The following is a 54,386-nucleotide window of genomic DNA, read 5'->3' on the forward strand; positions in this document are numbered from 1 at the left end:
CTGTCGTCCGAACTGGCCAGCTATGTGACCGGGGCCATCATCCCGGTCGATGGCGGCGCTGCACTGCGCGGCGGGCGCGACATGCGTGCCTCCTACGTCCCCAGGAGCGCCGCATGAACCAATGCTACGAACGCATCATTTTTGAGCGCCAGGACGGCGTGGCCACCTTGCGCTTCAACTACCCAGCCAAGCGCAATGCCTTCGACCCGCAGATGCGCGAGGAAATGGCCGAAGTGGTGCGCCTGGTGCAGACCGACGCCAGCCTGCGTGCGCTGGTGCTGACCGGCGTTGGCGACCATTTCTGCTCGGGCGGGGACCTGGGCAATATTGCGGCATCGGGTCTGGACAATGCCGGCTGGCGCGCGCGCCTGTCCAGCCTGCACCACTGGCTCAAGGACCTGATGCTGCTGGACAAGCCGGTGATTGCAGCGGTGGACGGCGCCGCCTATGGCGCGGGCTTCAGCCTGGCACTGGCGGCGGACTTCATCATCGCCTCGGACCGGGCGCGCTTTGCGATGTCCTTCATCCGCGTTGGCGTCGTGCCCGACTGCGCAGCTTTCTACACCTTGCCGCGCGTCGTCGGCGTGCAGCGCGCGCGGGAGCTGATGCTTTCGGGCCGCGAGGTCTCTGCCCAGGAGGCCTTGCAGCTGGGCATTGCCAGCGAGCTGGCCGCCCCCGAGCAGCTGCAGGCGCGTGCCCAGGCGATTGCGCACAGCTTTGTCGGCGCATCGCCGGTGGCGCTGAGTCTGATCAAACGCTCGCTCGCGATGGCCGCCAACGACTTGCCTGCGCTGCTGGAGCAAGAGGCGAACGCCCAGGCGCTGGCGATGGGCACGGCCCAGCACCGCGAAGCCGTGCAGGCCTTTTTGAACAAGCAGCCTGCGCCCTTCCAGTGGCCGGCGCGGACCTGAAAAAACCGGTTTATTCGTTGCTGGCGCTGCCGCGTTTCTTGGGCGGCTCCATCGCGTTGCGGCGGCTCATCCCGGCCCGCCCGGCCTTGCTCCAGTCATAGTGTTCGCCATCGGGCGTGCGGCCGTCTTCAACGGCAGCCACCCCTATCTGCCCGACCATGTCGCGCAGCTCGGACGACATCACCACATGCGCATGGCGCGGATCGGCGCGCAGGCGCTGGCATTGCGCCAGTGCCTCGCTCATCTGCTGGTCGCTGTAGGCCAGGCACTGCGGCTGCCAATCGGGCGGCATGCCCTCGGCATCCTCGGCGTTGTTGCGCAGATAAAAAACCACAATGCCCATCGGCAACTCCCTGTGTCGGTGCCCGGCCAGGCGCAGCCCGGGCAGGGCCGCATTGTCGCACTCTGACGCACAGGACGCCTAGCGGCGCCAAGCCGCGCTGGCATCCCCTGCGTTCACCTGCGCGAGTACGGCCTCGGTATGGGCGCCTGCGGCGCACATCGCCGGCGTGTCATAGGCCTGGCCGTCAAAGCGCGGCGCCGGGGCGGCCTGCAACACGCCGCCTTGCGCGTGGTAGACACCACGCGCCTGCATATGCGGGTGCGCTGCGGCCTCCAGCGGGCTCAATACGGCGCCAAAGCAGACATCACTGCCCTCGAACACCTGCTGCCAATGCGCGCGCGGCTCGGTGATGAACAGCGCCTGCAGGCGCGCACGGCGGCGCGGCCACAGCGCCTTGTCCCACTGCGACTGGGGCGCGGCAAAATCCGGGTCGTCCGCCAGGCCCAGGGTCTGCAGCAGCAGCGCGTAGAACTGCGGCTCGATGCTGCCGATGGTGATGTGCTCGCCATCGGCGCAGACATAGGTCTCGTAGAACGGTGCGCTGTCGTGGATGCTTTGGCCGCGCACATCGGCCACAATGCCGCGCTGGCGGGCGCTCAGCGCCAGGTTCAGCATATGGGCCGCGCCATCGACGATGGCCGCATCCACCACGCAGCCCCGGCCGCTGCTGCGCGCCTGGATCACGCCGGCGAGCAGGCCGGTCATCAGGTAGAGCGCGCCGCCGCCGATATCGCCCACCATCGCAAACGATGACACCGGCCGCGCATCGGCCGGGCTGCAGCCCCAGAGCGCGCCCGAGACGGCGGCGTAGTTGTTGTCATGGCCGGCGCGCGGGGCCAACGGGCCGCTCTGGCCCCAGCCGGTCATGCGGCCGTAGACGAGGGCCGGGTTCAGCGCCTGGCACTCGGCCGGGCCCAGGCCCAGGCGCTCCATCACGCCGGGGCGCATGCCTTCGATCAGCACATCGGCATCGCGCACCAGGGCCAGCACCAGGGCCTTGCCTTCGGCGCTCTTGAGATCGGCAAACACCGAGCGCTTGCCCCGGTTGAGCAGGTTGCCGGTGGGGGCCGCGCCTTTTTCCTCGCGCACGATGGAGATCACATCGGCGCCCAGGTCGGCCAGGTGCATCGCGCAGAACGGGCCCGGTCCCAGGCCGCCAATCTCCAGCACCTTGATGCCGTCCAATACTTTCATGCTTGTCTCCTGTGGTTGTTTTTTGCGATGCGCCGCCTGACGCGGCCAGGTCAGGCCCGGCCGGGTTAGGCCCAGCCAGCTCAGTCCCGATCAGGACAGGCTGGAGGTGCCGATCAGCCCTTCGAGGGAGCGCACCAGGGTCACCAGGCGCGGGCCGATGTCGGTCTCCAGCTCGCGGCTCTTGGGGTTGTAGGTGGGCACGGAGGCGCCAAACACCCAGCGCTCGCCATCGATGGGCTGCGACAGCGGCACGGCGATCGACAGAATCTCACGGTGCAGATCGCCATGGCTGCGGCAAAAGCCGTGCAAGGCCAGGTCCTGGCGCGCATCGTCCAGGCGCTCGCGCAGCAGCGCGGCGCGCTCGGGCGCGCGGCCATCGAGCTCGTCCAGATAGGCCTGGCGCTCGGCCTCGCTTTGGCCCAGCAGGTAGGCGCGGCCAGTCGCGGTGCGCACCAACGATACGGCCACCCCGATCTCGGGCGTGAACACCTTGTTGTCCATGCCATTGGCCAGCTCGGCCAGCACCAGGCGCCGGCCCTCACCCACCGCCAGCTGGATCTGGCCGCCCATGTAGTTGGCCAGCTCCTGCATCTGCGGGCGGGCAAACTGACGCACCGTCATGCGCGACAGCAAGGGCGACGCCAGGTTGAGCACACCGATGCCCAGCACGTACTTGGACAGGCGCTCCGAATAGCGCAGCAGGCCCAGCTCGCACAGGGTTTCGGTCAGGCGGAACAAGGTCGGTTTGGGCAAACCCGTCAGGTCCATCAGCTCTTTGCCACTGAGTTCTTGCTGCTTGTTGTTAAAGCACTGCAAAATACTGACGCCGCGCACCAGCGCGCTGACCAGTTTTCCATCCGCTTCAGAATTCATATTTCTGTATATAAGTTACTTATTACGAGACCAATGTCTCGATTTATGAAATTCTAATCGGGATTGGTCCGATATGGGCAGCTTGCAGCTTGGCTTGGTGCCCCCAGCCGCCCAATGGCGGCAATCTGCAACACTCCCCACCTGCCATGAGCCTGAACCAACACGGTCTGCCCACCCGCGTACCCGCGATCGCCGCCATCGGCCAAATGCTGGCGGACCGGCAACTGCCCGCCGCCGAGCGCCAGCAGGCCCTGGATCTGCTGGTGCAGGACCATGCCGATCTGGACGAGGTGGAAAGCCAGGCCGCCCTCTGGGCCATTGCCCAGATGGGGCGCGAGGAAGCCGCCTGCACGGCCTTGCTGGCCTGCGCCGATACCTGGTTGCAGAACGCCGAGATGGCGCAGCCGTTTCTGGATGGCTATGCCCAGGTCTGCGGCAACCGCATCGTGCCCGCTGCAGCGCCGGCCTTTGCCCAGCTGCAGCAGCTGGCGCAGCACGATGCCGAACTGGCCGCCCGCCTGCCCACCTTCACGAAAGCGTCTTGATGTCTCTGCTGACGACCACCGCCTTGTTTGTGCTGACGGCCATTGCCGAGATCGTGGGCTGCTACCTGCCCTATCTCTGGCTCAAGGACAAGGCGCCGGCCTGGGTGCTGCTGCCGGCGGTGCTGGCGCTGCTGGCCTTTGTCTGGCTGCTGAGCCTGCACCCGACCGCATCGGGCCGGGTGTATGCCGCTTACGGCGGCGTCTATGTGACGACGGCGATTGCCTGGCTGTGGCTGGTCGATGGCATCCGCCCCAGCAGCTGGGACATCGCCGGCGTGCTGCTGTGCCTGGCCGGCATGGGCGTGATAATGCTGGGCGCGGCGCAGCGCTGAGCCGTCCAGACTGTTTCAACCCTTGTTGGCAGCGCGGCGCGCCTGCACCGCTTGCGCCAACTGGGCCAGCACCGGCAGGGTCTGCTCCATGCTGATGCAGGCATCGGTGAGCGAGACCCCATAGGCCAGCGGCTGGCCTTCGACGATGTCTTGCCGGCCTTCGTGGATATGGCTCTCGATCATCACACCGGTGATGCGGCGGTCGCCCGCTGCAACCTGCTGGGCCACATCGGCGGCCACATCGATCTGGCGGCGGTGCTGCTTGCTGCTGTTGGCATGCGACAGGTCGATCATCACCTGCTGATGCAGGCCGGCCTTGGCCAGCACCTCGCAGGCGGCCTGCACATCGGCCGCGCTGTAGTTGGGCTGCTTGCCGCCGCGCAGGATGATGTGGCAGTCCTGGTTGCCACGGGTCTCGAAGATGGCGCTCTGGCCCATCTTGGTCATGCCCATGAAGGCATGCTCGGACTGGGCCGCCAAAATGGCGTCGCTGGCCACCTTGACGCCACCATCGGTGCCGTTCTTGAAGCCCACCGGGCAGGACAGGCCACTGGCCAGCTGGCGGTGGCTCTGGCTCTCGGTGGTGCGCGCGCCAATGGCGCCCCAGCTGACCAGGTCACTGATGAACTGCGGCGACAGCAGATCCAGAAACTCGGTGCCCGCCGGCAGGCCCAGCGCCAGAATGTCCAGCAGCAGGCGGCGCGCCAGCTCCAGCCCCTCATTGACGGCAAAGCTGCCATCGAGGTGCGGGTCGTTGATATAGCCCTTCCAGCCCACCGTCGTGCGCGGCTTTTCAAAGTACACGCGCATGACCACCAGCAGGTCGTCCTTCAATGCTTCGGCCTGCACCTTGAGCTGGCGCGCATAGTCCATCGCCAGGTCATGGTCGTGGATCGAGCAAGGGCCCACGACGACGACCAGGCGGTCGTCCTGGCCATGCAGAATCCTGGAGATGGCCGCGCGGCTCGACGCCACCAGCTGGTAGGCCTCGTCGGTGATGGGCAACCACTCCTCCAGCAAGGCGGGCGTGATCAGCGGGCGCACCACCTTGATGCGGGTGTCATCGATGCGGGTCTTGTCAACCGTGGAAAGCCGGGACGGGGACTTGCGAGGCACGGTGCCTGCAGCGGTAGAAGAATCGGTCATCCCGCTATTGTCGCAGGGCCTGCAAACACGTTCGCAGGCCTAAGGCATCCGCAGGATTAAGAAGAAGACAGCTTCATCAGCACCAGACCGCTGACAATCAGCAAGGCCGCCACCACGCGCATTGGCGTCAGCGCCTCGCCCAGCACCGTGATGCCGACGAGGAACGCACCCACGGCGCCAATGCCGGTCCAGATGGTGTAGGCCGTGCCCAGCGGCAGGCTGCGCATCGCGACCGACAGCAGGCCAAAGCTGGCAATCATTGCGACGAGGGTGATTGCGCTGTATTTGATATTGGTGAAGCCATGGGACTGTTTCATCGTGAACGCCCACACCACTTCCAGCACACCGGCAACCAGCAAATAGACCCAGGCCATATCGAACTCCTTGATAGAGGGAAATTTGGAATGGCCAGGCCGTCCTGGCGGTGGTGCGCGCCGCTGATGCAGCGCCATGCAGGGCCGTCCCTGCGCAACTGGGTCCCATGATAGCGGCGCGGCCTGCGCAGGGCCAGGTGGCGGCTGGATCGCCCGCGGCGCTGTGGGTGGTTAGCGCGCCACAGTGGCAGCGCGATCAGGCCAGGGATTCGGCCTCGGTCTCGGCGGGCTCCATCTGCAGCAGGTTGCCGACGGTGGCGCCGTAGTAGGTGGCCACCCTTTTGCGCTGCTTGAGCACGGCCTTGTCCTTGCTCACCAGCAATGCGCGGTGCTGGCTGGCCAGGTCCAGAAAGTGCTGGTCGTCCGGGTCGGTGCAGCTAAAGCGGATCTTGGGGGCGGCATCGACATACTGCACGGCCGCATCGAAGGCGGCCATCACGCCCTCGGGTGTTTTGCCGTAGTAGCTGACGCGCGGGGCGATCTGGCTGTAGTGCAGCACCCTTTCGAGCTCGATGCGCTGGGCCTGGTCGGCAATCCAGCGCAGCGCGCCCTGCGCCACCAGCGCACGGATCGGCGGGATGTGGGGATCGTCGAAGATCAGCATGTCGAGCACCACATTGGTGTCCAGCACCACGGGCCGGGGCAGGGGCCCGGTGTAGCCTTCATTGCAGGAAGGCCACTTGAGCACGACCTTCATCGCTGGCCGCCGGGCGCAGCCTGCTCACCCCGGGGCTTGAGCGCGCCCTTGATCATGTCAAAGCGGAACAGCCGGCACTCGATCGGGCCGTTCCACATGGGGGTGCGGCGCGATTCCTTCAGGCGCATCTTGCCGGGCAGCTTCAGGTCGGGCGTCAGCATCCAGGCGCTCCAGCCGCTGTAGTTCTTCTTCCAGTGGCTGGCCAGCTGGGTGAAGAACTCGCCGCCATCCTCGGTCTGCGCCGTCTCGCGCCCTGCGCGCTCGACATGGCCCATGCGCTCGGCCGCATTGCGGCCGGCACTGCCGGCTGCGGCAATACGCTCGCCGTACGGCGGGTTGAGCAGCATCATGCCGGGTTGCTCGCTCGGGGGCATGCGCTGCAGCGCATCGCCGCCGCGCAGCTCGATGGTCTCGGCCACACCGGCACGCTCGGCATTGCGCTGGGCAAAGTCGACCATGCGGAAGGAGATGTCCGAGCCATAGATGCCCACCGGGCTCTGGGGCAGGATCTGGCGCTCTGCCTCGTCGAGCATCGCCTCCCAGACATGGCGCTGGTAAGGCACCAGCTTTTCAAACGCAAAGCGGCGCAGGATGCCCGCCGGGATCTTGCGCGCAATCTGGGCGGCCTCGATCACCACGGTGCCACTGCCGCAGCAGGGGTCGTACAGCGGCTGCGGGTCGTCGCCATGCGGGTCCCAGCCGCTGGCGGCAATCATCGCGGCAGCCAGGGTTTCCTTCAGCGGGGCATCGCCCTTGTCCTCGCGCCAGCCGCGCTTGAACAGCGCCTCGCCCGAGGTGTCGATATAAATGGTGGCGCCATCGGTGGTCAGGTGCAGGTGCACGCGCACATCGGGGTGGTGCGTCTCCACGCTGGGGCGCACTCCGTGGCGGCGCTCGCGGAAGCGGTCGGCAATCGCATCCTTGACGCGCAGCGCCGCAAAGTTCAGGCTGGTCAGCGGGCTGTGCTGGGAGGTGACCTCGATCTTGAAGGTCTCCTTGGGCGAGAACCAGATCTCCCAGGCCACCTCGCTGGCAGCGCGGTAGAGATCGTTCTCGTTGCGGTACATGCTGTGCGACAGCTCCACCAGCACGCGCTGGGCCAGGCGGCTGTGCAGGTTCAGCAGCAGCGCATCGCGCCACATGCCGCGCAGCATGACGCCGCCGCGCGCCACCAACAGGTCCTGGCCGCTGGCGCCGGTGATGGCATGGACTTCGTCCGCCAAAAGGCCCTCGACGCCGGCGGCGCAGGGCAAAAACAAATGCAGTTGGTTCATAAGCAGGGGCGCAAGCATACGCGCTTGCGCCATTGTCTGCGCAAGCGCATGGGAATGTGTACTGTGCCAGCCGCTTTCGGGACCGGGCCCTCGATAGCGCTGCAGTAATGATGGGCCGGCTGCTATAGTCCGACTCCAGAGCGGGCCGCCGCCCCGTGCGCCCAGGCCCTCCCCCCAGACCCCTGAAGAAAGATAAGCGGATGCCCTACCTCGGAGCCGGCGTACACGTCATCATTGCGCTATTTTTTGCCGTCCATGCGGTGCGCAGCGGCCAGAACAACTACTGGCTGTTTGTGCTACTGGCCTTCCCCTTCCTGGGCAGCGTGGTGTATTTTTTCGCCATCTACCTGCCCAATTCACGGCTGCAGCGCCATGCCCGCAGCCTGGCGAGCAATGCCGTCAAGGCGCTGGACCCGACCCGCGAGGTGCGCGAAGCCCAGGCCGCCTACGACTACAGCCCCACCGCGCAGAACCAGATCCGCCTGGCCCAGGCGCTGCTGGCCACCGGCCAGGCCGAGCAGGCCTTTGGCCACTTCGAGGCGAGCATGAAGGGCCCGTTTGCCAATGACCTCGATATCCGCTGGGGCGCTGCGCAAGCCGCCTACCAGGCCGGCCATCCGCAGCAGGCCTTGCAGCAGCTGCGCGTGATTGCGCAGGCCGATGTGCATTTCCGCGCCGAGGCCGTGGGCCTGCTGGTGGCCAAGGCCTATGCCCAGCTGGGCGACCAGGAGATGGCCCGCAAGAGCTTTGATTTTGCGCGCCAGCACTCGGGCAGCTTCGATGTGATGGCCGAGTATGCGATCTGGGCTGCAGGCCAGGGCGACTGGCAGACCGCCCATGCGCTGCAGGCCGAGCTGAACAAGGCGATGACGCACTGGAGCGGCCAGCAGCGCCAGCTCAACCGCGAGATGCTGCAGCGCCTGAAAACCGCCTTCGCGGCCCAGCCCAAGTAAGCGCGCGACCCTGGCGCCCGCTGCAATAGGCCTGCTGGCAGCAGGCCATCAGACCGCCCCGCAGGCCTTGCAGCGCGCCGGTTTGCGCTCGCGCAGACACCCGCCACAGCGCAGTCGCTAAAATCGCTGTCTATGGCAAAAATCATCGTTCTGGCCCTGGTGCTGCTTTTCTTTGGCTGCGGCCTCTACATGCACCTGCGTGGCAAGGTGCGGCACAAGCTGCTGCGCCAGCTGTTTGACCACTCCACCTTCACGGCGCCGTTCAATGTGTTCATGCTGATGTTCAGCAAGGTACCGCGCACGCCGTACCTGCCCACCAGCACCTTCCCCGACCTGGCCCCGCTGCAGGCCAACTGGCGCGAGATCCGCGAAGAGGCCATCGGCCTGCACCAGGCGATGCAGATCAAGGCAGCGGCCAACAACGACGACGCGGGCTTCAACTCCTTCTTCAAGACCGGCTGGAAGCGCTTCTACCTGAAGTGGTACGGCCAGGCCCACCCCTCGGCAATGGAGCTCTGCCCCAAGACCACGGCGCTGGTGCAGTCCATCCCCGGCATCAAGGCGGCCATGTTTGCCGAGCTGCCGCCCGGCGCCAAGCTCAACCTGCACCGCGATCCCTACGCCGGATCGCTGCGCTACCACCTGGCCGTGCTGGCACCCAATGACGACCGCTGCATGATCGAAGTCGATGGCACGCCCTACAGCTGGCGCGAGGGCGAAGGCGTGGTCTTTGACGAGACCTATATGCACTGGGCCGAGAACCGGTCCGAGGGCAACCGCATCGTGCTGTTCTGCGATGTCGAGCGCCCGATGACGAATGGCTTTGCGCAGTGGCTCAACCGCTGGCTGGGCACACATGTGGTGGCTGCTGCCAGCTCGCCCAACAACGAAGGCGATCCGCGCGGCTTCATCAGCCGCATCTTCAAGGTCTCGTTCTACATGGGCCAGTACCGCCGCCGCTTCAAGGCCTGGAACAAGACGGCCTACAAGCTGACCAAGTTCGGCCTGATGCTGGCCGTGCTGGCCTTGTTCATCTGGTGGCTGTGGCCGAAGTAAAACCGCGGCGCCTCAACGCAAAAACCGCAGTGTGCAACGCCACTGCGGTTTTTTCATGGGCCCGTGCTGCCTGCGTTTACAGCGCCTTGCGCAGGCTGGCCGGCGGAATGCGCATCGCTTCGCGGTACTTGGCCACGGTACGGCGCGCGCATTCAATGCCCTGGGCCTGCAGCAGGTCGGCAATTTTTGCGTCCGACAGCGGCTTCTTCGCGCTTTCCTCGTCCAGCAACTGCTTGATCAGCGCCTTGACCGCCGTGCTGGAGGCGCTGCCGCCCGTCTCGGTGCCCAGGCCCGAGCCGAAGAAGTACTTGAGCTCGAAGGTGCCCTGCGGCGTGGCCATGTACTTGGCCGTGGTCACGCGGCTGATCGTGGATTCGTGCAGACCCAGTTCATCGGCGATCTCGCGCAGCACCATCGGGCGCATCGCCAGCTCGCCATGCACAAAGAAATTGCGCTGGCGCTCCACAATGGCCTGCGAGACACGCAAGATGGTGTCAAAGCGCTGCTGGATGTTCTTGATGAACCAGCGCGCCTCCTGCAGCCGCTGCTGCAGGGCGCCATGGCCCTCGCTGCCCTTGTGGCTGCGCAAGGCATTGGCATAGACATCCTGCACGCGCAGGCGCGGCATCACCTCGGCATTGAGCTGCACGCTGAAGCCGGGCACCGGCAGGCCGCGCTCGTTGCTGGCGCGCACGATGACATCGGGGATGATGGCATTGCGGTCCACATCGGCATAGGGCCGGCCCGGGCGGGGTTCGAGTTTGGCAATCAGCCCCAGCGCGCTGCGCACCGCCGCCTCATTGCAGCCGGTCAGCTGCATCAGCTTGCGCACATCGCGGCGCGCCAGCAGATCGAGGGATTCCTGGCAGACCAGCAACGCGGTCTCCAGCGCCAGCGCATCGGCCTCCGGCGTGTCCGAGCCCTCTTCATCCAGCAGCCGCTGCTGGGCCTTGATCTGCAGCTGCATGCATTCGGACAGGTTGCGTGCGCCCACACCGATGGGTTCGAGGCTTTGCAACAGGCGCAGCGCCACCGTCAGGTGGTGCAGCAGTGCTTCGTAGCGCTCGGGGTCGCTGGCATCGCCAAAGCTTTGTGCCAGTTCGGCGAGTGTTTCTTCGAGGTAGCCGTCGTCGTTCAGCGATTCGATCAGAAAATAGAGCGCCGCCCGGTCTTCCTGGCACAGGCGCAATGACAGCGCCTGGCGGTGCAGCACATCCTGCAGGCTCAGGTGCTCGCTGCGCCGGTCGGACATCGGCGTTTCGTCATCGTCATCGCCCGCACTGGCACGGGCCGGCAGCTCGCCGCCCCACTCTTCCCAGTCCGATGCCGAATCGCCCGCAGCCGCCTCGGCATCCACGCCGGTTTCCTTGCCGGCGCCAAAGTCCAGCGGCAGATCCGATGCACCCGGCTCGAAATCGCTGGTGTTGCCGGGGTCGGTGCCGGTCACGAGGTCGGCAACCTTGTCGGCCGCATCTGCAGCCTCGGTGGACTCGGCAGATTCAGCAGATTCGGCGGCGTCCTTGCCCGGCTCGGATTCGGGCGCATCATCGCCCTCGCGCTCCAGAAACGGGTTTTCGTCGAGCATCTGCTCGACTTCCTGCGTCAGCTCCTGCGTGGACAGCTGCAGCAGGCGGATCGACTGCTGCAGCTGAGGCGTCAGGGTCAGGTTCTGCGATACGCGCAGTGACAGCGAAGGAATCATCGCAGAGCCCCCGCTGCGGCTGCGGCAGCTGGCAACGGATCAGCCCCGCCAGCCCCAACCTGAGGGGCGGCTTCTTGGCTTGCACGCCCGCCAGGGCGTGCAGTATCACATGCGGAAATGCTCACCCAGGTACACCCTCCGAACCTCTGCGTTCTCCACAATCTCTTGCGGCGTCCCTGCGGCCAGCACCTTGCCATCGCTGATGATGCAGGCGTGGTCACAGATACCCAGGGTTTCACGCACATTGTGGTCAGTGATCAGCACGCCAATGCCACGCTCCTTGAGGAAAGCCACAATGCGCTGGATCTCGATCACGGCGATCGGGTCAATGCCGGCGAAGGGTTCGTCGAGCAGGATGAAACGGGGCTGGGTGGCCAGCGCGCGGGCGATTTCGACCCGGCGGCGCTCACCACCAGAGAGCGCGACCGATGGCGACTCGCGCAGATGCTCGACACGCAGCTCCTGCAGCAATGCGGTCAGCTGGCGCTCGACCTCGGCGCGCGACAGCGACTTGCCATGCTCGTCCTTTTGCAGCTCCAGCACGGCGCGTACGTTGTCCTGCACGCTGAGTTTGCGGAAGATCGAGGCTTCCTGCGGCAGGTAGGACAGGCCCAGCTGCGAGCGCTGGTGGATCGGCATATTGGCGACCGACTGCCCATCGATGCGGATGTCGCCGCCATCGCTGCGGACCAGGCCGACGATCATGTAGAACGAGGTGGTCTTGCCAGCGCCGTTGGGGCCGAGCAAACCCACCACTTCGCCCTTGCGCACGGACAGCGATACGTCCTTGACCACCTTGCGGCTGCCGTAGGATTTCTCAAGATGCAACACCTCGAGCTGGCTGCGCTGGTCGCTGGTAGCCACCCGGGCGTTGACGGAAATGGTCGACGAATTCTCTGCCACGGTTACTTGGCTCCGTCGTTCAGTTGGGTGCTGGGGCGCAATGGCGTCTTGTCGTCGGCTGCGGGCTTGGCCGAACTGCTGGCCTTGTCGTCCGCCTTGCCATCTGTCTTGGGGGTCAGGATCACACGGACACGGTCCTTCTTGGGCGCGCCGGGCTTGGGATCGGCCGCCTGGGCGCCCTTCTGGCCGGAAACGGTGAAGGTGTCGCTCAGGTTGTTGTAGACGATCAGCGGGCCGCTGACCTGGTCGGTCAACGTAGTCTCGCGGTAGCGGCGCAGCTCACCACGCCGCTCGAAATGCACGGTGTCATCGCGGCCGTTATAGGTGATGACCTCACCTTCGCCTTCGACGAACTCGTCGGGAGCGCCCGGTGCGGAATCACGTTTTTGGCGGAAGAACGCCAGTTTGCCCGGTGCAGCGGTGACCACGCCATGCTGGAAGCCGTCGCGGTCCTGGCTCACCGTCAGCTGCGCGCCACGGATGATGATGGTGCCCTTGGTCACCACCACATTGCCCGTGAAGACGCTGGTCTGCTTGAGTTCATCGTGGCGGCCATCGTCCGCCTCGATGTTCATGGGCTTGGTGCGGTCTGCACGCTCGGCATGCGACAGCAGCGGCACGGCCAGGGCCGCTGCCAGCAACAAAGAGGTAAAAATACGGTGTCTCATAAAGGCATGAATCTTGCTCTGCCCCATTGTAGCCATGCTGGAGCGTTGGACCGTTTTTGGCACAAAAAAGCCCGCGTGCGCGGGCCCTGGTCTGAAGCGTTGGGGAATCCGCTCAGCCTTGTGCCGCCAGGAACTCTACCACCTGCAGCACATTGTTCATCGAGCCTGCACGGGTGCCGTCGGTGTAGTACTTGCCGGCCACGCCCAGCGATGGCACACCTTCGACGCCATAGGACTCCTGCAGCTGGGTCGCCTTGCGCACCTGGCCTGCCACGCTGAACGAGTTGTAGGCTTCCTTGAACTTGGCGAGGTTCACGCCGTTCTTGTCCATCCAGGCGAAGATTTCCTCGTCCTTGTTCAGGCGCTGGCGCTCGACATGGATCGCGCGGAACACCTTGACATGCACCTCGGGGATCAGGCCCATCGACTCCAGCGCAAAGTAGATCTTCTGCTGGGGCACAAAGGTGTTGTTGAAGGCGACCGGCACGCGGCGGATCTGCAGGTTCTTCGGAGCCGACTTGGCCCAGGCTTCGAACTGCGGCTCGAACGCATTGCAGTGGGGGCAGCTGTACCAGAAGAATTCGATCACTTCCACCTTGCCAGCGGGTGCATCGGGGGTCACCGGCTTGGCCAGCTTGATGTAGTCCTTGCCTTCCTTGAACTTGGCCTGCGCATTGGCGCCGGTGGCAAAAGGCAGGCTCAGCGCGGAAGCAGCCGTAGCGGAAGCCGCGAAAGTGGAAAACTCACGACGTTTCATGTTTTGTTAACTCCAGTGACAAGTTGCGGTTAGGAGTGCCCGGCACCGCCAAAAGTTCAACGCTGCACGCGGACGATCTGCGCATCGACGCCAGCGCCATCGAGCTTGCCTTTGAGGCCATCGGCATCATCGCGCTTGTTGAAGGGTCCCACGCGCACCCGGTATACCGTGCGGCCATTGACCTCACGCTCGCTCACCCTGGCTTCCCAACCCATCATTGCCAGTTTGGCGCGCTGCGCATCGCCATCGGACTGGGTGCGGAACGCACCGGCCTGCACGAAGTATTGGAAGCCATCGGTGCCATCCGCACTGCGCGCCTTGGCCAGGTCTCCCAGCGGATCGGCGCCCTGGCCGGCCTTGGGATCGAGCTTGGCCACCTGTGTCTTGTCTGCCGGCTTGTCAGCGGGCTTGCTGGCATCCGGCAGCACCACTTCGGGTTTGGCGGGTTTGGCCTCGACCGGCGGGGTGGCGTTGTCGGCCACCGTGCGCGGTGGCTCGGGTACCACCACCCCCTGCGCAGCCGGTGCCACCGCAGCCGGCGCACGCGCAGGGTTCTTGCCGTACAGCGGCGAGTTCGGGTCCCAGTTCTGGTTACGCTGAGCCTCGGCCTTGTCCTTGGCTTCGCCCTTGACGCCACCTTTGTTGACAAACGGCACCGGCACATTGGTGACGTACACGGCGACGGCCAACGCCGCGCCCACGCCCACCAGCAGCCCCAGGATCAGGCCCAGGATGGTTCCACCACGTTGATGTCGTCGCATTGCAGTTATTACCTTTTCTCGCAAAATCACATGCGTTCCGGGGCACTGACGCCCAGCACGGCCAGGCCGTTGCGCAGCACTTGGGCTACCGCTGCCACCAAGGCCAGACGGGCCAATTTGGTGGCTTCGTCGTCGACCAGGATACGCTCTGCATCATAGTAGCTGTGGTAGGCCGAAGCCAGGTCACGCAGGTAGAACGTAACATCATGCGGCGCATTGCCATCGGCAGCATTGGTCAGCATCTCGGGATACTGGGCCAGCATCTGCATCAAGGCCTGGGCCTGGGGGCCTTGCAGCGCGCCCAGGTCGATGCCCGCCAGCGCAGGCAGGCCGGCGCCGCCCTGCTCCTGCCAGCCGCGCAGCACTGAGCAGATGCGCGCATGGGCGTACTGCACGTAGAACACCGGGTTGTCGTTGTTCTGGGCCACGGCCAGATCGACGTCGAAGGTGTATTCGGTATCGGGCTTGCGCGACAGCAGGAAGAAGCGCACCGCATCCTTGCTGGTCCACTCGATCAGGTCGCGCAATGTCACATAGCTGCCTGCGCGCTTGCTGATCTTGACTTCCTCGCCGCCACGCACCACGCGCACCATCGTGTGCAGCACGTAGTCAGGGTAGCCCTGGGGGATGCCGACGTTGACCGCCTGCAGGCCGGCACGCACGCGGGCAATGGTGCCGTGGTGGTCCGTGCCCTGGATGTTGACGGCCTTGCCGTAGCCGCGCAGGAACTTTTGCGTGTGGTAGGCCACATCGGGCAGAAAGTAGGTGTAGGTGCCGTCGGACTTGCGCATCACGCGGTCCTTGTCGTCACCGAAGTCGGTGGTGCGCAGCCACAGCGCGCCATCCTGCTCATAGGTATGGCCGCTGGCGATCAGGCGCTGGACGGTCTCGTCCACATGGCCATTCTGGTACAGGCTCGATTCGAGGTAGTACTCGTCGAACTTGAGGTTGAAGGCCTGCAGGTCCTTGTCCTGCTCGTTACGCAGGTAGGCGACCGCAAAGTTGCGGATGTTGTCGTAGTCTTCGACATCGCCATTGGCGGTGAACTCGCGGTCATCGGCCTTGATGGTCTGCTTGGCAAGGAAGGCCTGCGCGATATCGCCGATATAGTCGCCGTTGTAGAAGTTCTTGGCCAGCGGGTTGTCGCTGTCGGTGGGCCAGCAATCGTCACCGGGTTTGAAGCCCTTGGCACGCAGCTGGGTGCTCTTGGTCAGGGTGTCGATCTGCACACCCGCGTCGTTGTAGTAGAACTCGCGGTGCACGGACCAGCCCTGGCTGGCATAGAGGTTGCAGATGGCATCACCCAGTGCGGCCTGGCGGCCGTGGCCCACGTGCAGCGGGCCGGTGGGGTTGGCCGAGACGAACTCGACGATGATCTTTTCATCGCGCTGCGGCTGCATGCCAAAGCGCTCGCCCTGGGACAGCGCCTCCTGCACCACCTGCTGCTTGGCAGCGGGCTTGAGGCGCAGGTTCAAAAAGCCGGGGCCAGCGATCTCGATGGCATCCACCCATTGCGCAAACGCGGGCGTGGCTTCCAGCGCGGCCTTGAGCTGCTCGCCCAGTGCGCGGGGGTTGGCCTTGAGTGGCTTGGCCAGCTGCATCGCGGCGGTCACCGCATAGTCACCATGCGCGGCCACCTTGGGCGTTTCAAAGGCCGCGCGGCTACCTGCGCCAGGCGACAATTTCTCGAGCTCGGCAGCAAGCACTGCGAGCAAATCTTTTTTGACTTGCAACATATTTGAAACTTAGACGAAGCAGTTACCAGCGCTGGGCCGGTTTACCAGCCCCGGGCATAAAACACGGCGACGGCGGCGATCACGGGAATCAGGTGGGCTTGCCACATGACCCATTTGCGCGTGGCGCGCACCTCGGCGTCCCCAGGCAAAGCGCCATTGTCGCGCAATTGCCGTAACCAGCGGCGGAACACGGCTGTCGGCTTGAACGACAGCACCACGCCGACGACGACCAGGGTCATCTTCAGGTGGAACAGCGGCTGGCTGACATACCAGGTCACCCCCTTGGCCCCCAGAAACAGGCGCAGCAGGCCGGTGGCCAGCACCGCCAGCGCGGCAAAGGCGTAGACCAGATCGAGGCGCGCCAGGCGCTGCACGACGGCCGCATTCATCCACTCACCCCGGCACAGCGCCGCCTCGCTGGAGAGAAAAACCACCATGGTCAACAAGGCCAGCAGGTGCAGACAGGCCAGAACAGCTTCCAAAGTCATCGTGTTACTCCATCTTCTTCCAAAAATCGGCACGTTCGTAGTGCTGCTTGACGAAATCGATCCATAAGCGCACCCGCAGCGGCAGGTGCTTGCGCTGCTGGAACATCACATAAATGCCATTCGGAGGTGCGGCAAAGTCCTCCAGCACCTCCACCAGGCGGCCGGCGGCGATCTCCGCCTCGACCTCCCAGGTACTGCGCCAGGCAATGCCCCAGCCTTGCTGGCACCAGTCATGCAACACCTGGCCGTCCGAGCAATCGAGCGGCCCGCCGGGCTTGAGGTAGACCACCTCGCTGCCGCCCGCCGCAGCCGGCATGCGAAAAGCCCATCCCCGCGTCTGCGAGGCCTCGCTCGACAGGGTCAGGCAGTCATGCTGGTTCAGTTCGCTGGGGTGGCGGGGAATGCCACGGCGGCGCAGGTACTCAGGGGTCGCCACGCACAGGCGCCGGTTGTCCGCCACGCGCACGCTCACCAGCGACGAGTCGGGCAGATCGCCCACGCGGATCGCGCAGTCATAGCCCTCGCCGGCCAGGTCCACCAGCCGGTCACTCAGGTTCAGCGAGATGGTGACCTCGGGATGGCGCGCATGGTAGAGCGGCAGCAGCGGCGCGACATGGCGCCGCCCAAAGCCGGCTGGCGCGGTCACGCGCAGATGCCCGGTGGCCTTGATGCCGCCGGCGCTGACGCTGGCCTCGACACTGGCCAGCTCGGCCAGCAGGCGCTGGCAGTCTTCGAGAAAGGCCGCGCCCTCGTAGGTCAAGGTCAGCTTGCGGGTGGTGCGCACGAGCAGCTTGACGCCCAGGCGCTCCTCCAGCGCATCGAGCCGGCGGCCCATGATGGCCGGGGCCACGCCTTCGGCCTTGGCAGCCGCCGTGAGGCTGCCGCGCGAGGCGATGGCGACAAATGATTCGAGCTGCTTGAGGCGATCCATACCAGAACACAGAAAATATGCAAAGCCTGCCGGCCCGCGCTTGAGCGACGCGCTGGCTGGGCCACCGCCTATTATCATCGGGGCTCCGGCCTGGCGGGCGCATGAAAGCGCACATCCCGCTGCGACATCATTGACAGCCGCTCTTTTCCTGCGCCCCCGCTCCTATGCCGCTTGCTTCAACGCCGCCTTCCAGCACCCCGTCCAGCGCCGACACCCTCTGGTATGCCCCGGCGCAGCTGCTGCGCCTGTTTGGCAGCAGCCCCGTGGCGATGGCGTACTGGGGGCGCGACCAGCGCCTGCGCCTGGCCTCGCCGCAATGGTGCGAATGGTTTGGCGTGCCCAGCACCGGCATCGCCGGCCAGCTGCTGGGCGAGGCGCTGCCCCCCGCCTTTGCACTGCAGCACCAGGAGGCCCTGCAGGCTGCCGCGCAAGGCCAGCGCCAGCAGTTCGACACGTGCAAGACCGATGCCCATGGCCAGCTCGCCTGGCGCCGTGTCAGTCTTTCGCCCCACCTCTGGCCTGGGTCTGCAGGCAGCAAAAGCGCCCAGGGCGTGCTGATGCTGATGCAGGACTGCAGCGCTGAATACGCCAATGCGGCGCAGGCCGATGCGCTGCGCGCTCAGCTGGCCGCGCTGTCATCCACCAATCCCGAACGCAGCGAAGAGAAGGGCGAGTTGCTGAAAATGCGCACCTTGCTGGACTGGCGCACCGCGATGCTGGCCGAGCACAGCGAGATGCTGCAGCTGCTGTCGCATGAGATCCGCCAGCCGCTGAACAATGCCTCGGCCGCGATGCAGGCCACCATGTCCGCCATTGCCGACCTGCAACTGGCCCAGACCACGCCGGCCACCAAGGCCCTGCTGCGCGCCGAGCATGTGCTGCAGCAGGTCATCGGCACCCTGGACAACACCCTGGCTGCCGGCACCATCCTGGCCGTCGGCGGGCGTGCCGGCGCATCCTCCGATACCGATCTGCCCACCCTGGTCAACCTGGTGCTGCACGATATCGCCGCCGATGCCCGTCCCCGCATCCAGGTGGTCTGGGACGCCGAGGCACGCACCGTACAGCTGCACCCGGCGCTGATGCGGCTGACCATTCGCAACCTGCTCAACAACGCGCTCAACTACGCCCCTGCAGACAGCCCGGTGCTGCTGCGCCTGGCCGATTCGGACGACCCGCTGGCGCTGATCATCGAGGTGATCGACGAAGGCCCGGGCATTCCCGATAGCCTGCGTCCCCGCCTGTTCGAAAAGGGTACGCGTGGCAGTGACCATCGCCACCGCGCCGGCGCCGGCCTGGGGCTGTTCATCGTGCGCTCGGTGGTGCAACTGCACCAGGGCACCGTCCAGGCCTTGCCGCGCCAGCCAAACGGCACCATCATGCGCATGGAGTTGCCCCAAGGGCTGGACGACTAGCCAGCACAGCGATGACCGCAACACCCTGCCCCTGCTGAAGTTGGTTCTCGCTTCCCAGGCCTTTACACCGACAGTATTCTTTCAACCGATACACCATGCTTCCCGCCACGCTCGCCCTGGTCGACGACGACCCCGAATACAGCGAATTTCTGGCCCAGCACCTGCGCAACCAGGGCGTCCAGGTGCAGGTCTACAACGACAGCAGCGACCTGCTGGCCGACATCGAGCCCTACCGCTTCGACTTCTATGTGCTGGATTTGATGCTGCCCGGCGTCAATGGCACCGAGCTGCTGCGCATTCTGCGCAAGCGCAGCCAGGCGGGTGTGCTGATCGTCTCGGGCCGGCTGGGCCCCGAAGTGTTTGGCGAAGTCATCCATGCCGGCGCCGATATGTACCTGACCAAGCCGGTGACTTTCGAGCAGGTGGAGCTGGCCGTGCGCGCCGTACACCGCCGCATCATGACCACCGCCCAGGTGGCAACAGCCTGGAAGCTCGACAGCCACCGCAGCATCCTGATGACGCCCGATGGCCAGAGCGTCGAGCTGAGCCCCACCGACCTGATGCTGATGCAGTGCTTTCTCAAGGCCCAGGGCGCCGTCGTCGGCCGGGACCAGATCCGGGAGCTGCTGGGCTATCCGACGGCGAGCGACTCCGACAACAGTCTGCATGCCACGATCTACCGCCTGCGCCGCCGCATCGAAAAGGCCACGCCGCTGGCCGTGCCGCTGCAGTCACAGCAGAAAGTGGGCTACCAGTTCCGCGCGCCGCTGGTGTCCGCCTGACACGCAGCAAAACCGCTACCTGCTTCGGTTGCGCTGGAATACGCGCGAAAAAAAGCGGGCCCATCAGGCCCGCCCAGTGATCGCGGCAACGCGCAATCACATGCTCATGTTCGATTCCACATCCGCCACCTTGCGGCGCGCCAGCGCCAGGTTGGAGCGGGATTTGTCCAGCACGTAATAGACGAAGATGCCGGACAGCCGCTGAGAGGGGCGAATGATGTGGTACTGCTTGCCCAGGGTGATGAGGATGTCGTCGATGTTGTCGTTCAGACCCAGGGCTTTCATCGTCTTCATCTTCGCGCGCACCACTTCGGTGTTGCCGGCCGCTGCCAGCTCCATGTCCACGCCAGTGCCTACGCTGCCCAGCATCATGCCGCTGCTGTAGTCCACCACAGCAGCGCACAGGGCGCCGTCCATCGACATCAAATCGTTCAAGCTGTCGTTCAGATTTGCCATAACCACTCCAATCTATGTGATCTAGATCAACCACTGCTACCTTATAAAGGTATAGATGATTCTAATAAGTCACTTCTGATTCGAGCAATCATCTGCTGTGCACCGCTGTCACGGATGCCGTAGTCCCCGCGCAGGCCTGTGCTAATTAGATAGCAGCAGCCCTTGGACTGGCTTGCATCCATCCGCAAAACAGCGCCTGGGAACTGCAAGCAGGATTCGTAACAAACCGTGTGTTATTTGCGACGGCCTGCAGTCAACGCTGGCCCCGCGCCCGTGGAGAGGGCCGCGGAAGCCATCTGCAAGCTTATCGGCACCCGGAGCTGGCAATGGCGCCAGCCCGCCATTACATGGTGATGCCGGCTTCGACGTCGGTGACCTTGCGGCGTGCCAATGCCAGGTTGGCGCGCTTGTTGTCGAGCACGTAGTACACGAAGATGCCAGCCAGGCGCGAGCAGGGGCGAATGATGTGGTATTGCTTGCCCAAGGTGATGAGGATGTCATCAATGTTCTCATTGAGGCCCAGCGCCTTGATGGTCTTCATCTTGGCACGCACCACTTCGGTGTTGCCGGCAGCCGCCAGCTCCATGTCCACGCCCGTGCCGGCGCTCGCCAGCATCATGCCGCTGTTGTAGTCCACCACGGCTGCACACAGCGCGCCTTCCAGAGACATCAGATCATTCAAGCTGTCGGTCAAGTTCGCCATGAAACACACTCCTGAAAAAGACGAAGGCGCGTGGGAAATTACCGCCTTTCGATAAAAATGATTGTATCTGATCATTTCTGACGTGTATCAATCTTTGGGCGCATTTTCTGACGGCCTGCTACTTTTCGGCAACAACTGTGCTAATGGACGCTGAGCGCCAGGATGCCCGCCCGCGCAGACCACCCCAAGCCCCGCCCACACCATCTGAGACATAAATAAAGCAGATCATTTCATGCAATCCATCAAAGCCTTGGGCCGGACACGGCGGTAGCAGTGTTCGATTACATCCAAAAAAGTCATATATCAAAGTGTTTTTAATGGATTGATTGCGCTATGGGGTATGGAATAAAGTGTGCTGATGCTGCCCGAGGGCCTTGCGCTCCTGGGGCGACCGCAGTTGATATGTATTGAAAGGTAGACACCATGACTGAACGCACCACCGTCCACGGCCTGCAAGTGGCCCAGACTCTGTATGACTTTGTGAACACCCAGGTGCTGCCAGGCACCGGCGTGGAGCCCGCTGCGTTCTGGCAAGGTTTCGATGCCATCGTCTCCGACCTGGCGCCCAAGAACGCTGCGCTGCTGGCCGAGCGTGACCGCCTGCAGACCGAGCTAAACCACTGGCACAAGGCCCACCCCGGCCCGATCACCGACATGCCGGCCTACCGCCAGTTTCTGACCCAGATCGGCTACCTGGTCGAACAGCCCCAGGACGTGAAGGCCAGCACCGAGAACGTGGACTCCGAGCTGGCCGTGCAAGCCGGCCCCCAGCTGGTGGTGCCCATTCTCAATGCCCGCTACGCGCTCAATGCAGCCAACGCCCGCTGGGGCTCGCTGTACGACGCGCTCTATGGCACCGATGTGATCAGCGAAGACGGTGGCGCAGAAAAGGGCAAGGGCTACAACCCTGTGCGCGGCGCCAAGGTCGTCGCCTATGCGCGCCAGTTCCTCGACCAGGCCGCGCCACTGGCCCAGGGCTCGCATGCCGATGCCACCGGCTACGCCGTTGAAGGCGGCCAACTGGCGGTCTCTCTCAAGGACGGCAGCAAGACCGGCCTGCAGGATGCCGCCAAGTTTGTCGGCTACCAAGGCGATGCGGCAGCGCCCCAGTCGGTGCTGTTGAAGAACCATGGCCTGCATATCGACATCATCATCAACAAGGCCACCCCCATCGGCAGCAGCGACGCCGCCGGCGTCTCCGACGTGGTCGTCGAAGCTGCGCTGTCGACCATTCTGGACCTGGAAGACTCCGTCGCCGCCGTGGATGCGGAAGACAAGGTCAACGGCTATGCCAACTGGCTGGGCATTCTCAAAGGCACCTTGACCGAATCCTTCGACAAGGGCGGCAAGACGGTGACCCGTGGCCTTAACGCCGACCGCGAATACAAGGCGGCCAACGGCGACAGCCTCAAGCTCCATGGCCGCTCGCTGATGTTCCTGCGCAATGTCGGCCACTTGATGACCAACCCGGCCATCCTCTGGGGTGCAGACAAGCAAGAGATTCCTGAAGGCATCATGGACGCGGTGGTGACCACCGCCATTGCGATGCACGATCTGCAGGGCAAGGGTGCGCACGGCATCCGCAACAGCCGCACCGGCAGTGTCTACATCGTCAAGCCCAAGATGCATGGCCCCGCCGAAGCAGCCTTTGCCAATGAGCTGTTCGGCCGCGTCGAGCAGATGCTGGGCCTGCCCGCCAACACCGTCAAGCTGGGCATCATGGACGAAGAGCGCCGCACCACGGTGAACCTGAAGGCCGCGATTGCTGCAGCGCCTGCGCGCGTGGCGTTCATCAACACCGGCTTCCTGGACCGCACTGGCGACGAAATGCATACCGCGATGTACGCCGGCCCGATGGTGCGCAAGGCCGACATGAAAACCTGCGCCTGGCTGCCCGCCTACGAAAAGAGCAATGTGCTGGTGGGCCTGACGATGGGCCTGCGCGGCCGCGCCCAGATCGGCAAGGGCATGTGGGCCATGCCTGATCTGATGAAGGCCATGCTGGAGCAGAAGATTGCCCAGCCCAAGGCCGGTGCCAACACCGCCTGGGTGCCCTCGCCCACCGGCGCCACCCTGCATGCACTGCACTACCACCAGGTCAATGTGGCCGAGGTGCAAAAGGAGCTGGAAAAGACCAGCGCCGACGCCGAGCGCGACAACCTGCTCAATGCCATCCTGCAGGTGCCTGTGGCCGCCAACCCGAACTGGAGCGATGCCGAGAAGCAGCAGGAAGTGGACAACAACGTGCAGGGCATCCTCGGCTATGTGGTGCGCTGGATCGACCAGGGCGTGGGCTGCTCCAAGGTGCCCGACATCCACAACGTGGGCCTGATGGAAGACCGCGCCACCTTGCGCATCTCCAGCCAGCACATCGCCAACTGGCTGCAGCACGGCATCGTGACCGAGGCGATGGTGCGCGACAGCTTCGCCCGCATGGCCCAGGTCGTCGATGGCCAGAACGCTGGCGATGCGGCTTACAAGAGCTTGGTGGCTAACCCCCAAGGCGCTGCCTTCCAGGCCGCACTGGACCTGGTGTTCAAGGGCAAGGAGCAACCCTCGGGCTACACCGAGCCGCTGCTGCACGCCTGGCGCCTGAAGGTCAAGGCCGGTGCCTGAGCGGTCACCTGGCCGGGGCAGGGCTGCGTGCCCTGCCTTCGGTCACTAATCAGGGTAAATACTAGGAGCAGCCCAGGGGGCTGCTTTTTTTATAGCGCCTAAGCTAATCCTTTTCAGAGCCTGCCCGGTTTGGGCAGGCTTTTTTACTTATTCGTAAAAACAAAGCTCAAAAGTAAAGCAAGTTGCCAATTTGCAGATCTTTGTAAAGAAACCCTGGAAGGATCGACTCGGTCTATGAGTCTATATGTAATCTGGTTGTTACGACCATATTGATTTTCTATAGGCATCATCTAAAAATCAAATTCATCTGCTACTAAATATTTCTTGTGTCATGAAATATTCATGATTCACCCGGTTTCAACTCGTCATTTCTGCGCGCCCGACTGCAGTTAAAAACACGCCTTAGCAAGTTTTCGTCTATCGGCAAGGAGTAACTGACCATGGGCCATCAATCCATCACACGCACTGCGCAGGCATGGGTCCGCGCACTGGCACCGCAGCGGCATTTGCTGCTGTGCGTGGGCTGGGGGCTGAGCGCCTCGGTATTCGCCCAGAACAACCAGCAGGTGGTGGTCAATGGCGGCATCGTCAATATCTCCGGCCCGGCAGCCCATGCGGTGATGAATATCTCGTCCAACAAGAACATCACCCATATCCGCGGCAACAACCAGGTGACTTCGGTCAATGGCGTGGTCGCGAACATGGCCAGTTTCGGGGCCTATAGCGAATTGAATATTGCGTCGCGCAACGGCGGCGTTGGCAGCGGCAGCCAGGTCGTCTCGGTCGGCGGGCCTGTGGTCAACCAGGCCACCGGCACTGGCATGCGCAGCGTAGTGAACATTGGCGGGCGGTAGCAGGGCGCCATGCGACCGCACGCCGGTGAACGGTTCGGTTTCTCCGCCACGGGGAGCTGACTGCAGAGGTGCATACCAAGAAGTGCACCATATTCTTTCAGTAACGAGGAGATTTTTATGAAGAAGTTTTTAGCAGTTCTGGTTTCGGTTTCCGCTATGGCCATGTCTGCGCAAGCGGAAGTGAAGATCAAGGGCAACAATGACCAGAAGGTCACCGTGAAAAACGGCGCAGTCGCCAATATGGCAATTGGCGCTGGTGCCACCGCCAAGCAGAATCTGGCCTCCAACAAGGGCAACGTCAATATCGGCGGCAATAACAAGCAGGAAGTCTCGGTCACCAACGGTGCTGTCGCCAATATGGCCATCGGCGCGATGACCAAGGCCGAGCAAAATCTGGCGTCCAACGACGGCAAGTAATCCCCTTTCCCACCTGCTGGCCACCGCATGCGCCCAAAGCCATACGCTGGTCAGCCCCTCAAAAAAAAGATCCTCTGCAGAGCCTTTGCCCCGGGAATGGATGCGGCCGCGTCCCCACCCTGGCAGAACGTTGTGCAGAGGGTCCCTCAAGGAGACTGCGCATGAAAGCCAGCTATGTCGGGGCCTGTGTCCTGGCCCTGTTATGCGCCGCCGCGCAGGCGCAGCAAAAACCGCCCGCCGGCCGCAGCGGCCTCGATCCGGCCTCGCGCAACAAGGTGAGCAACGCGATGGCCCGCAATTACCTGACGGAGCAGGATTCGCGATCGGCGATCGAGCGGGAAATGGTCACCGGCCCTTCGGGCAAGAACTGCAACACCAATGTGGGTGCCGCTCCGCAGATCCAGGAAGGCACTGCCGGGATCGGAAACCGGTATGGCGCAGGCAACGCCGACCAGGTCACCGTCGTGCGGGGCTCCGTGATCAACATCTGCAAATAAACACGAATAAACACGATGGCAGCCACGCCGGAGCGCCGGGCTCAGGCACATGCACTGCCGGGCCAGGGAGCCCGGCAGGGCGCTGGCCGCAGCGGCAGCAGCGCTGCGGATGCAGCTCCACCATCGCCATAAAGAATAAACACCATGCATCTTTCATCGATTCGCCGCCTGGCTGTGGCCCCTTGCGTGCTGGCCTTGTCGGCCTGCAGCATCCAGCCCACGTTGTCCGACCGCAAGGACATCATTGAAAAAGGCATCACCGAACAAGCGCCGCTGGTCACCCCGACCAAATCCGCATCGGCGATGCGCGAGGGCCTGGCCTGCATGGACCGCATGCTCGCGGCCGAGCAGGTGCCCTCGACGCTGGTGGCGGTCAAGAGCATTCCGGACCCGTCGGGCCTGTTCTCCACCGGCACCAAGGAGATGGTGATCACCGCCCTCTCGCGCATGTCGCGCACCAGCCAGGCTTTCCGCGTGGTGGACTATGAAGTCGATGCGCTCAAGCAGGACACCGTGCAGACGATGACCAGCCTGCTGCTCAACAACGGCCAGATCGAGCTGCGCAAGCCGCAGATCTATGTCTCGGGCGCCATCAGCTTTGGCGACAAGACGGTGGTCTCCAAGCGCAGCAGCCTGGGGGTCTCCACCGCCAATACCGACACCGGCTACAGCTGGGATCTGCTGGGCACCGTGGTGGGGCTGGATCTGCATCTGGGCGACATGAACTCCCGCACGCTCTACCCGGGTCTGGACTCGGCCAACGAGCTGGTCGTCGCCACCGGTGGCCGCTCGGTCGAGATCGGCGGCCGCGCCACCGGCCTGCCCAAGCACATCTACCGCCTGGGCGTTCAGTACGAAGTCGCCGCCGACGTGAACCAGGGCGCAGGCGCAGCGGTGCGCCTGCTGGTCGATCTGGCCACCATCGAGCTGGTGGGCAAATGGGCCAAGGTACCGTACTGGGAATGCATCGACTACGAGCAGAACCATCCCGAGTTCAAGCGCCAGATGCGCACCTGGTTTGATGAACAGGGCCCGGCCGACCGCATCAACCTGGCCCAGCGCGTGCTGCGGGCCGAAGGCGCCTGGAACGGCCCCATCGATGGCAACGACTCCACCGCACTGCGCAATGCGCTGGCGCTCTACCAGGCCTCGCTGGACCTGACCCCTGTGGGCACCGTCAACTTCGAGACCTACATGGGCCTGCTGCGCCTGTATGCCGGCATGTCGGCCGATGACAAGATCGCCTCCAGCTACTCGCCGCAAAGCGATGAACTCAAGCCGCGCCCCCACGGCCTGCCCGACAACGAGCCGACCAGCGATGCGCTGACCCTGTCGCTGCTCGGCCACAAGGAATTGGCATCGCAGCTGCCCATCGGCACCTCGGTGGTGCTGCGCGTGGCGCCCGCCCGCACCGGCTTCCTCTACTGCTACTACCAGGATGCCGCCCAGGTGGTCACCCAGGTCTATCCCAATCCGCAGCAGCAGGCCGTGGTGGCCCAGGGCCGCATCGGGCTGATGGTGCCCGATGTATCGCAGGCCAACTCCTTTCTGATCGAGACCGCCCGCCCCGGTGTGGAGCAGGTGTACTGCGCACAGACGGTGAAACCACTGACCGGCCGCGTGCCGGTGGCCCTCACCCAGGCCCAGCTCGCGCCGATCGAGGGCGTGACCAGCATCGAGGCGGTGCAGCAGCAGATTGCCGCACAGACCGGTGTCATCGCCCAGTCGCAGCTGCGCTGGGAAGTCGAAGGCCCCGTGGCTGCCGCCGCCACCCCGCCCGCCGCCGCACGCAGCGGCAAGAAGCCATGAGCCGCCTTGCAGCCACCGGCCGCCGTGCCGGCCTCGTGGCGCTGACCGGCAGCCTGCTGCTGCATGCCTGCGCCAGCTGGGCAGCGATTGTGCTGCCCTCGGCAGGTGCTGGCGATGCCGGCACGGCCGCCAGCAGCAGCGCTGCACCAGCAGCGCCTGCCGCGCCGGGCTCATCGATACGCGTGCCTGCCCCGCGCAGTGATGCCAGCCTGCAGGCGCTGCGCAGGCAGGCGCAGGAAGGCGAGGTCAGCGCCCAGTTCGAGCTGGGCATGTACTACTACCACAATGCCGGTCTGCCCCAAGCCGGTGCGCAGGCCCGCCAATGGCTGGGCCAGGCCGCAGCACAAGGCGATGCACGCGCGATGGCCGCGCTGGGCTACATGCTGGGTACGGGCACCGGCGGTGTGCGCGATGTGCCCGCTGGCCGCCAATGGCTGCAGCGCGCGGCCGATGCGCGCCTGGCGAAAGCCACCTACCTGCTGTCCCTGGTCGAGCGCCGGGTGACCGGCCCCAGGGCCATGCAGCAGTCGCGCCTGCTGTTGGAACAGGCTGCGCGCGATGGCGATGCCATGGCGCTCAACGACCTGGCCGTCGAGCGCGAGCTCGAAGGGCGCATGAACGAAGCCAAGGAGCTGTACGCCCAGGCGCAGGCCGGCGGCAGCCAGACGGCAGCACAGAACCTGGCCCGCATCGCCAGCTACCAGCGCGCCAGCACCTCCGAGCAATTGGGCCGCCTGCGTGCGCGCGCCGATGAAGGCAATGCCAATGCGCTGCTGGAGCTGGCCTACCGCTACCACCTGGGGCGCGGCGTGCAGCGCAATTTCGCCACCGCGATCCAGTACTACCGGCGCGCCGCCGATGCAGGCTCCCCCAAGGCGCGCGAGTTTCTGGCGCTGATCTTCAGCCGCAGCAACGAGAAGCAGCCGGTGATCGACGAAGCCTGGATGCAGGAGCTGGCCGCACGCATCAACGCCGTCGCCCTGCAGGTCGAGGAAAAGCACCCCAGCGCGCCGCCGGATCGCCCCCAGCGCGTGGCCGACCCGCTGGCGCAGCTGAGCCAGCAGCCCTTTGCCTGGCCAGAGCCGCCCGCTGCCGATGGTGATGCGGCGACGGATACCAACACACCGCCGCTCTCGCAGGAGCAGGTGGTGCCGAACGAGGAGCGTCCCGCTCCCGCGCATGCCCAAGGCATGCAGCCCTCCAACCTGAGTCACAACGCGCCGCTCACCGAGTAGCGCAAGAAAGGACAAGCATGCAACAAACCAACATCAAGCAGGCCCTGGCCGTGCTGACCCTGGGCCTGGCCGCTGGCGGCGTCTGGGCGCAAGGCGCCGTCATCTCCGCCCCCGGCGTCGATGTGCGTGGCGGCAGCCAGGGCGCCTCGGTCACCGTCAACGGTGCCGTCGTCAATGCGGCCTCGGGCCGTGGCGCCGTGGCCGAGACGAATATCCCCGGCCGCAGCAGCACCGTGCACGGTGGTGCCGGCGGCGCAGCCGTCGTCGTCGAAGGCCAGGGCAAGTCCTCCACCACCGTGCGCAGCCAAAAGCGCAGCGGCGGCGGCAGCAACCAGGCCCATGTGAACGCCAACATGTCGGGCTCCAACCTGCCCCAGGCCAACTTTGCCGGCCACAGCTTCACCAATGTGGACCTGTCCAACTCCAACCTGCAGGGCGCCAACTTCCAGGGCGCCGAGCTGGTCAATGTCAGCCTGGACAACTCCAACCTGGCCGGCGCCAACCTGAGCGGCGCCACCCTGGTCAATGTGTCGATGGACGGCGCGCTGACCACCGGCGCGATCTGGACCAACGGCCAGCGCCGCTAAGTACGCATTCGCCAACCCTTCAAGCCCCCAGGCCGCTGGCCAGCCACTACCATGCGCGCATGGAGCACATACAACCCATTCGCCCTGGTGGCTGGTTGCCCGGCCTGTTGGGCTGGGCGCTGCTGGCCGGTTGCGCCAGCCAGGCGCCGCAAAGCCCGGCCCCGGCCAACGCCGCGATGGACCGGTCAACAATGTCGCTGGCCGAGGCACCCGATGTGCTGCTGCTGGGCGAGCAGCACGATGCCGCCGCGCACCAGCAGTGGCAGCGGGCCACGGTAGCGCATTGGGCTGCAAGACGGCAATTGGCCGCCGTGGTGCTGGAAATGGCCGACGCCGGCCACAGCACCCAGGGCCTGGCCCCCAGTGCCAGCGACGCGCAGGTGCAACAGGCGCTGGCCTGGAATGACAAGGGCTGGCCTTGGCGCCACTACGGCCCGGTGGTGATGGCGGCCGTGCAGGCAGGGGTGCCTGTGTTGGGCGGCAACCTGCCACGCGCGCAGATGCGCGAGGTGATGCAGCAAACCCGCTGGGACAGCCACCTGCCCGCGGCGGCATGGCAGCGCCAGCTCGACGCGATGGCCGATGGCCACTGCGGCCTGCTGCCCAACCACCAGCTGGCCCCGATGGCGCGCATCCAGCTGGCCAAGGACGAAAGCATGGCCAGCACCGCCACGGCCCAGCTGCAGCCGGGCAAGACCGTGCTGCTGATCGCCGGTCGCGGCCATGTGCTGCGCAGCACCGGCATCCCCACCTGGCTGCCTGCGGGCACCCGTTCGGTCGTGGCGATTGGCCAAGCGGGCAACCAGGCCCAGGCCGATGCGGCGGACCGCGACTGGGTGCACAGCACCCCGGCGCTGCCGGCCGAGGACCACTGTGCCGCGCTGCGCGAGAAGTGGAAGCAGTAAGCGCGTCAGCGCCCCGCGCTTCAGGTTACCGGGGCGGGATTGAACAGCACCAGCGCATTGTGCAGCTGCCATTGCTCGGCCCAGGTCTTCCTGCGGCCACTGGCCACCTCCAGCATCAGGCGGAACATCTCCCAGCCCATCTCCTCGATGGTCGCTTCGCCATCGGCAATGCGCCCGGCGTTCACATCCATCAGGTCATGCCAGCGGCGTGCCAGATCGCTGCGCGTGGCCACCTTGATCACAGGGACCTGCGCCAGCCCATACGGCGTGCCGCGCCCGGTGGTGAACACATGCAGGTTCATGCCGGCGGCCAATTGCAAGGTGCCGCAGATAAAGTCGCTCGCGGGCGTAGCCGCATAGACCAGGCCGCGCTGGATACCGCGCTCGGCCAGCCGTTGGCCGGGTGACAGCACGCCGGTGATCGGCGCGGTGCCGCTCTTGATGATCGAGCCCATCGCCTTTTCCACGATATTGGACAGGCCGCCTTTCTTGTTGCCCGGCGTGGTGTTGGCGCTGCGGTCCACCTTGCCCTTGTCTAGGTAGGCGTCGTACCAGGCCATCTCGTCGATCATGGCCTGCGCCACCTCGGGGCTGGAGGCGCGGGAGGTCAGCTGGTCAATGCCATCGCGCACCTCGGTCACCTCGCTGAACATCACCGTGGCACCGGCGCGCACCAGCAGATCGGTGCAAAAGCCGACGGCCGGGTTGGCCGTCACGCCGCTGAAGGCATCGCTGCCGCCGCACTGCACGCCCACCACCAGGGCACTGGCCGGCACGGTCTCGCGCCGGCGCTGGTTCAGCCTTGCCAAGTGCGCCTCAGCCCGGGTCATGATCGACTGCACCATCGACATGAAGCCCACATGGGCCTCGTCCTGCAGGCAGACCACATCGAGTTCGGGCGCGCGCTCGTCGGTGATCGGGAAGGAGCCCGGCGGCAGCAGGCGCTCGGGCTGCAGCTTTTCGCAGCCCAGGCTCACGACCATCACCTCGCCGCCAAAGTTCGGGTTGTGGCTGATGTTGCGCAGGGTGCGCTGCGGTATCTCGGCACCCACCGCATCAATGGCCACGCCGCAGCCATAGCTGTGCTCCAGCCCGACGACATCGTCGACATGCGGGTAGCGCGGCAGCAGCTCGGCCTTGATGCGGCGCACCGCAAAATCCAGCACGCCGGCCACGCACTGCACCGTGGTGGTGATGGCCAGGATATTGCGCGTGCCCACCGTGCCATCGGCATTGCGGTAGCCCTCGAAGGTATAGCCGTCCAGCGGCGGCAGATCGGGCGCCGGCACGGTGGCGATCGGCAGGCCTTCGAGCGAGCGGGCCTCGGGCATCTGCAGCAGGCGCTCATGCACCCAGCTGCCCGCCGCGATGGCCTGGCGCGCATAGCCGATGACCACGTTGTAGCGGCGCACGGCCTCGCCCTGCGCAATGTCCACCAAGGCCACCTTGTGGGCCTGCGGCACCTGCTCGGCCAGGCGCAGCCCCGAAGGCAGCACCGTGCCGGCGGGCAGACCGCCGTCATTGGCAATGATCGCGACGTTGTCCGCCGCATGCATGGAAATCGAAAGGGGGGTCGTTCTGGCTTGTGTCATATCCAATACTCTCTGGCGCGGTGCGGGCGCGGCCGCTGCACCGCGCCCCTGTCCTCCAAGGTGACAGGCCGGCTGCGCTGTGTCAATCGGCTTTGATGCCGGCGGCCTGGATCACCTGCGCCCATTTGGCCACCTCGGCCTTCTGGAACTCGGCCAGCTCGGCCGGCGTCATCGTCGAAGGCTGCATGCCAAAGGCCTTCAGGCGGGCCTGCACCTCGGGCGTGGCGACGATCTTCATGATCTCGGCGTGCAGGCGGTCCACCACCGGCTTGGGCGTGCCCGCAGGCGCAAACACCGCTTGCCAGGAGCCCATGTCAAAGCCTTTTTCACCGCCCTCGGCAATGGTGGGCACATCGGGCAGCGATTCCAGGCGCTTGGAGCTGGTCACCGCAATCGGGCGCAGCTTGCCGGCCTGGATATGCGGGCCCACGACCAGGGCCGTGTCGAACATCATGTCGACCTGGCCGCCGATGACATCCTGCACTGCCGGGCCGCTGCCCTTGTAGGGCACATGGGTGAACTTGACCCCCGTCTGGTAGGCCAGCAGCTCCAGCGCCATGTGGTTGGAGGTGCCGCTACCGGGCGATGCCGAGGTCAGCCCGCCGCTGGCGGCCTTGGCCTTGCTGCCGGCCATCACATCGGCCAGGGTCTTGTAGGGGCTGGAGGCGGGCACCACCAGCACCAGCGGGCCCGAGCCCAGCATCGCGACCGGCGTGAAGGACTTGACCGGGTCGTAGTCGAGCTTGGAGTAGAGGCTGATATTGATCGCATGCGAGCTGATCGTGCCGCCCAGGATGGTGTAGCCATCGGGCGCCGCGCGGGCCGCCAGGGCCGAACCGACGCTGCCGCCCGCACCGCCCTTGTTCTCGATGACCATCGGTGTGCCCAGAGCCTTGCCCAGCGGCTGGGCCACCACACGCGCCAGCGTATCGGTATTGCCACCGGGCGGAAACGGCACCAGGTAGGTGATGGATTTGCCGGTGGGCCAGTTGCTTTGCGCCAGCGCGGATGTGCTGGCCAGGCCGGCGCCCAGCATCAGCGCGCTGGCCGCGAGGGAGCTTTGGATCAGGGTTCTGCGTTGCATGGAGGTCTCCTTGGTTGTAATCGTCGAAAGCAATGAACTCGGTGGGGCTCAAAAACGCGGCTGCCTGCCGTCAAAGCTGGGGTCGTACTTGCGCATCTGGCCCAGGTCATCGCGGTTGCGGATGCCGCAGTGCAGGTAGTTGTCATGCAGGCGCGCCAGCGCATGGCGGTCCAGCCGCACACCCAGGCCTGGCGCACTGGGCACGCGCAGGCTGCCCGCTTCAAACTGCAGGCGCCCGCCTTCGATGACCTCCTCGTCCTGCCAGGGGTAGTGGGTGTCGCAGGCATAGGTGAGCAAGGGCACGCTGGCGCACAGATGCGTCATCGCCACCAGGCTGATGCCCAAATGCGAGTTGCTGTGCATCGACAGGCCCAGGTCAAACGTGCGGCACAGGGTGGACAGGCGCTGCGTCGCGCGCAGACCGCCCCAGTAGTGGTGGTCGCTCAGCACAATCTTCACCGGGCAGCCCATCTCGGCATTGCGCCGGAACTCGGCAAAATCGGTCACCACCATATTGGTGGCCAGCGGCACCTCGCAGGCGCGCGCCACGGCCGCCATGCCGTCCAGCCCGGGCGCCGGGTCTTCGTAGTACTCCAGCACACCACGCAGCTTCTCGACAATGCGCAGGCTGGTCTCCACCGTCCAGTTGGCATTCGGATCAATGCGCAAAGGCAGGCCGGGAAAGGCCTCGGCCAAAGCCAGGATGCCGGCGGCCTCCTCATCGGGCGGCAAGGCCCCGGCCTTCAACTTGATGCTCTGAAAGCCGTACTGGCCCATCATGCGCTGGGCCTGCGCCACCAGCTGCTGCGGTGTCAGCGCCTCGCCCCAGGCATCGGGTGCATACGGCTGGCCGGCATGCTCGGCGTACTTGTAGAACAAATAGGCCGAGAACGGCACGCTGCTGCGCGCCGCGCCTCCCAGTAGATCGACCACCGGCGCATTCGCCATCTGGCCTTGCAGATCGAGCATGGCCACCTCAAAGGCGCTGACCACCTTGGCCACCGTTTTCGACACATGGGTGCCCGGCGCCAGCGATACCTGCTGGCCCAGGAACTCCGAGGCCGTCTGCACCGGCGGCGCCACCAGCGCGGCCACCCGCTGCTCCATCTCGTTGAGCGCCCAGGGCGACAGCCCCACCAAGGCCGGTGCCGCCTTGGCCAGCGCATCGAGCATGGGCTGGTCGCCATAGCTCTCATTGATCCCCACCAGGCCCGAGGCGGTCTCGATCTCGATGATGGAGCGCAGCGCCCAGGGTTCATGGATGCCGGCAGCGTTGAGCAGCGGCGGATCGCGGAAGGCGATCGGCGTGATGCGGATATGGCGAATGGCGTGTGAGGTACTCATCGTGAAAGCGCAGGAGGATGCAGAAGTGGTGAAGGGGCTGCGAGACGGGGAGCGCTTAGCGCACCGTCATGAAGATCTGCGGCAGCCAGGTGGTGAAGGCCGGCACAAAGGTCACCAGGCCCAGCGCAAAGATCAGCGCGCCATAGAACGGCCAGATGGTGCGCATGACGGTACCCACCGACACGCCGCCAATGGCGCAGCCGACAAACTGCGTCGTGCCCACCGGCGGGGTGTTCAAGCCCAGCGCGCAGTTGATCAGCAGCACAATGCCGAACTGCACCGAGCTCATGCCGTAGTGCTGGGCAATTGGCAGGAAGATGGGCGTGCACAGCAAGATGGTGGCAGCCATGTCGAGGAAGGTGCCGAGCAGGAACAGGATGATGTTGATCAGCAGGAACACCATCCAGGGCGTGGTGGTCACCTGGGCCAGCATCTGGCCGGTGAGCTCGGCCACGCCGTAGAGACTGATCAGGTAGCCAAAGGTGCTGGAGATGCCGATCAGCAGCAGGATGATGCCGGTGTTGCGCACCGCCTTGGAGGCCGCCTTGACAAAGTGCGCCCAGCTGAGCGACCGGTAGACAAACACCGTCAGCGCCAGTGCATACAGCACGGCCACGACGGCCGATTCGGTGGCCGTGAACACGCCCGACAGAATGCCGCCCAGAATCAGCACCACGACAAACAGGCCCGGCAGCGCCGCTGCCAGGCTGCGGCCCACGACCTGCCAGCCGGGGAAGGTGCCCGCCGGGTAGCCCCGGCGGCGTGCCACCCAGTAGGCCGCCCCCAGGTTGCTCAGGGTCAGGATGATGGCCGGGATGATGGCCGCCAGGATCAGCGCCGCAATCGACACCTTGCCGCTGGCTGCCAGCGCATAGATGATGATGTTGTGGCTGGTCGGCATCAGCGCGCCCACCAGGGCCGCGTGCGTGGTCACGTTGACGGCGTAGTCGGCGTGGTAGCCCTCCTTCTTCATCATCGGGATCATCACCGCGCCCATCGCCGAGACATCGGCCACCGGCGAGCCCGAGACGCCGCCAAACAAGGTGCAGGCCACCACATTGGACATGCCCAGCCCGCCGCGCACATGGCCGATCAGCGCCCGCGCAAAGTTGACGATGCGGTCGGCAATGCCGCCGTGCAGCATCAGCTCACCGGCAAAGATAAAGAACGGAATCGCCAGGAAGGAGAACACCCCCATGCCGGCGGTCATCTGTTGAAAACCCACCTCCAGCGGCAGCCCCTCGTAGGCCAGGGTGGCCAGCGCAGACAGGCCAATGGAGAAGGCCACCGGCACGCCCAGCAGCAGCAGGACGGCAAAGCTCAGGCTCAGAATCAGCAAGGCTGTGGTCATTGCCGCGCTCCTAGTTGGGCTGCACTTCGCGGCCTTGCGCGAGTGCGATCAGGTGTTCAATGGAAAACAGCACGATCAGGCTGCCGGCAAGAATGGCGGGCACATATTTCCAGCCTTCGGACACGCCCAAGGTCGGCAGGCGGTAGTCCCAGACCGATTCGGCCAGCGACGCGCAGCCATAGGCCATCGCCGCGCCGAACAGCAGAATCAGCGCATGGATCAGAAACTCCATCTTGGTGCGCAGCCAGTCCGGCGCCAGCACCAGCAGCGATTCCAGCCCGATATGGCCGCTGTCGCGCACGCCCACGGCGACGCCGAACATGGTCACGTAGAGCACCAGCAACAGCGACAGGCTCTCGGCCCAGGTCGGCGTGTTGTTGAGCACATAGCGGCCAAACACCTGCCAGCTGACGGCAGCAATCAACAGCATCAGGCCGGCAATACCCAGCCACATGCACAAGCGCGACAAGGCGCTGCAAATCTTGGTAAACATCGTGGTGCCCGAGCAGCCCGGGGCGCACAGCCCCGGGCGATGGTTGCAAGGAGCCAGCACCCGGCGGGCACTGGCATTGGCGTTGGATCAGCGGCGGATCAAGGCGTGTCTTGTGCGCGCTTGACCAGGTCTTTCAGCTTGGCATCGGTGATGAACTTGTCATACACCGGCCGCATCGCCGCCTGGAACGGGGCCTTGTCCACCTCGATGATCTCGGCGCCGCCGGCCTTCACGACCTCGAGCGACTTGGCCTCGCGCTCGGCCCACTGCTTGCGCATATAGGGCACCGACTCCTTGGCGGCCTGGCGCACCCAGCCCTGCTCCTCGGGCGAGAGCCTGTCAAAGGTCCGTTTGGAGAACAGCAAGATCTCGGGCGCCATCGAGTGCTCGGTCTTGCTGAAGTACTTGGCGACTTCGAACGAGCGCGAGCTCTCGAAGGTCGGGTAGTTATTTTCTGCCGCATCGATGAGGCCGGTCTTCAGCCCGGTGTAGACCTCGCCCATCGGCATCGGCGTCGCATTGGCGCCCATGGCCTCGAGCATGCTCACCCACAGATCGGACTGCTGCACGCGCACCTTCATGCCCTTCATGTCGGCCAGGCTCTTGACCGGCCGCTTGGCGGTGAACATCGAGCGCGCGCCACTGTCGTAAAAGCCCAGGCCGACAAAGCCCTGCTTCTCACAGGCTTTGAGGATCTCCTCGCCCACGGGGCCATCGAGCACCTTGTGCATATGCTCCACCGAGCGGAACAGGAAGGGCATCGTGGGCACCACGGTCTCGTTGCAGACATTGTTCATCGCGCCGACATTGACCCGCACCATCGCCAGCGCACCAATCTTGGCCTGCTCGATGGTTTCCTTCTCGCCCCCCAGCGCCCCGTTCGGGTAGACGCGGATGCTGTGCTTGCCGCCTGACAACGCCTTGAGGCGCTCGCCCATGAACTTCACCGCCTGCACGGTCGGGTAGTCGTCCGGGTGGATATCCGATGAACGAAATTCGGTGGCCTGCGCGCCGAGCGCCAGCAGACCGGCAGCCAGTGCTGCACTGATAGTGGAAAGTCGCATTTGTCTACCTCGTTATCTCTGTGGTTGGGGAACATGCCCGGATGGTTTCCGGATCTCTGGGTCACACACACCTCGCCTGTTTACAGGGGCCGAAATTCCGTCTCCTCCATTCCTGAAACGCCTGGGCGCAGCGCAAACAGGCCACCGGCCAGCGGTTGGTCCGACAGATCGATGCCGTCTGGCCGTATCGATGTGACATAGAGCACATCCAGGCCCGGGCCGCCAAAGGCGCACATGGCCGGCTTCTTGACCGGCAACGGCAGCGAGCGGTCCAGTTGCCCATCGGGCCGGAAGCGGTGCACCAGGCCGGCGTCATTGCCGCAGATCCAGTAACAGCCCTCGGCATCGATGGCCGCGCCATCGGGCCGGCCCGGCAGGCTGGTCATGTCGACAAACAGGCGGCGGTTGCGGGGGGTACCGCTGGCGGTGTCGTAGTCAAAGGCCCAGATCTGCTGGCTGCGCGGGTGCGAATCCGACAGGTACATGGTGCGGCCATCGGGGCTGAAGGCCAGGCCGTTGGGGGTGATCAGCGGGCCCAGTTGCAGATCCTGCGCGCGGCCTGCTGCCAGGTCATCGGCGCCAAAGCGGTAGACCCGGCCCACCGGCTGCGCCGCCGCCATGTCCATCAGCATGCTGCCGGCCACCAGGCGGCCCTGGCGGTCACAGCGCCCGTCGTTGAAGCGCATGCCGGGCATCGCGTGGCCGACGGTGGCCAGCGCCTGGATACGGGCCTCGCCATGGCGGTCACCATCGCCCAAGGTCACCTGGTAAATGCCATCTTCCAAACCGGCAATCCAGCGCTGCGGCTCGCCCTGCCAGGGGGCCATGCAGGCCAGCATCTGCGGCAGCTGCCATTGCGTGGCGGCGCCTTGCCCGGGCTGCCAGCGCTGCAGCAGGCCCCTCGGTATGTCGGCCCAGTACAGCGCAGCCTCCTGCGCGCGCCACACGGGGCTTTCGCCGGTGGCGTTGCGGGCATCGAGGACCAGCTCGGCGGCTGTCATGCAGGCTGCTCCGGCGTATCGCCAAAGGGGCCCTGGGCGGTGAAGGCGCCGCCCTGGTAGACGGCGACCGGGTCGTTGGCGGCGGGCGCGGGTTGCGCCTCCACCTTGGCGCGCCAGGGCTCGGAACTGTCCTTGGGCGCAAAGCCCAGGTGAGCGGCCGCATGGTTGTCCCACCACAGGTCGCGGTTGGCCGATGCGCCGTAGACGACGGTATGGCCGACGTTGGGGGTGAACAGGCTTTTCTCCACCAGCTGCACCAGATCGTCATAGCTCAGCCAGCTGTGCATCATGCGCCGGTCCTTGGGCTCGGGGAAGGACGAGCCAATGCGTATGCTCACCGTCTCGATGCCATAGCGGTCAAAGTAAAAACTCGCCATGTCCTCGCCAAAGGACTTGGACAGGCCGTAATAGCCATCGGGGCGGCGGCGCGCGTTGGCGTCGATCTTTTCGCTCTGCTTGTAAAAGCCGATCACATGGTTGGAGCTGGCAAACACAATGCGCTTCACCCCATGGCGGCGCGCGGCCTCGTAGAGGTGGAAGATGCCTTTGATATTGGCCTCCAGCACCTCTTCAAAAGGCCGCTCCACCGACAGGCCGCCCAGGTGCACGATGGCGTCGCAACCGGCCACCATGGCATCCACCGCCTGCTTGTCGGCCAGGTCGCAGGGGACGACTTCTTCTTGCGCATCCAGCGGCGCGCCCATGCCGGCGATATCGGACACGCGCAAGACGGGCGCCAGGCCGCGCAGGCGCTGGCGCAGCACCTGGCCCAGGCCGCCGGCCGCGCCGGTTAACAGCAAGCGTTGCAGCGGGGGAGTTTGTGCCTGCATCTGCTGCTCCTTTTTCATAAAAAAAGGCGCTTATGAAAAGCGCCTTGGTTGCTCAGCCTTGTGCCAGGCCGTCGATGGCAGAACGGATGTTCTTCAGCGCCTTCACCACCAGCGCGGGGTCGGTGGCGAACGACAGACGGATATAAGGCGACATGCCAAAGGCAGCGCCCGGCACGGTCGCCACCTTGGCGGCGTTGAGCAGGAAGCCCGACACGGCAGCATCGCTGTCCAGCACCTTGCCGTCGGCCGTGCGGCGGCCGATCAGGCTCTGGCAGCCGAGGAACAGGTAGAAGGCGCCATCGGGCACCGACGACAGGGTCAGCTCGGGCACGATGGCCAGCTCGCTGCGGATGGTCTCCAGCCGGTCGACAAAGGTCTGGCGCGCCTGGCGCACGCAGTCCTGGTCGCCCAGCAGGGCCGCTTGCGCAGCGGCCTGCGCCACCGAGGTGGCGCTGGTGCAGCTTTGCGATTCGAGCTTGTTCATGCCGCCGATCAGCTTCTCGGGGCCTGCCGCATAGCCAATGCGCCAGCCGGTCATTGCGTAGGACTTGGAGACGCCGTTGATGATCAGCATGCGGTCCTTCAGATAAGGACAGGCCTGGGCGAACGAGACAAAGGGCACACCGGTCAGGATGATGTGCTCGTAGATCTCATCGGACATGACCAGCACCTCGGGGAAGTCCTTGAGCACCTCACCCAGCGCCTCCAGCTCGGCACGGCTGTAGACCGCGCCGGTAGGGTTGCCAGGGCTGTTGATGATCAACCAGCGCGTCCTGGCCGTGATGCTCTGGCGCAGGGCCTCGGGCGTGAGCTTGAAGCCGACTGCCTCGGAGCAGGGCACATAGACCGGCACGCCGCCGTGCAGCGCCACGATGTCGCCATAGGACACCCAGCAAGGCGTGGGCACCACGACCTCGTCACCGCTCTCCAGGGTGGCCATGAAGGCATTGAAGATCAGCTGCTTGGCGCCGACGCCGGTGGTGATCTCGGCCACGGTGTAGTCGAGGGCATTGTCCTGCTTGAACTTCTGCGCAACCGCCTTGCGCAGACTCTCGTTGCCGGCGGGCACGGTGTACTTGGTGGCCCCGGCCTTGGCCGCCGCCATCGCCGCATCGATGATGTGCTCGGGCGTATTGAAATCGGGCTCACCAATGCTCAGGTCGATGACATCGATGCCTTCGGACTTCATCTTCTTGGCCTGCGAGGAAATCGCCATGCTGGGCGACGATGGCAGGCTCTCGACTTTTTGACTTAGCTTCAACATAAATTCGCAATCGCTCAGTTTCTCTTAGATGCCCTTGTCATTGGGGTTGGCGTAGAGCGCCTTGGTCGAATCGCTGAGCGGGAAGTTGATGTTCACGTTGCGCGGTGGGATCGTGGTCATGAACCACTTTTGGTAGAGCGCTTCCATCTCGCCGGACTTGATCATCGCGTAGACGGTGTCATCGACCAGCTTCTTGAAGGCCGGGTCGTCCTTGCGCAGCATCACGCCATAGGGCTCGGTGCGCAGTGGCTCGTTCAGGATCACGTACTGGTCGCGCTGGGGCGAGGTGGCGATAAAGCTGGCCAGTTGCACGTCATCGAGCACAAAGGCATCGGCCTTGCCCGATTCGAACATCACAAAGGCTTCGGACGGGTCCTTGCCATAGACCTCGTTGAACTTCACGCCCTGGGCCTTCTTGTAGGCGCGCAGCAGCTGGATCGAGGTGGTGCCGGTGACGGTGGCCACATTGCGGTTTTGCAGATCGGCAATGCCCTTGACCGGCGAATCCTTGCGCACGGCCAGGGTCACGTTGGCCGAGAAGTAGCTGGGCGAGAAGGAGACCTGCTCCTGGCGCGCGATGGTGTTCGTCACCGGCGTGCAGTCCAGATCAACGGTGTTGTTCTGGATCAGCGGAATGCGGCTGGTGGGCGTGGTGATCAGGTACTTGATCTCAAGCTTGGGCAGGCCAGCGGCCTTTTGCGCTGCCTCGGCCACCTTCAGGCAGATGTCGTTGATCATGCCGATGGGATCCGCATTGCCGTTGACCTTGTAGCTGAAGGGCACGGACATGTCGCGTGCACCGATGGTGATCGCACCGCTTTGCTTGATCTTCTCCAGGGTGCTGGGGGTCTGCGCTTGCGCCAGGGAAGCAGCCAGCAGGGTGACGGCACATACGGTGGTTTTCGAGAAAAGCTTGAGCATGATGGGAAAGTAGGTTACAACAAGGCATCAGTCATGTGTTGTCTGATGACAAGGCTGAATTATGATCACAGCTATGCCCAAAAGCCCCTCGGAATTACCCGCATCCCCATCGATGGCATCCCGCACGGAGGCCTCTATGCATGGCCGCCGTGCCCCCGCAGGCCGCTGCCTGGCCCCTCTCCTGCCGGATCACAGCCATGCTTAAAAGCCCCTCGGAATCCACCACCGCCCCATCGATGCCCCTGGACTCCGCTGCCAGCCTGCGCGGCAGCCGTGCCGCCAAAGGCAGCCGCAGCCTGGCCAATCTGCTGTCGGAAGAGTTTGAAAACAAGATCCGCCAGGGCCTGCTGCAAGAGGGCGACAAGCTGCCCACCGAGACCGAACTGGTGCGCAGCTATGACGTGAGCCGCACCGTGGTGCGCGAGGCGCTGTCCAAGCTGCAGGCCTCCGGTTTGGTGGAGACCAAGCATGGCATCGGTACCTTTGTGCTGCCCGCGCGCAGCACGCCGGGCATGGTGCTCAGCGCCCATGAGCTGAGTGAATCGGTCGACGTGCTCGCCGTGCTGGAGCTGCGCATCAGCCTGGAGACCGAGGCCGCCGGCCTGGCCGCCACCCGGCGCCAGGAGCCGCATCTGCGCGCGATGCGCACTGCCCTGCAGGCCTTTGAGCAGAATTTTGCACTGGGCCGCGAGACCGTGAGCCATGACCTGGACTTTCACCTCAGCATCGCCAAGGCCACCGGCAACCGCTACTTCCAGGAGATCCTGCAGCACTTTGGCTCGATGCTGATTCCGCGCAACCGGATTGCCTCGATCCACATCCCCACGCGCGACCCGGACTACCTCAAGCGCGTGAACCGCGAGCATGAAGAAATCTTCTCTGCGATCGAGCGCCAGGATGCCGACTCGGCCCGGGCTGCGATGCGCATCCACCTGACCAACTCGCGCGAACGCCTGCGCCTGGCCCAGCGCCTGGCCCAGGAGCAGCAAGCAGCCGGCGGACCGGGCAAGGAGCGCTGAAGCGCCCACGCAACAGCCCGGCATGGGGCTGTTGCGGTAGCTCCCTAGCACTTAGAAGCAGCGCCAGCCAGCCCAGCAAAACACAGCAAGGGGCCCGCACCAGCACTCGAACCAAGGCCGCGCAAAGCGGCCTGCATCCCCACCCCTACACCCAGACAAGCGTTTCCCCTAGTCAAGCAATACTTGGCGATCTGCATTTTGAGTTGTATGATGTCTTATATCTAAAAAGGAGACAGAGACATATGCATCGCCGTTCGCACCTGATCTATTCAGCGCTGGCCCTGGCTGCCGGTAGCTTGTTATCGACTCCGCTGTGGGCGGCCGATGCATGGCCCAGCAAGCCGATCCGGCTGGTGGTCCCCTACCCGCCAGGCGGCAGCTCGGACATCATTGCCCGCTCGATTGGCCAGCTGATCTCGCAAGAGCTCAAGCAGACGGTGGTGATCGACAACAAGCCTGGTGCCAACGGCAACCTGGGGGCCGAGTTGGTGGCCCGCGCCCAGCCCGACGGCTACACCTGGCTGCTCTGCGATCTGGGTGCGCTGGCGATCTCGCCATCGGTCTACACCAAGCTCAGCTTTGACCCGAGCAAGGACCTGCGTGGCGCCGCGATGCTGGCCTACTCGCCGCACATGCTGGTGGTGCACCCTTCGGTGCAGGCCAACAACCTGCAGGAGCTGGTGGCGCTGTCCAAGAAGCAGGACCTGAACTTTGCCGTCACGGCCACCGGCAGCGCGCCGCACCTGGCCGGTGTGGAACTGGCCCGGCTGACGGGCGCCAAGTGGGTCTATGTGCCCTACAAGGGCGGCGTGCAATCGGTGCAGGACACCGTGGCCGGCCAGACCCAGGTGCTGATGAACGGCATGTTGGCCACCTACCCCCATGTGCAAAGCGGCAAGTTGAAACTGCTGGGCATTTCCAAGAACACCCGCATGCCGCTGATCGCCGATGTGCCGACCCTGGCCGAACAAGGCGCAGCCGGCTTTGCCTCGGGCACCTGGCAAGGCGTGGTGCTGCCGGCCAAGACCCCCGAAGCGATCATTCAGAAGGTCAACCAGGCTTTGCTGACCGCCATCCGCTCGCCCGAGGTGCGCTCGCGCCTGACCGGCCAGGGCGCCGAGGTGGTCACGATGACGCCGGCCGAGACCGACCAATTTTTCAAGGCCGAACGCCAGCGCTGGCACACGGTCGTCCAAACCGCCAACCTGCAGCTCGATTGAGCCGCGCAGATTTGGCACTGTTGCATTACCCCTCGTTTTTTTGAAAGTTTGATATGAGCACCATGAGCCCCCAGGATGTGAAGAGCGTGATGAGTTCCGGACTGCTGTCCTTCCCCGTCACCGACTTCGATGCACAAGGCAACTTCAACGCCAAGGGCTATGCCGAGCGCCTGGAATGGTTGGCCCCCTACGGCGCCAGCGCGCTGTTCGCTGCGGGTGGTACCGGTGAGTTCTTCTCGCTGACTGCGGAGGAATACCCCGCCATCATCAAGACTGCGGTGGACACCTGCAAGGGCAAGGTGCCAATCATTGCCGGTGCCGGCGGCCCAACCCGCTTTGCGATCCAGTGCGCCCAGGCTGCGGAAGCCGCTGGCGCCCACGGCATCCTGCTGATGCCCCACTACATGACCGAAGCCAGCCAGGAAGGCCTGGCCGCCCACGTCGAAGCCGTCTGCAAGAGCGTGAAGTTCGGCGTCATCATCTACAACCGTGGCGTGAGCCGCTTCACCCCCGAAACCGTTGCCAAGCTCTGCGAACGCAACCCCAACCTGGTGGGTTTCAAGGACGGCGTGGGCGACATCGAAGCCATGTCGGCCATGTACCTGACCATGGGTGACCGCCTGGCCTACCTGGGTGGCTTGCCGACCGCCGAAGTCTATGCCGCTGCCTACAAGGCACTGGGCACGCCGGTGTACTCGTCGGCCGTGTTCAACTTCATCCCCAAGACGGCCATCCGCTTCTACGAAGCCGTGCGCACCGATGACCACGCCACCCAGCACCAGCTGCTCAAGGACTTCTTCATGCCTTACCTGAAGATCCGCAACCGCAGCGCTGGCTACGCCGTGTCCATCATCAAGGCCGGCGCCAAGCTGGTGGGCCACGATGCCGGCCCGGTGCGCGCACCGCTGGCCGACCTCAAGCCCGAGGAAGTCGATATGCTGGCAGCGCTGATCAAGAAGGTTGAAGCCTGATCTCCGTTGACCTCCTGGCCCGGTAACCCCCGCAGCGCTGTGCTGCGGATGGTGCCGGGCTCTTTCCGTTGAAAGCCCCCTCCACACATGACTGCTACCCAACGCCCGCGCGTGCTGCAAATGGGCAAGATGCCGCTGCCCGCGCTTGATGCCGATCTGGCCCAGGAATTCGATACCACCGTGCTGAGCGCACAAGCGAACCCGCAGCAGTTCCTGGCTGCCCATGGTTCGGAATTTGCCTACCTGGTCACCTCGGCCAGCATGGGCGCATCGGCCTCGGTGATCCAGGCCTTGCCGGCGCTGCGCGGCATCAGCAGTTTTGGCGTGGGCTTTGATGCGCTGGACCAGCAGGCCATCCTGGCCCAATCCGCCCGCGTGGGCTACACCCCCGGTGTGCTGGACGACTGCGTGGCCGACATGGCCTTTGCGCTGCTGCTGAACAGCGCCCGCCGCCTGGCAGCGGCCGACCGCTTTGTGCGCGCCGGCCTCTGGCCCAGCGAACGCTTTGGCGTCTACACCCGCGCCTCGGGCAAGCGCCTGGGCATCCTGGGCATGGGCCGCATTGGCCGCCAGGTGGCGCGCCGCGCCAGCGGTTTTGACATGGAGGTGGCCTACCACAACCGCCGCCCGGTCAGCGATTCGCCACACCGCTACATGGCATCGCTGCAGGAGCTGGCCGAGTGGTGCGATTTTCTGGTCATCACCGCCGCCGGTGGCGACGACACCCGCCACCTGGTCGATGCCCAGGTGCTGCAAGCGCTGGGCCCGCAGGGCTTTCTGATCAATGTGGCGCGCGGCAGCGTGGTCGATGAAGCGGCGCTGCTGGACGCACTGCAACACCAGCGCATTGCCGGCGCCGGCCTCGATGTGTTCGAGGACGAGCCTCGCCCCCTGCCCGGCCTGCTGCAGCAGGACAACGTGGTGCTGGCACCGCATATCGCCAGCGGCACCCAGGAGACGCGCCGTGCTATGGCCGACCTGGTGCTGGCCAACCTGCGCAGCCTGATCGCCGACGGCCAGCCGCTGCAGGAAGTGCCCTGGTCCTTGGCTGCGGCACAGGCCCGCGCTGCCTGAGAACGTTTTGACGACGACCGAACCATCCACCCATTTCTTGAGACCAGGCCCCAAGCGCCTGGCAAGCCCATGACGACACACAACAACCTGATCAACGGCAGCTGGACACCCGGCAAAACCACCTCCCCCAACACCAACCCCAGCGACCTGTCCGATGTGATCGGCCAGTACGCCCAAGGCGATGCCAGCGATGTGGATGCCGCAGTGGCGGCGGCCACGGCCGCCTTCCCGGCCTGGAGCGTGTCGGGCATCCAGGCGCGCCATGATGCGCTGGACAAGATCGGCAACGAAATCCTGGCGCGCAAGGAAGAGCTGGGCGACCTGCTGGCCCGCGAAGAGGGCAAGACCCGGCCCGAGGCGATTGGCGAAGTGGCCCGCGCCGGCCAGATCTTCAAGTTCTTTGCCGGCGAATGCCTGCGCCTGGCCGGTGAGAGCCTGCCGTCGGTGCGGCCCGGCATTGGCGTGGAAATCACGCGCGAGCCCATCGGGGTGGTCGGTCTGATCACGCCCTGGAACTTCCCCATCGCCATTCCGGCCTGGAAGATTGCACCCGCGCTGGCCTTTGGCAACTGCGTGGTGATCAAGCCCGCCGACCTGGTGCCCGGCAGCGCCTGGGCGCTGGCCGACATCATCCACCGCAGCGGCATCCCTGCCGGTGTCTTCAACCTGGTGATGGGCCGGGGCCGCATCATTGGCGATGCACTGGTGCAGCATCCCGATGTGGCTGCGATCAGCTTTACCGGCTCGGTCGGTGTGGGCCGGGGCATTGCCGAGGCCTGCGTCAAATCGGGCAAGAAGGTGCAGCTGGAGATGGGCGGCAAGAACCCGCAGGTGGTGCTGGACGATGCCGACCTGGCCCAGGCCGTGGAGCTGTCAGCCCAGAGCTGCTTTTACTCGACCGGCCAGCGCTGCACCGCATCGAGCCGCCTGATCGTCACCGACAAGATTTACCCTGCCTTTGTGCAGGCGCTGCAAGAGCGCATGGCCAGGATCAAGGTGGGCGATGCGCGCGCCGCCGGCACCGATATCGGCCCCGTGGTGAGCCAGGCCCAGCTGGAGCAGGACCTGAGCTATGTGGAAATCGCCAAGGCCGAAGGCGCCGTGCTGGCCACCGGCGGCAGCCGCATTGCCTGCCATACCGGCAGCGGCAAGGAGGGGTTTTTCATGCAGCCAGCCTTGCTGGTGGACAGCACGCCGCAGATGCGCATCAACCGCGAAGAGGTATTTGGCCCGGTCGCCAGCGTGATCCGCGTGCAGGACTATGAAGAGGCACTGGCTGTGGCCAACGACACCGCCTTTGGCCTGTCTGCCGGCATTGCCACCACCAGCCTGAAGTACGCCAGCCACTTCAAGCGCCACGCCCAGGCCGGCATGGTGATGGTGAACCTGCCCACCGCCGGCGTGGACTACCATGTGCCGTTTGGCGGCCGCAAGGGATCGAGCTACGGCCCGCGCGAGCAAGGCCGCTATGCGCAGGAGTTCTACACCACGGTGAAGACGGCCTACACGCTGGCATAAACGCTGCGCCAGCCCATGGCGCCTGCGGGCATGCGGTGGCCCTCCACCGCATGCCCGCGCAGTACTTGGTCGCTCTCAGGTAATACGCTTGGCGGAAAATGGCAGGATGAAACTTCTGCCCGACCTTTCTCTGCCGGTGACGGCCGACATCAACGACCCCCAGCCCCTGATCCTCTACCACGGCCGCAACTGCCCCGATGGCTATGGCGCGGCGCTGGCGGCCTGGCTGTTCTTCTCCGGCAACGCAGAGTTTCGCGGCCTGGACCATGGCGAAATTCAGACTGTGGACGACCTGGGGCCGCTGGCCGGCCGCACGATCTACATCCTCGACTTTGCCTTTGGCCCCGAGCTGCTGGCGGCCATCGAGGCGCAGGCCCACAAGCTGGTGCTGCTGGACCACCACAAGAGCGCGGCCGAGAAGCTCCATGGCTACCAATGCACCTGCGGCGTCGTGCATTTCGACATGAACAAGTCCGGCGCGCGCCTGGCCTGGGAGTTCTTCTTTCCCCAGAACCCCATCCCCGCGCTGGTGCTGCATATCGAGGACCGCGACATCTGGCGCTGGCAGTACCCCGAAAGCGGTGCCTTCCTGGCCGCGCTGGACATGGAGCCGCGCAGCTTTGAGCGCTGGGCCGAGATTGCAGCCTTCAGCCCCGAACAACTGAGCGCCTTCATGGCACGGGGCGGCGCGATGGACGAGAAGTACCTCAAGCTCTGTAGCGACATCGCCGAAGGCGCGCAGCCACTGGTGTTCAATGGCGTGGCTGGCTTGATGGTGAATGCCCCGGGCATGTTCCACAGCCAGGTCGGCGATATCCTGGCCAAGCAGAGCGGCACCTTTGCGCTGATGTGGAGCGCCAGCCCCAAGGGCGCCAAATGCGGCCTGCGCTCGCGCTCGGACTTCAACTGCATTCCGCTGGCCGAAAGCATGGGCGGTGGCGGCCATGCGCAGGCCTGCGGCTTCCGCATGGGGGTGGACCGCCTGCCCGAGCTGCTGGCCGGCAGCCTGACCGCCCGGCCCGAAGACGCGCTGCCGCCCCCACGCCCCGCGCCAGCCGCAGCACCCACCCCGGTGCCGACAGGCACGCCATGATGCCTGCCACCCGCACGGACAGCAGCACCTGGGCGCAGCAATGCCCTCTGTGCGGCCAGCGCAACGGCTGTGCCGTGGCCCAGGGCCTGCCTGCTGCCCAGTGCTGGTGCATGACCGCCGATATCGACCCCCAGGCCTTGCAGCGCCTGGCCCCGGCCGAGCGCGGCCAGCGCTGCATCTGCCCGGCCTGTGGCCGCGCGGAGCCCGATCCCGGCGCCAGCACCAACCGGGGTGACTGACAAGCCCCAGCCCCAGGATCATCATCAAACGCCCGGGGCCGGCCTGCTTGCAGGCGCCCCACCCGGCCAACCGCCACACGCGCCCATCCGCCCAGCCTCCGCCATGCAGATAAGACACCACAACGCCCAGGATCTGCGCAGCCTCTATGGGGAGCGCTTTCGCTGGTACCTGCTGTTCAGCGTGATGGTGGGCACGATGGCCTCGATCATCTCGTCGACCATTTTCAATGTCGCCATTCCGGCGATGAGCCAGCACTTCCAGCTCGGCCAGTCGCGTGCGCAGTGGGTGACCTCGTCCTTCATGGTGGCCACGACGGTGGCGATGCTGACCACGCCCTGGCTGCTGTCGCGCTATGGCTACCGCAACACCTACCTGGGCGCCGTACTGCTGCTGATGCTGGGGGGGATGGGCGGCGGTTTCAGCAGCGACTACAACCTGGTGCTGGTGGCGCGCGTGGTCGAAGGGCTGGCGGCCGGTGTGATCCAGCCGATTCCCGCCATCATCATCCTGCATGCCTTCGCATCGCATGAGCAAGGCCGGGCTAACGGCCTGTTTGGCATGGGCATCGTGCTGGCGCCGGCCATTGGCCCGAGCGTGGGCGGCCTGCTGGTCGACTGGATGGGCTGGCGTTCGGTGTTCTTCATGGTCGTGCCGCTGTGCCTGGCCTCGGTCTGGCTGGGGCTGAAGTTTGTGCCCGTCAATGCGCCCGGCGGCGCCGCCGCCGACCGCCATGGCAACAGCCTGGACTGGCTGGGCCTGGCCATTGCCACCACCGGCACGGTCTGCCTGCTCAATGGCCTGGTGGCGCTGCATGGCAGCGGCTGGCAGCAAAGCGCCGTGCTGCTGGCGATTGCGCTGGTTTGCCTGCCCGCCTTCATTGGCTGGCAGCGGCGCCTGCTGGCCCAGGGCGGCAAGCCGCTGATGGACCTGCGCCTGTTTGCCAGCAAGCCTTTTGCGGCCGGCTGCATTGTGGCCTTCATCTACGGCGTGGCCTTGTTTGGCTCCACCTACCTGCTGCCGGTATTCATGCAGCTGGGGCTGTCGTACTCGGCGTCGGTCGTGGGCACCACGATGCTGCCCGCTGGCCTGGTGCTGGGCGGCGTCATCGCGCTGGCCGGCCGCATGGCTGACCGCACCCCTGTGCACTGGCTGGTGATCGGCGGCCTCTCGCTGCTGGCGCTGTCCTTTGTGCTGACCGGTGTGCTGCAGCCGGGCTCGTCGCTGTGGCTGCTGGTGGGCTATACGGTGCTGGGCCGCATTGGACTGGGCTTCATCCTGCCGTCGCTGACCCTGGGCAGCATGCGCTCGCTGGACAAAAGCCTGATCTCACAGGGCTCGAGCAGCTTCAGCTTTCTGCGCATGCTCGGCGGCGCCGCCGGGGTGAGCCTCTGCGGCATCTTTCTGGAGTGGCGCGTGGCCTTCTACACCAACCAGTCGCCCGCCATCGACATTGTGCTGGCCGAGCGGGTGGCGGGTTTTCGCGACACTTTTTTGATGCTGGCCGTGGTCTGTGTGCTCGCGGGCGTCGCTGCCCGCCAGCTGCAGGCACCTGCGGCGGCCAGGCCATAAGAGACTTTGACCAGGTTCTTGGCCCGTAGCGAATGGTCTACACTGGGCCATCCAACGGTTTTCAAAGAGTTTTTGCCATGTGCCAACTGCTGGGGATGAACTGCAACACCCCCACCGACATCAACTTCAGCTTCAGCGGCTTTTCGCAGCGGGCCGGCAATACCGACCACCACAGCGATGGCTGGGGCATCGCCTTCTTTGAAGAAGGCGGCCTGCGCCTGCTGGTGGACCACCAGCCGGCCGTCCAGTCGCCGGTGGCCGAGCTGGTGCGGCGCTACCCCATCCACAGCCGCAATGTGATTGCGCATATCCGCAAGGCCACGCAGGGCCAGGTGCTGCTGCAGAACTGCCACCCCTTTGTGCGCGAGCTCTGGGGCAAGAACTGGGTGTTTGCCCACAATGGCGACCTCAAGGACTTCCGCCCCCGCCTGCACACCCACTTTCACCCGGTGGGCGATACCGACAGCGAGCATGTGTTTTGCTGGCTGATGCAGGAGCTGTGGAAATCCCATGCCGGCACGCCCAGCATTGCCGAGCTGACCCACACTCTGCGCGAGCTGGCCGCGCAGATTGCGCCGCATGGCACCTTCAACTTTCTGCTCTCCAATGGCGAGGCGCTCTGGGCCCATGCCAACACCTTCCTGTGCTACACCGAGCGCGCGCATCCGTTCTCGCAGGCACAGCTGAGCGATGAGGATCTGAGCATCGACTTTGCCACCTGCACCACGCCGCAGGACCGGGTGGCCGTGGTGGTGACGTCGCCGCTGACCACCAACGAGCAGTGGACAGCTTTCCAGCCCGGCGAGCTGATGGTGTTTGCCGACGGCCGGCGCCTGGCGCTCTAAACAACAAACCCGGCAGCGCCGGGTTTGTTTTTCACGATCCTGCAAAGGCCCTCAAGCCAGCGCGCGGGTGATCAGGATCTTCTGCACATCGCTGGTGCCTTCGTAGATCTGGCAGACCCGCACATCGCGGTAGATGCGCTCCACCGGAAAATCATTGACGACGCCATAGCCGCCCAGGGTCTGGATGGCGGCGCTGCAGACGCGCTCGGCCATCTCGCTGGCAAACAGCTTGGCCATGGCCGCTTCCTTCAAGCACGGCTGGCCGGCATCGCGCAGGCTGGCGGCATGCCAGATCAGCTGGCGCGCGGCCTCGATCTGCGTCGCGCATTCGGCCAGGCGAAAGCCGACGGCCTGGTGGTTGATGATGGGCGTGCCAAAGCTCTCGCGCTCCTTGGCGTACTGCACGGCCACATCAAAGGCGCTGCGCGCCATGCCCACGCTTTGCGCGGCAATGCCGATGCGCCCGCCTTCGAGCGCGCCCAGCGCAATCTTGTAGCCCTCGCCTTCGGCGCCGATCAGGTTCTCGGCCGGCACCACGCAGTTCTCAAAATTGATCTGCGCGGTATCGCTGCTGTGCTGGCCGAGCTTGTCCTCCAGCCGCGCGACCTGGTAGCCCGGGTTGTCGGTAGGCACGATGAAGGCGCTCATGCCCTTCTTGCCGGCGCCCTTGTCGGTCACCGCAATCACGATCGCCACCTGGCCGTTCTTGCCGCTGGTGATGAACTGCTTGACGCCATTGATCACATAGGCATCGCCCTGTTTGCTGGCGGTGGTGCGCAGCGCGCTGGCGTCCGAGCCGACATGGGGCTCGGTCAGGCAGAAGGCGCCCAGCATCTCGCCCCTTGCCAACGGGGCCAGCCATTGTTTTTTCTGTGCGTCGCTGCCGTAGCGCATCAGGATGGCATTGACGGGGCAGTTGGTCACGCTGATGGCGGTGCTGGTGCCGCCGTCGCCAGCGGCAATTTCTTCCAGTACCAAGGCCAGGCTGATGTAGTCCAGCCCTGCGCCACCGAGCGCATCGGGCACGCAGATGCCGTAGGCGCCCAGCTGGGCCAGGCCCTGGTGGGCTGCCTTGGGGAACACATGGTCGCGGTCCCACTGCGCGGCGTGCGGCCACAGCTCGGCCTGGGCAAATTCACGCACCGCATCGCGGATCATCGTCTGGTCGTCGTTCAAAAGCATCGGTTGTCTCCGGATTTTCTCGTTCTGTCGCTGTCTGCTTGGCGGGCTTACCAGTGCTTGGCGCGGCGGCCATCGTGGTGCAGCAGGCGCCCCTTGTCCGCATCGCTGACCGAGGCCAGGGTCTGGCGCATGCCGCTGACGCTTTGCTGCACGGTCAGCGGCGCTTCATCCCCGCCCATGTCGGTCTGCACCCAGCCCGGGTCCAAGGTGATCAGGCGCGCGCCGGGGTAGTCATGCTGGGCGGAGGCCACCGCCATGTTCAGCGCCGTCTTGCTGACCCTGTACAGCCAGGAATAGCTGTCATCCACACCTTCGATCTGCGACATCGACGACGAGATAAAGGCAAACACGCCGCCGCTGGCCTCGACAATCGGGCCAATCTGCGGCAGCAGCTGCATGGCGCCCAGCACATTGGTGTGCATCACCGCATCAAAATCGGCCTGGGTCGGCACCGTGCGGGCATTGGGCCGGCGGATCACACCGGCCACATACATCGCCAAGTCGATCTGCTGGCCCGCCAATGCCGTGGCCAGTGCCGTCACGCTCTCCGGTTTGAGCACATCAACCAGAAAAGCCCGCGCGCCCAGCGCCTGCAGCCGCGCCTGCGCCTCCGCATCACGCACCGTGGCCAGCACCGTCCAGCCTGCCTGCGCATATTCCCGCACCAGCTCCAGGCCAATGCCGCGCGAGGCGCCGATCACCAAAATCACAGCCATTCCTACGCCCTCCTCGGCGGTTGTCGTCACTGTCCCTGCTCTTGCAGGATTTGCTGCTGGTAGCGCGCCACCATGTCCGCCTGCGGCTCGGGCGCCGCGCTTGAGCCCATCTGGTCATGGATCATCTGGTTGAGCGTGGGCAGGGTGCTGCGCGCGATCTGTGCCTCGGCCTGCCACAGACGCGAGCGCATCAAGGCCTTGGCGCAGTGCAGATAGGCTTCGCGCACCTCGATCTCGATCACCAGCTTGGGCCGTTGGCGTTCGCCATCGAACACATCGATGAAGCGGGCCTCATCGCGCAGCTTTGCGGTGCCGTTGACGCGCAAGGTCTCGTCCACGCCAGGCAGCAGGAAAAGCAGCGCGATACGGGCATCGGTCAGCAGGTTGCTGAGCGAATCGAGCCGGTTGTTGCCCCCGGCATCGGGCAGCAGCAGGTGCTGCGCGCCCTGGCATTTGACAAAGCCGGGCGGGCCGCCCCGGGGCGAGGCATCGAGCATCTCGCAAGCCTGGCCGGCCGTGGCCACCACGCACAGCGGCGACAGCGCGATAAAGCGCTGGCAATGCACATCGAGGTGGTCCAGCTGCTTGGCCAGCGCACGCTCGGCGGGCTGGGCGTACAGCGCGCGCAGTTGCTCGGTAGATTCGATCATGCAGCCTCCGGGTCGTCATGTTCTGCATCGGCCGCCGCAGCGCCTGCGGCTGCATAGACGGCCAGATACGCATCCCAGGAGGGATCGAAAGACACGTCGACGCGCCCGGGCAGGGCCACCGCCTGCTGCTGCAGACTTTGGCGGGCGGCTGCGGCGTCATCGACGTAGTAGCAGGCAGTGCGCTCGCGCATGCCTTCGATACGGGTATAAGCCAGAATGCCGTTTTCCATGCGCTCCAGCGCCGCCTGCAAGCCTTCCTGCGCATCACGTGCCTGGTCCAGGGTCTCGCCGTCTTCAAACGTCAAGGTCCATTGCAGGCAGTAAGGCAGATCGGCGCGCGTGGCCACGGCATTGGCCGACAGGCGCAGGCCCAGCAGATCGGGCACGGCATCGGCGGGGGCATCGCGGCGGCGTGCCTCCAGCATTTTCCAGCGGTCATCGTCGGCCGGGGGGAAGCGGTAGCTGCGCCCCAGGCTGTCGCGCAAAAACGCGTCGAACACGGCAGGGAAGGCGGAGAGCGGACCCACGCCAGCGACCTCGGGCGCGAAGGCATCGACCACATCGACCGGGCCGACCCGCACCGCAAAGTCCCATTCGCCCAGGACATGGTCGAGCATGATGAAGGCCATGTGTTGGGCCAGTTCGCGCTGCTCGGGGGCGATGATCTTCTCAAAGCCCAGCTCCAGGCCAACGATGCCGCCGGCATCGTAGTGGGCCACCAGCACGTCCGAGCAGGAGAGCTCCAGGCCCTCCATCGCCATGCTGAAATCGTTGATGGGGCTGCGGTTGCGGAAGGCCTGCACCTTGTAGCCCGGCAGGCTGGGCGCCGCACGCACCAGCGCCATCAGGTTCTCGAACTGGTCGACATTGCCATGGGCGCTGAACACCAGGCGCGAAAACAGGCTGCCTTCCGAGCGCTCCAGCTCCAGCGCCAAATCGGGGGCGATGCGGGCCAGCATCTCGTTGGCCTGCACCACAAAGGCCTGGTTGGGCAACAGCGCCAGGTGGCGCTCCTGGTAGACCAATTCCTGCCAGAAGGACTCGATATCCTTTGCCTGCAGCTGCCCCGGGCCGGGGCCCACCGATTCGTTCGTCATAGTTTCTCCTCTGTCAGGATGACTAGACTACATGATTTCAATCGCCATCGCAGTGGCCTCACCTCCGCCAATGCACAGCGTAGCCAGGCCACGGCGCTTGCCACGGGCCTGCAGCGCATGCAGCAGGGTCACCAGAATGCGCGCACCGCTGGCACCAATGGGGTGGCCCAGCGCGCAGGCGCCGCCGTTGACGTTGACGATGTCGTGCGAGACCTTCATGTCGGCCATCAGCGCCATCGGCACCACGGCAAAGGCCTCATTGATTTCCCAAAGGTCCACATCCTCGACCTTCCAGCCGGCCTTTTTCAGCGCCTTCTCGGTCGCGCCA

Annotated in this window: 56 protein-coding genes (1 of these 56 running past the window's edge); 24 read left to right on the top strand and 32 right to left on the bottom strand. The window is 65.1% G+C overall.

All coding sequences use genetic code 11. The features are described from left to right. The first annotated feature begins 113 nt into the window (after positions 1 to 113). Positions 114 to 911 (top strand): enoyl-CoA hydratase/isomerase family protein, encoded by a 798-nt coding sequence (locus ACHWUQ_RS18410; protein WP_394682017.1) that lies wholly within the window; start codon positions 114 to 116, stop codon positions 909 to 911. A gap of 10 nt (positions 912 to 921) precedes the next feature. Here the strand turns inward: ACHWUQ_RS18410 and ACHWUQ_RS18415 are convergent, their stop codons facing one another. The 3 genes from ACHWUQ_RS18415 to ACHWUQ_RS18425 form a co-directional block, all read right to left on the bottom strand. Next, a complete protein-coding gene (locus ACHWUQ_RS18415) occupies positions 922 to 1,254 on the bottom strand; it encodes a hypothetical protein (RefSeq protein WP_312459701.1) in 333 nt (110 codons plus the stop codon). A 78-nt stretch (positions 1,255 to 1,332) separates the two neighbouring features. After that, complete coding sequence (locus tag ACHWUQ_RS18420; protein ID WP_394682018.1) at positions 1,333 to 2,448, bottom strand: CaiB/BaiF CoA transferase family protein; 1,116 nt, start codon at positions 2,446 to 2,448, stop codon at positions 1,333 to 1,335. A 90-nt stretch (positions 2,449 to 2,538) separates the two neighbouring features. Further along, the gene (locus ACHWUQ_RS18425; protein WP_116926261.1) at positions 2,539 to 3,321 is read right to left on the bottom strand and encodes an IclR family transcriptional regulator; all 783 of its coding nucleotides are present in this window, start codon (positions 3,319 to 3,321) and stop codon (positions 2,539 to 2,541) included. A gap of 146 nt (positions 3,322 to 3,467) precedes the next feature. Between ACHWUQ_RS18425 and ACHWUQ_RS18430 the strand changes: the two genes are divergently transcribed. Together ACHWUQ_RS18430 and ACHWUQ_RS18435 are read left to right on the top strand one after the other, a co-directional pair. Next, complete coding sequence (locus tag ACHWUQ_RS18430) at positions 3,468 to 3,866, top strand: hypothetical protein (protein ID WP_394682019.1); 399 nt, start codon at positions 3,468 to 3,470, stop codon at positions 3,864 to 3,866. Next, a complete protein-coding gene (locus ACHWUQ_RS18435; RefSeq protein ID WP_230778473.1) occupies positions 3,866 to 4,198 on the top strand; it encodes a YnfA family protein in 333 nt (110 codons plus the stop codon). The genes ACHWUQ_RS18430 and ACHWUQ_RS18435 overlap by 1 nt, the downstream gene beginning before the upstream one ends. Before the next feature lie 15 nt (positions 4,199 to 4,213). Here the strand turns inward: ACHWUQ_RS18435 and ACHWUQ_RS18440 are convergent, their stop codons facing one another. From ACHWUQ_RS18440 to ACHWUQ_RS18455, 4 genes are all read right to left on the bottom strand, one after another. After that, positions 4,214 to 5,344, bottom strand: coding sequence for a 3-deoxy-7-phosphoheptulonate synthase (locus ACHWUQ_RS18440; RefSeq protein ID WP_394682020.1), 1,131 nt, complete (start codon positions 5,342 to 5,344; stop codon positions 4,214 to 4,216). A 56-nt stretch (positions 5,345 to 5,400) separates the two neighbouring features. Then, a complete protein-coding gene (locus ACHWUQ_RS18445) occupies positions 5,401 to 5,718 on the bottom strand; it encodes a multidrug efflux SMR transporter (protein ID WP_239810458.1) in 318 nt (105 codons plus the stop codon). A 196-nt stretch (positions 5,719 to 5,914) separates the two neighbouring features. Continuing rightward, positions 5,915 to 6,415, bottom strand: a complete 501-nt coding sequence (locus ACHWUQ_RS18450) for a putative toxin-antitoxin system toxin component, PIN family (RefSeq protein WP_394682021.1) — start codon at positions 6,413 to 6,415, stop codon at positions 5,915 to 5,917. Continuing rightward, positions 6,412 to 7,689 carry a class I SAM-dependent RNA methyltransferase gene (locus ACHWUQ_RS18455; RefSeq protein WP_394682022.1) on the bottom strand — a complete coding sequence of 426 codons (1,278 nt, stop codon included), beginning with the start codon at positions 7,687 to 7,689 and terminating at the stop codon, positions 6,412 to 6,414. The genes ACHWUQ_RS18450 and ACHWUQ_RS18455 overlap by 4 nt, the downstream gene beginning before the upstream one ends. A gap of 200 nt (positions 7,690 to 7,889) precedes the next feature. On the opposite strand from ACHWUQ_RS18455, the gene ACHWUQ_RS18460 reads away from it, so the two are divergent. Next, complete coding sequence (locus ACHWUQ_RS18460; protein ID WP_312836233.1) at positions 7,890 to 8,642, top strand: hypothetical protein; 753 nt, start codon at positions 7,890 to 7,892, stop codon at positions 8,640 to 8,642. Between the two features lie 141 nt (positions 8,643 to 8,783). Beyond that, positions 8,784 to 9,698: an aspartyl/asparaginyl beta-hydroxylase domain-containing protein gene (locus tag ACHWUQ_RS18465; protein WP_373450829.1), complete on the top strand. Its 915-nt coding sequence runs from the start codon at positions 8,784 to 8,786 to the stop codon at positions 9,696 to 9,698. Positions 9,699 to 9,774: 76 nt separating this feature from the next. Here the strand turns inward: ACHWUQ_RS18465 and rpoN are convergent, their stop codons facing one another. The 8 genes from rpoN to ACHWUQ_RS18505 form a co-directional block, all read right to left on the bottom strand. Then, positions 9,775 to 11,400, bottom strand: coding sequence for an RNA polymerase factor sigma-54 (rpoN, locus tag ACHWUQ_RS18470; RefSeq protein ID WP_394682023.1), 1,626 nt, complete (start codon positions 11,398 to 11,400; stop codon positions 9,775 to 9,777). 105 nt (positions 11,401 to 11,505) lie between these two features. Next, positions 11,506 to 12,282 carry an LPS export ABC transporter ATP-binding protein gene (gene lptB, locus ACHWUQ_RS18475; protein ID WP_373450828.1) on the bottom strand — a complete coding sequence of 259 codons (777 nt, stop codon included), beginning with the start codon at positions 12,280 to 12,282 and terminating at the stop codon, positions 11,506 to 11,508. A gap of 23 nt (positions 12,283 to 12,305) precedes the next feature. After that, on the bottom strand, positions 12,306 to 12,971 hold the full coding sequence (gene lptA, locus ACHWUQ_RS18480) for a lipopolysaccharide transport periplasmic protein LptA (protein WP_394682024.1): 666 nt from the start codon (positions 12,969 to 12,971) through the stop codon (positions 12,306 to 12,308). A 112-nt stretch (positions 12,972 to 13,083) separates the two neighbouring features. Next, entirely contained in the window at positions 13,084 to 13,728 is a 645-nt protein-coding gene (locus ACHWUQ_RS18485) for a thiol:disulfide interchange protein DsbA/DsbL (RefSeq protein WP_312836236.1), read from the bottom strand. 56 nt (positions 13,729 to 13,784) lie between these two features. Beyond that, complete coding sequence (locus ACHWUQ_RS18490) at positions 13,785 to 14,489, bottom strand: SPOR domain-containing protein (protein ID WP_312416716.1); 705 nt, start codon at positions 14,487 to 14,489, stop codon at positions 13,785 to 13,787. A 26-nt stretch (positions 14,490 to 14,515) separates the two neighbouring features. Next, positions 14,516 to 16,225: an arginine--tRNA ligase gene (gene argS, locus ACHWUQ_RS18495; protein ID WP_394682025.1), complete on the bottom strand. Its 1,710-nt coding sequence runs from the start codon at positions 16,223 to 16,225 to the stop codon at positions 14,516 to 14,518. A 41-nt stretch (positions 16,226 to 16,266) separates the two neighbouring features. Beyond that, positions 16,267 to 16,713, bottom strand: a complete 447-nt coding sequence (locus ACHWUQ_RS18500; protein WP_239810448.1) for a DUF2214 family protein — start codon at positions 16,711 to 16,713, stop codon at positions 16,267 to 16,269. A 4-nt stretch (positions 16,714 to 16,717) separates the two neighbouring features. Further along, entirely contained in the window at positions 16,718 to 17,644 is a 927-nt protein-coding gene (locus ACHWUQ_RS18505) for a LysR family transcriptional regulator (protein WP_239810447.1), read from the bottom strand. Between the two features lie 164 nt (positions 17,645 to 17,808). Here ACHWUQ_RS18505 and ACHWUQ_RS18510 point away from each other — a divergent pair, with 164 nt between their 5' ends. Both ACHWUQ_RS18510 and ACHWUQ_RS18515 read left to right on the top strand, forming a co-directional pair. After that, positions 17,809 to 19,059: an ATP-binding protein gene (locus tag ACHWUQ_RS18510; protein WP_373450806.1), complete on the top strand. Its 1,251-nt coding sequence runs from the start codon at positions 17,809 to 17,811 to the stop codon at positions 19,057 to 19,059. 95 nt (positions 19,060 to 19,154) lie between these two features. Beyond that, positions 19,155 to 19,841, top strand: a complete 687-nt coding sequence (locus ACHWUQ_RS18515; protein WP_239810445.1) for a response regulator transcription factor — start codon at positions 19,155 to 19,157, stop codon at positions 19,839 to 19,841. A gap of 96 nt (positions 19,842 to 19,937) precedes the next feature. Here ACHWUQ_RS18515 and ACHWUQ_RS18520 read toward each other — a convergent pair whose 3' ends face one another. Together ACHWUQ_RS18520 and ACHWUQ_RS18525 are read right to left on the bottom strand one after the other, a co-directional pair. Beyond that, on the bottom strand, positions 19,938 to 20,297 hold the full coding sequence (locus ACHWUQ_RS18520; protein WP_239810444.1) for a hypothetical protein: 360 nt from the start codon (positions 20,295 to 20,297) through the stop codon (positions 19,938 to 19,940). A 343-nt stretch (positions 20,298 to 20,640) separates the two neighbouring features. Then, positions 20,641 to 21,000, bottom strand: a complete 360-nt coding sequence (locus ACHWUQ_RS18525) for a hypothetical protein (RefSeq protein ID WP_239810443.1) — start codon at positions 20,998 to 21,000, stop codon at positions 20,641 to 20,643. Positions 21,001 to 21,423: 423 nt separating this feature from the next. On the opposite strand from ACHWUQ_RS18525, the gene ACHWUQ_RS18530 reads away from it, so the two are divergent. From ACHWUQ_RS18530 to ACHWUQ_RS18565, 8 genes are all read left to right on the top strand, one after another. Next, complete coding sequence (locus tag ACHWUQ_RS18530) at positions 21,424 to 23,616, top strand: malate synthase G (RefSeq protein ID WP_394682026.1); 2,193 nt, start codon at positions 21,424 to 21,426, stop codon at positions 23,614 to 23,616. A 440-nt stretch (positions 23,617 to 24,056) separates the two neighbouring features. Continuing rightward, on the top strand, positions 24,057 to 24,470 hold the full coding sequence (locus ACHWUQ_RS18535) for a hypothetical protein (RefSeq protein WP_239810441.1): 414 nt from the start codon (positions 24,057 to 24,059) through the stop codon (positions 24,468 to 24,470). Positions 24,471 to 24,587: 117 nt separating this feature from the next. Then, complete coding sequence (locus ACHWUQ_RS18540; protein ID WP_239810440.1) at positions 24,588 to 24,887, top strand: hypothetical protein; 300 nt, start codon at positions 24,588 to 24,590, stop codon at positions 24,885 to 24,887. A 161-nt stretch (positions 24,888 to 25,048) separates the two neighbouring features. Continuing rightward, positions 25,049 to 25,384 (top strand): hypothetical protein, encoded by a 336-nt coding sequence (locus ACHWUQ_RS18545; protein WP_239810439.1) that lies wholly within the window; start codon positions 25,049 to 25,051, stop codon positions 25,382 to 25,384. Positions 25,385 to 25,528: 144 nt separating this feature from the next. Then, positions 25,529 to 27,193, top strand: a complete 1,665-nt coding sequence (locus ACHWUQ_RS18550; protein WP_239810438.1) for a DUF4384 domain-containing protein — start codon at positions 25,529 to 25,531, stop codon at positions 27,191 to 27,193. Continuing rightward, entirely contained in the window at positions 27,190 to 28,428 is a 1,239-nt protein-coding gene (locus ACHWUQ_RS18555) for a tetratricopeptide repeat protein (protein WP_369460943.1), read from the top strand. The genes ACHWUQ_RS18550 and ACHWUQ_RS18555 overlap by 4 nt, the downstream gene beginning before the upstream one ends. Positions 28,429 to 28,445: 17 nt before the next feature. Then, positions 28,446 to 29,015 carry a pentapeptide repeat-containing protein gene (locus tag ACHWUQ_RS18560; RefSeq protein WP_239810436.1) on the top strand — a complete coding sequence of 190 codons (570 nt, stop codon included), beginning with the start codon at positions 28,446 to 28,448 and terminating at the stop codon, positions 29,013 to 29,015. A 59-nt stretch (positions 29,016 to 29,074) separates the two neighbouring features. Then, entirely contained in the window at positions 29,075 to 29,920 is an 846-nt protein-coding gene (locus ACHWUQ_RS18565) for a ChaN family lipoprotein (protein ID WP_394682027.1), read from the top strand. Between the two features lie 20 nt (positions 29,921 to 29,940). Here ACHWUQ_RS18565 and garD read toward each other — a convergent pair whose 3' ends face one another. The 10 genes from garD to ACHWUQ_RS18615 all read right to left on the bottom strand — a co-directional run bounded on the left by garD (position 29,941) and on the right by ACHWUQ_RS18615 (position 40,864). Then, on the bottom strand, positions 29,941 to 31,512 hold the full coding sequence (gene garD / locus ACHWUQ_RS18570) for a galactarate dehydratase (RefSeq protein WP_394682028.1): 1,572 nt from the start codon (positions 31,510 to 31,512) through the stop codon (positions 29,941 to 29,943). A gap of 82 nt (positions 31,513 to 31,594) precedes the next feature. Further along, on the bottom strand, positions 31,595 to 32,596 hold the full coding sequence (locus tag ACHWUQ_RS18575; protein WP_369460946.1) for a Bug family tripartite tricarboxylate transporter substrate binding protein: 1,002 nt from the start codon (positions 32,594 to 32,596) through the stop codon (positions 31,595 to 31,597). 48 nt (positions 32,597 to 32,644) lie between these two features. Beyond that, positions 32,645 to 33,940 (bottom strand): glucarate dehydratase family protein, encoded by a 1,296-nt coding sequence (locus ACHWUQ_RS18580; RefSeq protein ID WP_394682029.1) that lies wholly within the window; start codon positions 33,938 to 33,940, stop codon positions 32,645 to 32,647. Positions 33,941 to 33,995: 55 nt separating this feature from the next. Continuing rightward, positions 33,996 to 35,291 (bottom strand): TRAP transporter large permease, encoded by a 1,296-nt coding sequence (locus ACHWUQ_RS18585; RefSeq protein WP_312417977.1) that lies wholly within the window; start codon positions 35,289 to 35,291, stop codon positions 33,996 to 33,998. Positions 35,292 to 35,301: 10 nt separating this feature from the next. Next, on the bottom strand, positions 35,302 to 35,784 hold the full coding sequence (locus ACHWUQ_RS18590; RefSeq protein WP_021025003.1) for a TRAP transporter small permease: 483 nt from the start codon (positions 35,782 to 35,784) through the stop codon (positions 35,302 to 35,304). A 98-nt stretch (positions 35,785 to 35,882) separates the two neighbouring features. Then, a complete protein-coding gene (locus ACHWUQ_RS18595) occupies positions 35,883 to 36,848 on the bottom strand; it encodes a TRAP transporter substrate-binding protein (RefSeq protein WP_239810430.1) in 966 nt (321 codons plus the stop codon). Positions 36,849 to 36,928: 80 nt separating this feature from the next. Then, positions 36,929 to 37,849, bottom strand: coding sequence for an SMP-30/gluconolactonase/LRE family protein (locus ACHWUQ_RS18600; RefSeq protein WP_394682030.1), 921 nt, complete (start codon positions 37,847 to 37,849; stop codon positions 36,929 to 36,931). Further along, on the bottom strand, positions 37,846 to 38,679 hold the full coding sequence (locus ACHWUQ_RS18605) for an NAD-dependent epimerase/dehydratase family protein (protein WP_394682031.1): 834 nt from the start codon (positions 38,677 to 38,679) through the stop codon (positions 37,846 to 37,848). The genes ACHWUQ_RS18600 and ACHWUQ_RS18605 overlap by 4 nt, the downstream gene beginning before the upstream one ends. 52 nt (positions 38,680 to 38,731) lie before the next feature. Further along, positions 38,732 to 39,943 (bottom strand): pyridoxal phosphate-dependent aminotransferase, encoded by a 1,212-nt coding sequence (locus tag ACHWUQ_RS18610; protein WP_394682032.1) that lies wholly within the window; start codon positions 39,941 to 39,943, stop codon positions 38,732 to 38,734. A gap of 24 nt (positions 39,944 to 39,967) precedes the next feature. Further along, positions 39,968 to 40,864, bottom strand: coding sequence for an amino acid ABC transporter substrate-binding protein (locus tag ACHWUQ_RS18615; RefSeq protein ID WP_239810426.1), 897 nt, complete (start codon positions 40,862 to 40,864; stop codon positions 39,968 to 39,970). A 236-nt stretch (positions 40,865 to 41,100) separates the two neighbouring features. Here ACHWUQ_RS18615 and ACHWUQ_RS18620 point away from each other — a divergent pair, with 236 nt between their 5' ends. The 9 genes from ACHWUQ_RS18620 (at position 41,101) to ACHWUQ_RS18660 (ending at position 50,413) form a co-directional block, all read left to right on the top strand. Continuing rightward, positions 41,101 to 41,883, top strand: coding sequence for a FadR/GntR family transcriptional regulator (locus ACHWUQ_RS18620; protein ID WP_394682039.1), 783 nt, complete (start codon positions 41,101 to 41,103; stop codon positions 41,881 to 41,883). 242 nt (positions 41,884 to 42,125) lie between these two features. Further along, the gene (locus tag ACHWUQ_RS18625) at positions 42,126 to 43,103 is read left to right on the top strand and encodes a Bug family tripartite tricarboxylate transporter substrate binding protein (RefSeq protein WP_394682033.1); all 978 of its coding nucleotides are present in this window, start codon (positions 42,126 to 42,128) and stop codon (positions 43,101 to 43,103) included. A 62-nt stretch (positions 43,104 to 43,165) separates the two neighbouring features. Continuing rightward, the gene (gene kdgD / locus ACHWUQ_RS18630) at positions 43,166 to 44,074 is read left to right on the top strand and encodes a 5-dehydro-4-deoxyglucarate dehydratase (protein ID WP_230778734.1); all 909 of its coding nucleotides are present in this window, start codon (positions 43,166 to 43,168) and stop codon (positions 44,072 to 44,074) included. Between the two features lie 87 nt (positions 44,075 to 44,161). Then, positions 44,162 to 45,148 carry a 2-hydroxyacid dehydrogenase gene (locus ACHWUQ_RS18635; protein WP_394682034.1) on the top strand — a complete coding sequence of 329 codons (987 nt, stop codon included), beginning with the start codon at positions 44,162 to 44,164 and terminating at the stop codon, positions 45,146 to 45,148. 69 nt (positions 45,149 to 45,217) lie between these two features. After that, the gene (locus ACHWUQ_RS18640; protein WP_394682035.1) at positions 45,218 to 46,666 is read left to right on the top strand and encodes an aldehyde dehydrogenase family protein; all 1,449 of its coding nucleotides are present in this window, start codon (positions 45,218 to 45,220) and stop codon (positions 46,664 to 46,666) included. A gap of 106 nt (positions 46,667 to 46,772) precedes the next feature. After that, positions 46,773 to 47,759, top strand: coding sequence for a DHH family phosphoesterase (locus ACHWUQ_RS18645; protein ID WP_239810421.1), 987 nt, complete (start codon positions 46,773 to 46,775; stop codon positions 47,757 to 47,759). Then, entirely contained in the window at positions 47,759 to 47,998 is a 240-nt protein-coding gene (locus ACHWUQ_RS18650) for a cysteine-rich CWC family protein (protein ID WP_394682036.1), read from the top strand. The genes ACHWUQ_RS18645 and ACHWUQ_RS18650 overlap by 1 nt, the downstream gene beginning before the upstream one ends. Positions 47,999 to 48,101: 103 nt before the next feature. Then, positions 48,102 to 49,568 (top strand): DHA2 family efflux MFS transporter permease subunit, encoded by a 1,467-nt coding sequence (locus tag ACHWUQ_RS18655; protein ID WP_394682037.1) that lies wholly within the window; start codon positions 48,102 to 48,104, stop codon positions 49,566 to 49,568. Between the two features lie 77 nt (positions 49,569 to 49,645). Further along, entirely contained in the window at positions 49,646 to 50,413 is a 768-nt protein-coding gene (locus tag ACHWUQ_RS18660) for a class II glutamine amidotransferase (RefSeq protein ID WP_239810418.1), read from the top strand. Between the two features lie 51 nt (positions 50,414 to 50,464). On the opposite strand, the gene ACHWUQ_RS18665 is transcribed toward ACHWUQ_RS18660, so the two are convergent. The 5 genes in view from ACHWUQ_RS18665 to ACHWUQ_RS18685 are tightly spaced (at most 47 nt apart) and all read right to left on the bottom strand, a layout consistent with a single transcriptional unit that may run on beyond the window. Continuing rightward, positions 50,465 to 51,595: an acyl-CoA dehydrogenase family protein gene (locus ACHWUQ_RS18665; protein ID WP_312417958.1), complete on the bottom strand. Its 1,131-nt coding sequence runs from the start codon at positions 51,593 to 51,595 to the stop codon at positions 50,465 to 50,467. A 47-nt stretch (positions 51,596 to 51,642) separates the two neighbouring features. Then, a complete protein-coding gene (locus tag ACHWUQ_RS18670) occupies positions 51,643 to 52,311 on the bottom strand; it encodes an SDR family oxidoreductase (RefSeq protein WP_239810416.1) in 669 nt (222 codons plus the stop codon). 26 nt (positions 52,312 to 52,337) lie between these two features. After that, entirely contained in the window at positions 52,338 to 52,961 is a 624-nt protein-coding gene (locus ACHWUQ_RS18675; RefSeq protein ID WP_312417956.1) for an MSMEG_1061 family FMN-dependent PPOX-type flavoprotein, read from the bottom strand. Continuing rightward, a complete protein-coding gene (locus tag ACHWUQ_RS18680) occupies positions 52,958 to 54,058 on the bottom strand; it encodes a hypothetical protein (RefSeq protein WP_313335969.1) in 1,101 nt (366 codons plus the stop codon). The genes ACHWUQ_RS18675 and ACHWUQ_RS18680 overlap by 4 nt, the downstream gene beginning before the upstream one ends. Positions 54,059 to 54,085: 27 nt before the next feature. After that, positions 54,086 to 54,386, bottom strand: the end of a protein-coding gene (locus tag ACHWUQ_RS18685; RefSeq protein ID WP_373450790.1) for an acetyl-CoA C-acyltransferase. Its footprint extends 881 nt past the window's final position; the window shows 301 of its 1,182 coding nt (coding positions 882-1,182); its start codon lies off the right edge, out of view; the stop codon is at positions 54,086 to 54,088.

This window comes from uncultured Comamonas sp. (assembly GCF_964277875.1).
In the GTDB taxonomy this organism is placed as follows: domain Bacteria; phylum Pseudomonadota; class Gammaproteobacteria; order Burkholderiales; family Burkholderiaceae_C; genus Comamonas; species Comamonas sediminis.

Bases quoted from the DNA above. Each gene is read 5' to 3' on its own strand.
- ACHWUQ_RS18435 (WP_230778473.1), top strand. From the start codon at position 3,866: ATGTCTCTGCTGACGACCACCGCCTTGTTTGTGCTGACGGCCATTGCC.
- ACHWUQ_RS18595 (WP_239810430.1), bottom strand. From the start codon at position 36,848: ATGCGACTTTCCACTATCAGTGCAGCACTGGCTGCCGGTCTGCTGGCG.
- ACHWUQ_RS18665 (WP_312417958.1), bottom strand. From the start codon at position 51,595: ATGCTTTTGAACGACGACCAGACGATGATCCGCGATGCGGTGCGTGAA.
- ACHWUQ_RS18670 (WP_239810416.1), bottom strand. From the start codon at position 52,311: ATGGCTGTGATTTTGGTGATCGGCGCCTCGCGCGGCATTGGCCTGGAG.
- garD (WP_394682028.1), bottom strand. From the start codon at position 31,512: ATGACACAAGCCAGAACGACCCCCCTTTCGATTTCCATGCATGCGGCG.
- ACHWUQ_RS18410 (WP_394682017.1), top strand. From the start codon at position 114: ATGAACCAATGCTACGAACGCATCATTTTTGAGCGCCAGGACGGCGTG.
- rpoN (WP_394682023.1), bottom strand. From the start codon at position 11,400: ATGATTCCTTCGCTGTCACTGCGCGTATCGCAGAACCTGACCCTGACG.
- ACHWUQ_RS18615 (WP_239810426.1), bottom strand. From the start codon at position 40,864: ATGCTCAAGCTTTTCTCGAAAACCACCGTATGTGCCGTCACCCTGCTG.
- ACHWUQ_RS18490 (WP_312416716.1), bottom strand. From the start codon at position 14,489: ATGCGACGACATCAACGTGGTGGAACCATCCTGGGCCTGATCCTGGGG.
- kdgD (WP_230778734.1), top strand. From the start codon at position 43,166: ATGAGCCCCCAGGATGTGAAGAGCGTGATGAGTTCCGGACTGCTGTCC.
- ACHWUQ_RS18600 (WP_394682030.1), bottom strand. From the start codon at position 37,849: ATGACAGCCGCCGAGCTGGTCCTCGATGCCCGCAACGCCACCGGCGAA.
- ACHWUQ_RS18645 (WP_239810421.1), top strand. From the start codon at position 46,773: ATGAAACTTCTGCCCGACCTTTCTCTGCCGGTGACGGCCGACATCAAC.
- ACHWUQ_RS18455 (WP_394682022.1), bottom strand. From the start codon at position 7,689: ATGAACCAACTGCATTTGTTTTTGCCCTGCGCCGCCGGCGTCGAGGGC.
- ACHWUQ_RS18510 (WP_373450806.1), top strand. From the start codon at position 17,809: ATGCCGCTTGCTTCAACGCCGCCTTCCAGCACCCCGTCCAGCGCCGAC.
- ACHWUQ_RS18635 (WP_394682034.1), top strand. From the start codon at position 44,162: ATGACTGCTACCCAACGCCCGCGCGTGCTGCAAATGGGCAAGATGCCG.
- ACHWUQ_RS18430 (WP_394682019.1), top strand. From the start codon at position 3,468: ATGAGCCTGAACCAACACGGTCTGCCCACCCGCGTACCCGCGATCGCC.
- ACHWUQ_RS18485 (WP_312836236.1), bottom strand. From the start codon at position 13,728: ATGAAACGTCGTGAGTTTTCCACTTTCGCGGCTTCCGCTACGGCTGCT.
- ACHWUQ_RS18605 (WP_394682031.1), bottom strand. From the start codon at position 38,679: ATGCAGGCACAAACTCCCCCGCTGCAACGCTTGCTGTTAACCGGCGCG.
- ACHWUQ_RS18650 (WP_394682036.1), top strand. From the start codon at position 47,759: ATGCCTGCCACCCGCACGGACAGCAGCACCTGGGCGCAGCAATGCCCT.
- ACHWUQ_RS18575 (WP_369460946.1), bottom strand. From the start codon at position 32,596: ATGCAACGCAGAACCCTGATCCAAAGCTCCCTCGCGGCCAGCGCGCTG.
- ACHWUQ_RS18440 (WP_394682020.1), bottom strand. From the start codon at position 5,344: ATGACCGATTCTTCTACCGCTGCAGGCACCGTGCCTCGCAAGTCCCCG.
- ACHWUQ_RS18515 (WP_239810445.1), top strand. From the start codon at position 19,155: ATGCTTCCCGCCACGCTCGCCCTGGTCGACGACGACCCCGAATACAGC.
- ACHWUQ_RS18525 (WP_239810443.1), bottom strand. From the start codon at position 21,000: ATGGCGAACTTGACCGACAGCTTGAATGATCTGATGTCTCTGGAAGGC.
- ACHWUQ_RS18450 (WP_394682021.1), bottom strand. From the start codon at position 6,415: ATGAAGGTCGTGCTCAAGTGGCCTTCCTGCAATGAAGGCTACACCGGG.
- lptA (WP_394682024.1), bottom strand. From the start codon at position 12,971: ATGAGACACCGTATTTTTACCTCTTTGTTGCTGGCAGCGGCCCTGGCC.
- ACHWUQ_RS18555 (WP_369460943.1), top strand. From the start codon at position 27,190: ATGAGCCGCCTTGCAGCCACCGGCCGCCGTGCCGGCCTCGTGGCGCTG.
- ACHWUQ_RS18520 (WP_239810444.1), bottom strand. From the start codon at position 20,297: ATGGCAAATCTGAACGACAGCTTGAACGATTTGATGTCGATGGACGGC.
- ACHWUQ_RS18535 (WP_239810441.1), top strand. From the start codon at position 24,057: ATGGGCCATCAATCCATCACACGCACTGCGCAGGCATGGGTCCGCGCA.
- ACHWUQ_RS18460 (WP_312836233.1), top strand. From the start codon at position 7,890: ATGCCCTACCTCGGAGCCGGCGTACACGTCATCATTGCGCTATTTTTT.
- ACHWUQ_RS18415 (WP_312459701.1), bottom strand. From the start codon at position 1,254: ATGGGCATTGTGGTTTTTTATCTGCGCAACAACGCCGAGGATGCCGAG.
- ACHWUQ_RS18550 (WP_239810438.1), top strand. From the start codon at position 25,529: ATGCATCTTTCATCGATTCGCCGCCTGGCTGTGGCCCCTTGCGTGCTG.
- ACHWUQ_RS18420 (WP_394682018.1), bottom strand. From the start codon at position 2,448: ATGAAAGTATTGGACGGCATCAAGGTGCTGGAGATTGGCGGCCTGGGA.
- ACHWUQ_RS18640 (WP_394682035.1), top strand. From the start codon at position 45,218: ATGACGACACACAACAACCTGATCAACGGCAGCTGGACACCCGGCAAA.
- ACHWUQ_RS18590 (WP_021025003.1), bottom strand. From the start codon at position 35,784: ATGTTTACCAAGATTTGCAGCGCCTTGTCGCGCTTGTGCATGTGGCTG.
- ACHWUQ_RS18445 (WP_239810458.1), bottom strand. From the start codon at position 5,718: ATGGCCTGGGTCTATTTGCTGGTTGCCGGTGTGCTGGAAGTGGTGTGG.
- ACHWUQ_RS18580 (WP_394682029.1), bottom strand. From the start codon at position 33,940: ATGAGTACCTCACACGCCATTCGCCATATCCGCATCACGCCGATCGCC.
- ACHWUQ_RS18560 (WP_239810436.1), top strand. From the start codon at position 28,446: ATGCAACAAACCAACATCAAGCAGGCCCTGGCCGTGCTGACCCTGGGC.
- ACHWUQ_RS18620 (WP_394682039.1), top strand. From the start codon at position 41,101: ATGCCCCTGGACTCCGCTGCCAGCCTGCGCGGCAGCCGTGCCGCCAAA.
- ACHWUQ_RS18565 (WP_394682027.1), top strand. From the start codon at position 29,075: ATGGAGCACATACAACCCATTCGCCCTGGTGGCTGGTTGCCCGGCCTG.
- ACHWUQ_RS18660 (WP_239810418.1), top strand. From the start codon at position 49,646: ATGTGCCAACTGCTGGGGATGAACTGCAACACCCCCACCGACATCAAC.
- ACHWUQ_RS18680 (WP_313335969.1), bottom strand. From the start codon at position 54,058: ATGACGAACGAATCGGTGGGCCCCGGCCCGGGGCAGCTGCAGGCAAAG.
- ACHWUQ_RS18585 (WP_312417977.1), bottom strand. From the start codon at position 35,291: ATGACCACAGCCTTGCTGATTCTGAGCCTGAGCTTTGCCGTCCTGCTG.
- ACHWUQ_RS18425 (WP_116926261.1), bottom strand. From the start codon at position 3,321: ATGAATTCTGAAGCGGATGGAAAACTGGTCAGCGCGCTGGTGCGCGGC.
- argS (WP_394682025.1), bottom strand. From the start codon at position 16,225: ATGTTGCAAGTCAAAAAAGATTTGCTCGCAGTGCTTGCTGCCGAGCTC.
- ACHWUQ_RS18675 (WP_312417956.1), bottom strand. From the start codon at position 52,961: ATGATCGAATCTACCGAGCAACTGCGCGCGCTGTACGCCCAGCCCGCC.
- ACHWUQ_RS18540 (WP_239810440.1), top strand. From the start codon at position 24,588: ATGAAGAAGTTTTTAGCAGTTCTGGTTTCGGTTTCCGCTATGGCCATG.
- ACHWUQ_RS18625 (WP_394682033.1), top strand. From the start codon at position 42,126: ATGCATCGCCGTTCGCACCTGATCTATTCAGCGCTGGCCCTGGCTGCC.
- ACHWUQ_RS18530 (WP_394682026.1), top strand. From the start codon at position 21,424: ATGACTGAACGCACCACCGTCCACGGCCTGCAAGTGGCCCAGACTCTG.
- ACHWUQ_RS18545 (WP_239810439.1), top strand. From the start codon at position 25,049: ATGAAAGCCAGCTATGTCGGGGCCTGTGTCCTGGCCCTGTTATGCGCC.
- ACHWUQ_RS18505 (WP_239810447.1), bottom strand. From the start codon at position 17,644: ATGGATCGCCTCAAGCAGCTCGAATCATTTGTCGCCATCGCCTCGCGC.
- ACHWUQ_RS18610 (WP_394682032.1), bottom strand. From the start codon at position 39,943: ATGTTGAAGCTAAGTCAAAAAGTCGAGAGCCTGCCATCGTCGCCCAGC.
- ACHWUQ_RS18500 (WP_239810448.1), bottom strand. From the start codon at position 16,713: ATGACTTTGGAAGCTGTTCTGGCCTGTCTGCACCTGCTGGCCTTGTTG.
- ACHWUQ_RS18655 (WP_394682037.1), top strand. From the start codon at position 48,102: ATGCAGATAAGACACCACAACGCCCAGGATCTGCGCAGCCTCTATGGG.